The sequence below is a fragment of the Paraburkholderia sartisoli genome (assembly GCF_900107685.1).
GTDB classification, from domain to species: domain Bacteria; phylum Pseudomonadota; class Gammaproteobacteria; order Burkholderiales; family Burkholderiaceae; genus Paraburkholderia; species Paraburkholderia sartisoli.
This window is the reverse complement of the sequence record NZ_FNRQ01000001.1, coordinates 1,260,855-1,318,525: the sequence shown is the minus strand read 5'-3', so window position 1 is coordinate 1,318,525 and position 57,671 is coordinate 1,260,855. Positions and strand designations below refer to the sequence as shown.

Annotated in this window: 49 protein-coding genes (2 of these 49 cut by a window edge); 18 read left to right on the top strand and 31 right to left on the bottom strand. The window is 62.8% G+C overall.

Annotation, left to right across the window (positions count from 1 at the left end; genetic code table 11):
- A protein-coding gene (glnA, locus tag BLV45_RS05995; RefSeq protein ID WP_090530257.1) for a type I glutamate--ammonia ligase crosses the window boundary here: on the bottom strand, positions 1-477 show its beginning. Its footprint begins 939 nt before the window's first position; 477 of the gene's 1,416 nt are visible here — the first part of the coding sequence; it begins with the start codon at positions 475-477; the stop codon falls past the left edge of the window.
- Between the two features lie 440 nt (positions 478-917).
- On the opposite strand from glnA, the gene BLV45_RS05990 reads away from it, so the two are divergent.
- Positions 918-1,382: a rhodanese-like domain-containing protein gene (locus tag BLV45_RS05990; RefSeq protein ID WP_090530254.1), complete on the top strand. Its 465-nt coding sequence runs from the start codon at positions 918-920 to the stop codon at positions 1,380-1,382.
- Between the two features lie 303 nt (positions 1,383-1,685).
- Here BLV45_RS05990 and BLV45_RS05985 read toward each other — a convergent pair whose 3' ends face one another.
- From BLV45_RS05985 to BLV45_RS05970, 4 genes are all read right to left on the bottom strand, one after another.
- A complete protein-coding gene (locus BLV45_RS05985; protein ID WP_090530251.1) occupies positions 1,686-2,516 on the bottom strand; it encodes a competence/damage-inducible protein A in 831 nt (276 codons plus the stop codon).
- A gap of 25 nt (positions 2,517-2,541) precedes the next feature.
- Entirely contained in the window at positions 2,542-3,372 is an 831-nt protein-coding gene (locus BLV45_RS05980; protein ID WP_090530248.1) for an EI24 domain-containing protein, read from the bottom strand.
- Positions 3,373-3,641: 269 nt separating this feature from the next.
- Positions 3,642-4,640 carry a sterol desaturase family protein gene (locus BLV45_RS05975; protein ID WP_090530245.1) on the bottom strand — a complete coding sequence of 333 codons (999 nt, stop codon included), beginning with the start codon at positions 4,638-4,640 and terminating at the stop codon, positions 3,642-3,644.
- Between the two features lie 87 nt (positions 4,641-4,727).
- Positions 4,728-5,741: a YVTN family beta-propeller repeat protein gene (locus BLV45_RS05970; RefSeq protein ID WP_090530242.1), complete on the bottom strand. Its 1,014-nt coding sequence runs from the start codon at positions 5,739-5,741 to the stop codon at positions 4,728-4,730.
- Between the two features lie 863 nt (positions 5,742-6,604).
- On the opposite strand from BLV45_RS05970, the gene BLV45_RS05965 reads away from it, so the two are divergent.
- Positions 6,605-8,236 (top strand): YadA family autotransporter adhesin, encoded by a 1,632-nt coding sequence (locus tag BLV45_RS05965; protein WP_245753125.1) that lies wholly within the window; start codon positions 6,605-6,607, stop codon positions 8,234-8,236.
- 72 nt (positions 8,237-8,308) lie between these two features.
- Here BLV45_RS05965 and hrpA read toward each other — a convergent pair whose 3' ends face one another.
- A complete protein-coding gene (hrpA, locus tag BLV45_RS05960) occupies positions 8,309-13,021 on the bottom strand; it encodes an ATP-dependent RNA helicase HrpA (RefSeq protein WP_245753124.1) in 4,713 nt (1,570 codons plus the stop codon).
- Between the two features lie 22 nt (positions 13,022-13,043).
- On the opposite strand from hrpA, the gene argA reads away from it, so the two are divergent.
- The 3 genes from argA (at position 13,044) to proP (ending at position 16,920) form a co-directional block, all read left to right on the top strand.
- Positions 13,044-14,423 (top strand): amino-acid N-acetyltransferase, encoded by a 1,380-nt coding sequence (gene argA, locus BLV45_RS05950; RefSeq protein WP_090531206.1) that lies wholly within the window; start codon positions 13,044-13,046, stop codon positions 14,421-14,423.
- A gap of 55 nt (positions 14,424-14,478) precedes the next feature.
- A complete protein-coding gene (locus tag BLV45_RS05945; RefSeq protein ID WP_090530229.1) occupies positions 14,479-14,754 on the top strand; it encodes an oxidative damage protection protein in 276 nt (91 codons plus the stop codon).
- 696 nt (positions 14,755-15,450) lie between these two features.
- Positions 15,451-16,920 (top strand): glycine betaine/L-proline transporter ProP, encoded by a 1,470-nt coding sequence (proP, locus tag BLV45_RS05940; protein ID WP_090530226.1) that lies wholly within the window; start codon positions 15,451-15,453, stop codon positions 16,918-16,920.
- 95 nt (positions 16,921-17,015) lie between these two features.
- On the opposite strand, the gene BLV45_RS05935 is transcribed toward proP, so the two are convergent.
- The 4 genes from BLV45_RS05935 to BLV45_RS05920 form a co-directional block, all read right to left on the bottom strand.
- Positions 17,016-17,492 carry a metallophosphoesterase family protein gene (locus tag BLV45_RS05935; RefSeq protein ID WP_090530223.1) on the bottom strand — a complete coding sequence of 159 codons (477 nt, stop codon included), beginning with the start codon at positions 17,490-17,492 and terminating at the stop codon, positions 17,016-17,018.
- Positions 17,493-17,498: 6 nt separating this feature from the next.
- Entirely contained in the window at positions 17,499-18,413 is a 915-nt protein-coding gene (locus BLV45_RS05930; protein ID WP_090530220.1) for a hypothetical protein, read from the bottom strand.
- A gap of 280 nt (positions 18,414-18,693) precedes the next feature.
- Positions 18,694-19,635 carry a hypothetical protein gene (locus BLV45_RS05925; RefSeq protein WP_090530218.1) on the bottom strand — a complete coding sequence of 314 codons (942 nt, stop codon included), beginning with the start codon at positions 19,633-19,635 and terminating at the stop codon, positions 18,694-18,696.
- Between the two features lie 372 nt (positions 19,636-20,007).
- Complete coding sequence (locus BLV45_RS05920; protein ID WP_090530215.1) at positions 20,008-20,403, bottom strand: hypothetical protein; 396 nt, start codon at positions 20,401-20,403, stop codon at positions 20,008-20,010.
- Between the two features lie 283 nt (positions 20,404-20,686).
- On the opposite strand from BLV45_RS05920, the gene BLV45_RS05915 reads away from it, so the two are divergent.
- The gene (locus BLV45_RS05915) at positions 20,687-21,346 is read left to right on the top strand and encodes a response regulator (protein ID WP_090531203.1); all 660 of its coding nucleotides are present in this window, start codon (positions 20,687-20,689) and stop codon (positions 21,344-21,346) included.
- Complete coding sequence (locus tag BLV45_RS05910; RefSeq protein WP_090530212.1) at positions 21,343-22,746, top strand: ATP-binding protein; 1,404 nt, start codon at positions 21,343-21,345, stop codon at positions 22,744-22,746. The genes BLV45_RS05915 and BLV45_RS05910 overlap by 4 nt, the downstream gene beginning before the upstream one ends.
- On the opposite strand, the gene BLV45_RS05905 is transcribed toward BLV45_RS05910, so the two are convergent.
- From BLV45_RS05905 to BLV45_RS05885, 5 genes are all read right to left on the bottom strand, one after another.
- Positions 22,728-23,756 (bottom strand): lysylphosphatidylglycerol synthase domain-containing protein, encoded by a 1,029-nt coding sequence (locus tag BLV45_RS05905; protein WP_090530209.1) that lies wholly within the window; start codon positions 23,754-23,756, stop codon positions 22,728-22,730. The genes BLV45_RS05910 and BLV45_RS05905 overlap by 19 nt on opposite strands.
- Before the next feature lie 34 nt (positions 23,757-23,790).
- Positions 23,791-24,942: a bacteriohopanetetrol glucosamine biosynthesis glycosyltransferase HpnI gene (gene hpnI, locus BLV45_RS05900; RefSeq protein ID WP_245753153.1), complete on the bottom strand. Its 1,152-nt coding sequence runs from the start codon at positions 24,940-24,942 to the stop codon at positions 23,791-23,793.
- A gap of 35 nt (positions 24,943-24,977) precedes the next feature.
- Positions 24,978-26,399 (bottom strand): hopanoid biosynthesis associated radical SAM protein HpnJ, encoded by a 1,422-nt coding sequence (gene hpnJ / locus BLV45_RS05895; protein WP_090530206.1) that lies wholly within the window; start codon positions 26,397-26,399, stop codon positions 24,978-24,980.
- 251 nt (positions 26,400-26,650) lie between these two features.
- Complete coding sequence (locus BLV45_RS05890) at positions 26,651-27,985, bottom strand: ATP-binding protein (RefSeq protein WP_090530202.1); 1,335 nt, start codon at positions 27,983-27,985, stop codon at positions 26,651-26,653.
- Positions 27,982-28,644, bottom strand: coding sequence for a response regulator (locus tag BLV45_RS05885; RefSeq protein ID WP_090530199.1), 663 nt, complete (start codon positions 28,642-28,644; stop codon positions 27,982-27,984). Before BLV45_RS05885 ends, BLV45_RS05890 begins: the two co-directional genes overlap by 4 nt.
- A 162-nt stretch (positions 28,645-28,806) precedes the next feature.
- On the opposite strand from BLV45_RS05885, the gene BLV45_RS05880 reads away from it, so the two are divergent.
- The 3 genes from BLV45_RS05880 to BLV45_RS05870 are packed head-to-tail and all read left to right on the top strand — an operon-like array spanning position 28,807 to position 34,419.
- Complete coding sequence (locus BLV45_RS05880) at positions 28,807-30,243, top strand: TolC family protein (RefSeq protein ID WP_245753123.1); 1,437 nt, start codon at positions 28,807-28,809, stop codon at positions 30,241-30,243.
- Positions 30,233-31,345 carry an efflux RND transporter periplasmic adaptor subunit gene (locus BLV45_RS05875; protein ID WP_176954071.1) on the top strand — a complete coding sequence of 371 codons (1,113 nt, stop codon included), beginning with the start codon at positions 30,233-30,235 and terminating at the stop codon, positions 31,343-31,345. Before BLV45_RS05880 ends, BLV45_RS05875 begins: the two co-directional genes overlap by 11 nt.
- Positions 31,342-34,419 (top strand): efflux RND transporter permease subunit, encoded by a 3,078-nt coding sequence (locus BLV45_RS05870; protein ID WP_090530189.1) that lies wholly within the window; start codon positions 31,342-31,344, stop codon positions 34,417-34,419. The genes BLV45_RS05875 and BLV45_RS05870 overlap by 4 nt, the downstream gene beginning before the upstream one ends.
- A 200-nt stretch (positions 34,420-34,619) precedes the next feature.
- Here BLV45_RS05870 and BLV45_RS05865 read toward each other — a convergent pair whose 3' ends face one another.
- Together BLV45_RS05865 and BLV45_RS05860 are read right to left on the bottom strand one after the other, a co-directional pair.
- Positions 34,620-35,051, bottom strand: coding sequence for a hypothetical protein (locus BLV45_RS05865; protein WP_322788600.1), 432 nt, complete (start codon positions 35,049-35,051; stop codon positions 34,620-34,622).
- A gap of 226 nt (positions 35,052-35,277) precedes the next feature.
- Entirely contained in the window at positions 35,278-35,607 is a 330-nt protein-coding gene (locus BLV45_RS05860) for a cupin domain-containing protein (protein WP_090530186.1), read from the bottom strand.
- Between the two features lie 105 nt (positions 35,608-35,712).
- Between BLV45_RS05860 and BLV45_RS05855 the strand changes: the two genes are divergently transcribed.
- Complete coding sequence (locus tag BLV45_RS05855; protein WP_090530183.1) at positions 35,713-36,582, top strand: LysR substrate-binding domain-containing protein; 870 nt, start codon at positions 35,713-35,715, stop codon at positions 36,580-36,582.
- A 375-nt stretch (positions 36,583-36,957) separates the two neighbouring features.
- Here BLV45_RS05855 and BLV45_RS05850 read toward each other — a convergent pair whose 3' ends face one another.
- The 6 genes from BLV45_RS05850 to BLV45_RS05825 form a co-directional block, all read right to left on the bottom strand.
- Positions 36,958-37,686: an Nmad2 family putative nucleotide modification protein gene (locus BLV45_RS05850; RefSeq protein ID WP_090530180.1), complete on the bottom strand. Its 729-nt coding sequence runs from the start codon at positions 37,684-37,686 to the stop codon at positions 36,958-36,960.
- On the bottom strand, positions 37,683-38,546 hold the full coding sequence (locus BLV45_RS05845; RefSeq protein WP_143130390.1) for an Nmad3 family putative nucleotide modification protein: 864 nt from the start codon (positions 38,544-38,546) through the stop codon (positions 37,683-37,685). Before BLV45_RS05845 ends, BLV45_RS05850 begins: the two co-directional genes overlap by 4 nt.
- Positions 38,547-38,941: 395 nt before the next feature.
- A complete protein-coding gene (locus BLV45_RS05840) occupies positions 38,942-39,253 on the bottom strand; it encodes a hypothetical protein (RefSeq protein WP_090530174.1) in 312 nt (103 codons plus the stop codon).
- Between the two features lie 264 nt (positions 39,254-39,517).
- Entirely contained in the window at positions 39,518-39,931 is a 414-nt protein-coding gene (locus BLV45_RS05835; protein WP_090531198.1) for a DoxX family protein, read from the bottom strand.
- A gap of 120 nt (positions 39,932-40,051) precedes the next feature.
- Entirely contained in the window at positions 40,052-40,654 is a 603-nt protein-coding gene (gene wrbA, locus BLV45_RS05830) for an NAD(P)H:quinone oxidoreductase (protein ID WP_090531195.1), read from the bottom strand.
- A 208-nt stretch (positions 40,655-40,862) separates the two neighbouring features.
- A complete protein-coding gene (locus BLV45_RS05825; protein ID WP_090530170.1) occupies positions 40,863-41,099 on the bottom strand; it encodes a pirin-like C-terminal cupin domain-containing protein in 237 nt (78 codons plus the stop codon).
- Positions 41,100-41,198: 99 nt separating this feature from the next.
- On the opposite strand from BLV45_RS05825, the gene BLV45_RS05820 reads away from it, so the two are divergent.
- The gene (locus BLV45_RS05820; RefSeq protein WP_090530165.1) at positions 41,199-41,492 is read left to right on the top strand and encodes a hypothetical protein; all 294 of its coding nucleotides are present in this window, start codon (positions 41,199-41,201) and stop codon (positions 41,490-41,492) included.
- 369 nt (positions 41,493-41,861) lie between these two features.
- Here the strand turns inward: BLV45_RS05820 and BLV45_RS05815 are convergent, their stop codons facing one another.
- Positions 41,862-44,573 (bottom strand): Hsp70 family protein, encoded by a 2,712-nt coding sequence (locus BLV45_RS05815; RefSeq protein WP_090530161.1) that lies wholly within the window; start codon positions 44,571-44,573, stop codon positions 41,862-41,864.
- An 828-nt stretch (positions 44,574-45,401) separates the two neighbouring features.
- Complete coding sequence (locus tag BLV45_RS05810; RefSeq protein ID WP_090530158.1) at positions 45,402-46,100, bottom strand: hypothetical protein; 699 nt, start codon at positions 46,098-46,100, stop codon at positions 45,402-45,404.
- A 792-nt stretch (positions 46,101-46,892) separates the two neighbouring features.
- Between BLV45_RS05810 and BLV45_RS05805 the strand changes: the two genes are divergently transcribed.
- From BLV45_RS05805 to BLV45_RS05780, 6 genes are all read left to right on the top strand, one after another.
- Complete coding sequence (locus BLV45_RS05805) at positions 46,893-48,563, top strand: MASE1 domain-containing protein (protein ID WP_090530155.1); 1,671 nt, start codon at positions 46,893-46,895, stop codon at positions 48,561-48,563.
- Positions 48,544-49,209 carry a response regulator gene (locus BLV45_RS05800; RefSeq protein ID WP_090530152.1) on the top strand — a complete coding sequence of 222 codons (666 nt, stop codon included), beginning with the start codon at positions 48,544-48,546 and terminating at the stop codon, positions 49,207-49,209. Before BLV45_RS05805 ends, BLV45_RS05800 begins: the two co-directional genes overlap by 20 nt.
- A 166-nt stretch (positions 49,210-49,375) precedes the next feature.
- The gene (gene pstS / locus BLV45_RS05795; RefSeq protein WP_090531192.1) at positions 49,376-50,560 is read left to right on the top strand and encodes a phosphate ABC transporter substrate-binding protein PstS; all 1,185 of its coding nucleotides are present in this window, start codon (positions 49,376-49,378) and stop codon (positions 50,558-50,560) included.
- A gap of 288 nt (positions 50,561-50,848) precedes the next feature.
- The gene (locus BLV45_RS05790) at positions 50,849-51,112 is read left to right on the top strand and encodes a DUF4148 domain-containing protein (RefSeq protein WP_176954070.1); all 264 of its coding nucleotides are present in this window, start codon (positions 50,849-50,851) and stop codon (positions 51,110-51,112) included.
- 414 nt (positions 51,113-51,526) lie between these two features.
- Positions 51,527-52,171 carry a DUF1326 domain-containing protein gene (locus BLV45_RS05785; protein ID WP_090530147.1) on the top strand — a complete coding sequence of 215 codons (645 nt, stop codon included), beginning with the start codon at positions 51,527-51,529 and terminating at the stop codon, positions 52,169-52,171.
- Positions 52,168-52,959 (top strand): DUF2182 domain-containing protein, encoded by a 792-nt coding sequence (locus BLV45_RS05780; RefSeq protein ID WP_090530145.1) that lies wholly within the window; start codon positions 52,168-52,170, stop codon positions 52,957-52,959. Before BLV45_RS05785 ends, BLV45_RS05780 begins: the two co-directional genes overlap by 4 nt.
- 132 nt (positions 52,960-53,091) lie before the next feature.
- Here BLV45_RS05780 and BLV45_RS05775 read toward each other — a convergent pair whose 3' ends face one another.
- From BLV45_RS05775 to BLV45_RS05750, 6 genes are all read right to left on the bottom strand, one after another.
- Positions 53,092-53,412 carry a DUF4148 domain-containing protein gene (locus BLV45_RS05775; protein ID WP_090530143.1) on the bottom strand — a complete coding sequence of 107 codons (321 nt, stop codon included), beginning with the start codon at positions 53,410-53,412 and terminating at the stop codon, positions 53,092-53,094.
- A 185-nt stretch (positions 53,413-53,597) separates the two neighbouring features.
- Complete coding sequence (locus tag BLV45_RS05770; protein WP_090530140.1) at positions 53,598-54,311, bottom strand: response regulator transcription factor; 714 nt, start codon at positions 54,309-54,311, stop codon at positions 53,598-53,600.
- A complete protein-coding gene (locus BLV45_RS05765) occupies positions 54,308-55,744 on the bottom strand; it encodes a sensor histidine kinase (protein ID WP_090531189.1) in 1,437 nt (478 codons plus the stop codon). The genes BLV45_RS05770 and BLV45_RS05765 overlap by 4 nt, the downstream gene beginning before the upstream one ends.
- 263 nt (positions 55,745-56,007) lie before the next feature.
- Positions 56,008-56,841, bottom strand: a complete 834-nt coding sequence (locus BLV45_RS05760) for a shikimate dehydrogenase family protein (RefSeq protein ID WP_090530137.1) — start codon at positions 56,839-56,841, stop codon at positions 56,008-56,010.
- Between the two features lie 74 nt (positions 56,842-56,915).
- On the bottom strand, positions 56,916-57,278 hold the full coding sequence (locus tag BLV45_RS05755; RefSeq protein ID WP_090530135.1) for a cupin domain-containing protein: 363 nt from the start codon (positions 57,276-57,278) through the stop codon (positions 56,916-56,918).
- A gap of 27 nt (positions 57,279-57,305) precedes the next feature.
- On the bottom strand, positions 57,306-57,671 hold the 3' end of the coding sequence (locus BLV45_RS05750) for an FAD-containing oxidoreductase (protein ID WP_090530133.1). The gene runs 1,056 nt beyond the window's last position; only the last 366 of its 1,422 coding nucleotides appear in the window; its start codon lies beyond the right edge, outside the window; the stop codon is at positions 57,306-57,308.

Sequence of the window (57,671 nt, the reverse complement as noted above, 5' to 3'; positions counted from 1 at the left end):
TGCTTCTTCCGAGCCGATCTTCACGAAGCAGCCCGACATGTCCGTGTTCCAACGGACCGAGTCGAAAATGAAGAATTCGGGTTCCGGACCGAAGAACGCCGTGTCGCCGAGACCCGTGCTCTTCAGATACGCTTCAGCGCGCTTGGCCAGCGAACGCGGGTCGCGTTCGTAGCCCTTGCCGTCCGCCGGTTCGACGACGTCACAGGTCATGACGAGGGTCGACTCTTCATAGAACGGGTCGATGAATGCCGTGTCGGGGTCCGGAACGAGCAGCATGTCCGAAGCTTCGATGCCCTTCCAGCCGGCAATCGATGAACCGTCAAACGCATGGCCGCTTTCAAACTTGTCATCGTCGAAGTGCGACACCGGCACCGAAACGTGTTGCTCCTTGCCGCGCGTGTCGGTGAAACGGAAATCGACAAACTTGACGTCCTCGTCCTTGACGAGTTGCATGACGTCGGCCACGGATTTACTCATAACCTATTCTCCTGATTAACAAATTCGGCGGATTCTGCCGCCGCCCAAATCTAGCTGACCCGCTACCGTCCGTCTATCCGATCACGCAGATCGGACTAAAAAAAGTCGGTCGAATCGATCGGCCACTATAAAGCAGCTTCCGTGCCAATATGTTCCAGACTGGCGCAAAAGCCTTCCGCTACGCGCACTTACGGGGAATCTCAATACGCAGTGCCGCATGTCACTCGCGATACCTCACACCAATTCGCACCAACATGGTGCTGATAGCTGAAGAAGCCGATTCGGTCATTCCGTTTTGGTGCATCGGGCCGTATTTGCACCTCAATGGAGCATAGCAGGCGTCCGCTGGATTGGGCATCGGCAGGATGGCCAGGTACGCGTGACGTGGCCTGCGCGCTAGAATGGGCTTTTGGTTTCCAGCCGGAAGGAGATTTGCTGTCATGAGTACGCTCGAACAGTTGTACGTGCAAGCCGGAAAACGGCGTATCGAGAACCAGTTGCCGTATGCGGGCGCACTGTCGCCCGCGGAGGCATTCGAGCTTCTTCAACTTGATCCGCGCACACGTCTCGTCGACGTTCGCACCCGTGCCGAACTCGACTGGGTAGGCAGGCCGGTCATCGGTGACGGGCAATACGCCCATGTCGAGTGGACACGTTATCCGGGCGGCGTACCGAACCCGGAATTTCTCGACCAGCTGGGCAAGGTTGCCGCGCCGGACACGCCCGTGCTGTTTCTGTGCCGCAGCGCGGCCCGCTCCAAGCTCGCCGCCATCGCTGCAACCCAGGTCGGCTTTACACAGGCGTTTGACCTGCTGGAAGGCTTCGAAGGCGACAAGGACGGCCAGGGTCATCGGAAAACGGTCTCGGGCTGGTGTTTCCGCGGTCTGCCGTGGATCGGCGCGTGACGGGTGTTCGCGTTATGCGGTCCTGACTGACTGAGCGGCGAGCAATCGACTGAGCGGCGGAAAGCGCCGGGCCGGGGCCACCGGCAGTGAATTGACGCGACGCTGGCCGGATCACCCGGCCCTTCGGGCCGCAGCGGCAGGTCCAACACCGCCCGAAGCCGTTCCAGATCGCTGGGCTAACCGAAGCCACGCCGCTCACGGCAGCCATCCTGAGCGCGGGATGTGACACAACAATGATCGCGCGAGGCCGGCCGCCTTGCGATCAGACGGGCGGCCGGCTGTGAGAAAAACCACCGGGTTTGTTCAACCTCGAGGTTTCGCCTGCGCCGCGTCGAGCTCGACGATATCGCCACCGAGCTGATGCACGCCCGCGCGCAGTTTCACAAACGCCGCGGCGACCGCCTCGGGCTCGCCTTTCACGCCCAGGTCGATGTGGCGACGGGCGTAGATGCCGCCCCGCTCCGCATCGCCGACGCTCGGCAAGCTGAATACGCGCACACCTGGAAAGTCGTGCTCGATCTTTTCCATGAGCGGCGTGAGCGTCGATTCGGGCAACTCGAATACAAGAAGCGACTTTTCCGCGTGCGGCATCGCGTGGTGCAAATGCGCGTACTTGGTATCCAGCACCCATTCGATCATCGGCCACGCCATCACGGGAAAGCCCGGCACAAAGTGATGGTCGCCGACCGAGAAGCCGGGAATCTTGTTGTAACCGTTCGGAATGATCGACGCGCCGCGCGGGAACGTGCCCATGTTCAGACGATGGCGGTTCTCCGGGGAATCGAGGTCCGGCGGCGCACCGGGAACGTCCGCGTGCATGTCCCTGATCCGCTCCCGGATCAGCCGTGCGGCCTCGGCGTGCAGTTCGAGCGGGACGCCGAGCGCAGCCGCGGCGCATTGACGGGTGTGATCGTCCGGTGTCGCGCCGATACCGCCCGTCGAAAACACGATGTCGCCCGACGCGAACGAGCGGCGCAACGTCGTCGTGATGCGTTCCGGGTCGTCGCCGATGTATTCCGCCCAGCCCAGTGCGAGGCCGCGCTCCGTCAAAAGCTGGATGACTTTCGGCAGATGTTTGTCGGTTCGCCTGCCCGACAGGATTTCGTCGCCGATGATGATGACGCCAAATGCCATTGCCGCCTCTTCCTGAAAAAGGGATTCAGTATGGAACCGTCACTGCGGTGTGCGTCCCGTGTTCTTCCGCACGCATGCGCTGCAACGCGCGCAGGCAGTAATACCCGAACCACAGCGCCGAAAAGACCAGGATAAACGCATAGATCCAGATGGTCGCGGCCGTGACGACCGGAAACAGCACGATCAGCCAGACCGACGACGCCCAGAGCAGCGTCGGCAGCGACCCCAGCAGACCGCTCGCGACGCCGATCAGCAACAACGGCAAGCGGTGCCGGCGCACCAGCGCGCGACGCTCCTCGGTGGTGGCATGTAACGCGAGCGCGTCGTACGTCATGACGCGATACGTCAGCCAGCCCCACAACAGCGGAGGAATTAGCGCGAAGAACGGCGGCACGAGCCACAGCGGCAGCGTCACCACGAGCAGCACGAGACAGATGAGCGTCGTCCACAGCGCGTGGATCAGGCTACCGTACCACGTTCCGCCGCGGCGCATCTCCAGGCTGGCGAACTGCCTGACAGCGAGGTAACGGATGACGGCCGGCATTGAGAGCGTCGCGATCAGCAGCAGCACGGTCAGGACGATCAGCGGGATCGCGAGCGCAATCACGATGAACGGCGCGATCACCGCATGCAGCGACGAAAACCCGAGCCAGTCGAACATGCCATAGAGCGACGTGGTGAACGCCCAGCTCTCGAGCCACGCGCGCGTGGCATCGGTCCACGCCTGCCAGGAAAACCACAGGATGACGCCCCATACAATCGCCGCCGCCGCGAACGGCATGAACGTCAGCCAAAGCATGCGCGGATGGAGCGCGCTGGAAAGTGCGCGCCCGAACGAGCGCAACAGATCATTCATGCGAGCCAGATACCGGTCAATGAAGCAGTGAATGGATGAGAAACAGGGCGACGATCGGAACGGCCGGCGAACGGGAGGTCAATGCGAACACGTCAGACACACACGCCTTCAACCGCGATCATCGTCAGTCGAACTGTGGACAGGATAAACCAGGGACCGCGCCGCCGGGAAAACCCACTGCGGCGGCGTATGAACAGAAGCGTGAGTGACGGTACACCCGCTGATTGCAGGCAAAACCAGACGGAGCGGAAGAAACGCGCGCGGGCGGCTCAGACAGGCGCGGCGTCGCTACCCTGCCCACGGCGTCCTGGGGCGAGCCGCCGGGCAATGCGCACGAGTGCGAGCCAGTGCTGCGCCCAGAAGCCGTCGCCGTACTGGCGGCCTTCGAGCTGGTCCCGAATGCCGGTCGGCTCCATGTCGCGCACCCACGAAGCCGTCCGGAACAGCTGATCCCACCACGGAAACAGCACGCCGAAATTGCATCCGTAGGTCGTGCCCTCATGGCCGTAACCCATTGCGTGATGCCGGCGATGGAACGTCGGGCTGACGAGCAGCCGCTCGCCCAGCCAGCCGAAATACATCCGGATATTGGCGTGCTGGACGCTCTGCGCGAGATTCGTAATAGCGATGAGCACGACGAACTGCGACGGCGGCACGCCAATCACCAGCGCGATCACAGCGAAAAAGCACGCCTGCAGCACGTCGTCGAGCAGATGGTTACGGTCGTCGGACCACAGCGACATCTGGCGCTGGCTGTGATGCACCGCGTGCAGTTCCCACCAGAGCCCGAAGCGATGTTCGCCGCGGTGATACCAGTACCCCGCGAAATCGAGCACGACCAGGTACATCAGGAACGTGACGAGCGGTTGTGTGGTGACGCCCGGCCACAGGTTGTCGAACTCGATGTTCGCAATGTTGTGCAGCCGCAGCCAGCCCTGTATGCCGTCGAAAAACGGCTGCAGCGCGAAGAAGAAAAACAGGTTCAGGATGCCGAGCTTCGCGATCCACGTGTAGAGCACGTCGACCCGCACCGCCTTGCGGTTCTCCCACCGCTCGACGGGACGCAACGCCTCCAGCGGCCGCAGCACGGCATACATGGCCAGCACCTCGAACACACCGACGATCACCCAGTAGAGGCTGTCGTAGGTGTCCTCGTCGTAGTCCATCAGGTCGAGGCGATACAGCAGCGGCTGCACGATGTCGACGTACAGCAGCGTCTGCACTGCGGAGACGAAACTATCGAGAATCGAAAAAATCGTATGGAACATGGTGCCTGCTGTGCTTCAACGCGGTACTTCAACGCAATATGTCAACCCGGTGCTTCTGCATCATGCATCGCCCGTGCGGGTCGCGACCTATGCGCCGTTCGGCGCCGTAACCGGCGCACGGTCGAAGAAATAGATGCCATGCGGCGAGCGGCCCACTGCGATCGTCTGGATCAGCTTGCGCGTCGACAGATCGATGATACCGATGTGCTTCGCGAACCGGAACGTCACCCACAGATAGCGCTTGTCGGCCGAAAGTTCCATATCGTCCGGCCCCGCCATCAGGCCCGTGATGTCGCCGACGTTCGTGAGCGTGTCCTCGTCGATGATGCTGATGGTGCTCGCGACACGATTCGACACCGCAACGTGCTTGCCGTCAGCCAGCGAGCGGAAGTTGTGCGCGCCCTTACCCGTCGGAATCGTTTTCACGATCTTCTGGTTTTTCCAGTCGACCACCGCGACATAATCCGAGCCCGTCATGCCGACCAGCAGATATTTCTCGCCCGGCGTCATCCAGAGGCCAGCCGGCACCTTGCCGACCTTCATCTTCCACTTGACCTGCTGCGTCGCGAGATCGATCGCGGCGAGTTCACCCGACACCTGCAACGTGACGAACACCGTTTTGCTGTCGGTCGTGAACGCCATGTGACTCGGCATCACGCCGAGCGGCAGACGGCTCGCAAGCGCCATGTTGTGGCCGTCATAGTGATAGATATCGAGCCGGTCGAGCCGCAGGCCCGTGGTGACCATCCACTTGTGATCCGGCGAAAAACCGATCTGATAGGGATCTTCGATGCCTTCGACCCAGCGCTGCACCTTGCCCGTTTTCGGATCGACGAACATCAGGTTGTTCGAGACCGAGTTAGCGACGATCAGCGACGAATTGTCCGGCGTCACCATCAGATGATGTGGTTCCTTGCCGGTTGGGACGGTGCCGACGACCTGACGGGTCGCCTCGTCGACGAGGCTAAGCGTTGCCTCGCCGGAATTGAGAACGATCACATTGTTCGCTTGCGCCAACGGAGAAAAAAAGCCCGCTGCGACAACCAGGGCAGCGCCCGCCGCCAGCGTACTGGTCAGGCGGGAGAGAAAAAAATTGCGCATGAAAACTCACGTCCGGGAACAGTCATCATTGTAGAACGTTTGCCTGTGCGCACGGTTGACGCAGGTCGGCCTCGCACGGGAAAAAGCGTGCGGTGGACGCCGATAACAGCCGATGGTCGCAGGCGAACTTGCCTGCGATTCTTCGCGGGCGGTTTCTGGTTCCGATGCGCCTCGTTTTCATCCGCATAAAATACGAATTCGATTAATCAATCGGTCACGGATTTAATTTCCACACGGAAATATCAGTCACAGATTAATGTTTCGCAAAAACTCTTATATTCCTCTTAGGCCGAATGGCCACCACGAATTTAAGAGTTAACTCATACCTGCCAAATTTGCCACACGGGAAAATCAGATCAAATCATTTTCCCCGCAACAAATCCGTGATCGTTTCAGTGAGAAAGCGCTGCGCAACCCGCTTCGCACGGCGCTTTTCGCATCCACCCCATTCTGCACTGGAATAGCCAGCAGCGGTTTGGGCCGCATTCTTATCGTTTGAAGAAAGCCAGAACAGGCTAATCGATCTGAAAGCGGGTTCACTGAATTAGCTCACGGTCTTAACATGACAGAGTATTTTAGGAATGCATCGACTTTACGACCCATTTATCAACGTCAAACCTGATTTCCGTGACGCGCGTCCTGTCTCGACCCGACGCGCAATACGCAAGCGATTGTTAATCCGGTTCGTGACAGCGACCCTGCTGGCCACGGCCGGGGCCACATCGGCATATGCCTCTGCCACCCGCGTTCCGCAGCCAGGACCGCCAGCGGCGGCGGCGACCTCCGCCGTAACCGTTTCCGCCGTCAGCGGCACCGATCCGTATTTCAAGGCAGATGGCGCCAGCGACGATTCCGACAATGCCGTGGCCGCTGCCGGCTCCAGAAGCATCGCGACGGGCGCCAATGCGCGTGCTACCGGCACGGCTGCCGTCGCAACCGGCAACGGCGCGAGCGCGACCAGCGCGGATGCGGTTGCCATCGGCGATGGCGCGGCCGCGACCAGTACCGGCACCATCGCGATCGGCGGCAACGCGCGCGCCAGCGGGCTCGGCGCGATGGCGACCGGCAAGGATGCGAGCGCCAACGGTAACGGCGCGTTCGCGGCCGGTTATCAGTCGAAAGCCGTCGATCTCGCCACGGCAACCGGCATCTTTTCCACGGCAACAGGTTCGCGCAGCACGGCTGTCGGCGCGGCGGCGAATGCGAGCGGCGTGTCGTCCGTCGCGATCGGCAACGGCGCCCAGGCCACGCGGGCGAACAGCGTTGCGCTGGGCGCCGACTCCACGACGTACGCGAATCTCGCCGCACTCGCGTTCACGCCGGTCGGCGCGACGCTCATGATCGCGGGCGCCACGGCCGCCGGCGAAGTCTCCGTGGGGGCGGCGAATGCGGAGCGGCGCGTGACGAACGTCGCCGCGGGCGCAGCCGATACCGATGCGGTCAATCTGAGCCAGTTGAAAGCGCTCGACAGCAAGGTGGAAGGCGCCGCGTTCTACGACCGCTACGCGGACGGCTCCTTCAACCGCAACAGCTTCACTCTCGGTGGCGATCCGGCAAGCGGCGGCACGGTGATTCACAACGTCGCGGATGGCGTCGATGCGCACGACGCGGTCAACGTCGCGCAGCTGAACGCGGTGAGCGCAAAGGCCGACCAGGCGGCAACCCGCGCCGAAAGCGCCGTCACCTACGACACGAACCCCGACACCACCGTCAACCACGACAGCATCACGCTTGCCGGCAGCGCGGCGAACGGCGGAACGATCATCCACAACGTTGCGAACGGGATCGACGCGCTCGACGCGGTGAACGTCGGCCAGCTGAACGCAGCGGTAGGCGACGCGATCGGGCATATCGCGGTCAATGGCGCCAATCCGCTCTTTGGCGCCGATGGCGATCGCGATGCCGAAGCCGCACAGTCGAGCGGCACGCACTCCGTCGCGGCTGGCGCGAACGCCCGGGCAACCGGAGCCAACGCCGCCGCACTCGGTGCGAACGCGGTCGCAAGCGGTGCGAGCGCAACCGCACTTGGCGCGGGAGCCAGCGCCAGCGCGGACAACGCCGTGGCGCTCGGCGACGGGTCGATCGCGGATCGCGCGAATACGGTTTCGGTTGGCGCGGCAGGCGCGGAGCGGCAGATTGGAAACGTCGCGGCCGGCGTTCAGGGCACCGACGCGGTGAACGTAAACCAGTTGAACCAGGGGATGAGCGGCGCGGTCAGCCAGGCGAACAGCTACACCGACAACCAGGTGCGATCCGCTCGCCGCGACGCTTACGGCGGCACGGCCTCCGCGCTGGCGGTCGCCGGCCTGCCCCAGTCGGTGTTGCCCGGTCACGGCATGGTGGCGGCCGCGGCCGGCACTTACGGCGGCCAGTCCGCCGTGGCGCTCGGCGTGTCGCAACTCTCCGGCACGGGGAAATGGGCCTACAAGGTTCAGGGCACGGCCAGCTCGCGTGGTGAATTCGGCGCATCGGTCGGAGCAGGCATGCACTGGTAGCACGTCACGCGCATCACGCGTGTGCCGCGCAACCGGCCGCCGCACACGCGCGTTCTCCTTGCCTGACCCGGCTCACCGCTGCATCGATTCCCAAACCTTGTGAAGACGCTTCACGGAGACGGGCATCGGCGTTCGCAGTTCCTGCGCGAAGAGCGAAATCCGCAGTTCCTCGAGCAACCAGCGGAACTCTGTCAGCCGCGAATCCATCACGCCGCCGCGTTGCGCGATCGCGCGCTGATAGTGTTGCAGCAGCGGCTGGAATTCGGCGAACTGACGCGCGTCGCGGGCCGGGTCGGCTTTCAGCTTGTCGATACGCAACGCGATCCCCTTCAGGTATCGCGGAAAATGCGCCAGTTGCACATAAGGCGTATCGACGACAAAGCGTTTGCCGATCAGCGCGTCCAGCTGGTTCTGCATGTCCGCATGCGCTGACGTGAATGATTTCGCCTGCACGAGCTTTTTGGTCACCGCGGCATATTCGGCCAGTATCTGCCCGGCAAGCCGCGCGATTTCCTGGGCGAGCAGCGTCAGACGGCCGCGGCCTTCGTCGCGTCGCGTGTGGAACGTGAGGTCGTCATCGGGGAGCGGGTCCTGCAGGCAGGCGCGATCGAGCGCCATGTCGACCAGCTGGTCGCGCAGTTCTTCCTGTGTGCCGCGCGGCATGAACTGCATCGACATTTCGCGAATGCCGGGCAGGTTCTTTTCCAGATATTTGATCGGTTCGCGCAGTTGCAACGCAAAGAGACGTCGCAGGCCCGCACGATGAATCCGTGCCGCTTCTTCGGGCGAATCGAACACTTCGACGTCGCAGTGCGTCGTGCGGTCCACGAGCGCCGGGTAACCGAACAAGGTCTGCCCGCCCCGGCGGATTTCGAGCAACTCGGGAAGCTTGCCGAAATTCCACGTCGTGAGGTTTTCGTACAACGCGGTCACCGTATTGCTGCCCGGTGTCGTCATCTCCGGCGTGTTTCCGCCGCGCGCGCCGGCTTTCGCGGAAGACGGCACCGCTGCCGTATCGCGCGGTGCTGCGTTGCCGGAAACGTGTCCCGGCAGGCCCGGTGCGCCGCCGAGCGCGGCACCCGCTGCGATCTTCTGGAAATGCTGCTGCGCCTGACCGCCGAGTTCAGCACGCAGTTGCGCAAGGTTGCGACCCATCGCAAGTTGCCGGCCGTGCTCGTCGATGACCTTGAAGTTCATGAACAGATGCGCCGGCAGCGTCTCGAGCTTGAAGTCCGACTGCTTCATCGCGACCTGGGTCTGCTCGCGCACATCGGCGATCAGCGCCTCCAGCAGGCCGCCCGCGCCGAAACGCGGGCCACCCGTGCGCTGGACAAACCCCGCCGCGAACTCCGGCAGCGGCACGCAGTGGCGACGCAGTTTTTGCAGCAGCGACTTCAGGAGCAGTTGCACCTTTTCCTTCAGCATGCCGGGCACGAGCCATTCGCAGCGACGCGCGTCGACCTGGTTCAACGCATAGAGCGGAACGGCCGCTGTCACGCCGTCGCGCGGCGAACCCGGCTCGAAGTGATACGTGAGCGCCATCTCGACGCCCGACATCGTCATGCGCTTCGGGAACAGATCGGTCGTGACGCCTGCCGCTTCGTGCCGCATCAGATCGTCGCGCGACAGATACAGCAGACGCAGCTTGTCCTCGGGCCGGTCGCTCTTTTTGACTTCGTCCTTGTACCAGCGCTCGAACGACGCACCCGTATAAATGCCTTCCGGAATCGCCTTGTCGTAAAAGCCGAAGATCAGCTCATCGTCGACGAGCACATCCTGGCGGCGCGACTTGTGTTCCAGCTGCTCGATGTCGGCGAGCAACTTGCGGTTATGCGAAAAAAACGCGAGCTTTGTGTCGAACTCTCCCTCGACCAGCGCGCCGCGAATAAACAGCTCGCGCGCACGCGTCGGGTCCTGCCTGCCGAAACTCACGCGCCGCCGGTGGTAGACCGGCAGACCGTACAGCACCGCGCGCTCGAACGCCGACACCTGCGCCGCGCGCTTTTCCCAATGCGGCTCGGACAGCGACTTTTTCAGCAGATGCGCGCCGATCTGCTCGATCCACTCCGGCTCGACTTTCGCGATACAGCGGGCGTACAGGCGGCTCGTCTCGACCAGCTCCGCTGCGATGACCCAGCGGCCCGCCTTCTTCACGAGCGCCGAGCCTGGCCACAGGTAAAACTTGATGCCGCGTGCGCCGAGGTAGTACGGCTCGTCGTCGGCCTTGAGGCCGATGTTGCCGAGAAGACCCGTGAGCAACGCCAGATGGATCTGCTCGAACGTCGCTTCGCTTTCGTTGAGCCGCCAGCCGTGTTCGCGCACCACCGTCAGCAACTGCGAATGCACGTCGCGCCATTCCCGCAGCCGCAGGTGCGACAGGAAATTCGCGCGGCACGCGTCGACCAGCTGTTTGTTCGACTTCTTGTGCGCGACCGCGTCCTCGAACCACGTCCAGATCTTCAGCCACTGAAGGAACTCGGAACGATCGTCGGCGAAGCGGCGATGCGCCTGATCAGCCTGTTCCTGCGCCTCGACCGGCCGGTCGCGCGGATCCTGCACGGACAGCGCGCTCGCGATGATCAGCACCTCGCGCAGCGCCTGCTGGTCGCGCGCGGCGAGAATCATCCGGCCGACGCGCGGATCGAGCGGCAGGCGCGCGAGCTCGCGGCCGAGCGGCGTCAGCGCGTTGTCGTCGTCGACGGCGCCAAGCTCGTTCAGCAGCTGGTAGCCGTCGGCGATCGCGCGCCCCGGCGGGGGCTCGATAAACGGAAACGTTTCGATCTCGGTCAGATGCAGCGACTTCATCCGCAAGATCACCGACGCGAGCGACGAGCGCAGGATCTCCGGATCGGTGAACCGCACGCGGCCCTGGTAGTCGCTTTCTTCGTAGAGACGGATGCAGACGCCGTCGGCGACGCGGCCGCAACGTCCGGCGCGCTGGTTCGCCGCGGCCTGCGAAATCGACTCGATCTGCAACTGTTCGACCTTGTTGCGATACGAGTAGCGCTTCACGCGCGCGAGCCCCGAGTCGACCACGTAGCGGATGCCGGGCACAGTCAGCGACGTTTCGGCGACGTTCGTCGCGAGCACGATCCGGCGTGCGTTCGACGCCTTGAACACGCGCTCCTGCTCAGCCGCCGAAAGACGCGCGAAGAGCGGCAGGATTTCGGTGTGCGGCGGATGGTGCTTGCGCAGCGCCTCGGCGGCGTCGCGGATTTCGCGCTCGCCGGGCAGGAACACGAGCACGTCGCCAGGGCCTTCGCGGCAGAGTTCGTCGACGGCGTCGACGATCGCTTCCATCAGGTCGCGGTCGGCATCGCGCTGCGATTTCTGGCGCTCCGGACGGTCCGCGCGCTCGCGCCCGGACGACGTGCCCTCCGCCGATTTCACGGCCGGGCTGTCCTCGACGACAGGCCGGTAGCGCACTTCGACCGGATATAGACGCCCGCTGACCTCGATCACCGGCGCGGGTTTTTCGTCGCTGCCGAAATGGCGCGCGAAGCGGTCGGCATCGATCGTCGCCGACGTCACGATCACTTTCAGATCGGGACGCTTCGGCAGGATTTCTCGCAGGTAGCCGAGCAGGAAGTCGATGTTCAGGCTGCGCTCGTGCGCCTCGTCGATGATGATCGTGTCGTAGGCCTTGAGGAGCGGATCGGTCTGCGTTTCGGCGAGCAGGATGCCGTCCGTCATCAGTTTCACCGACGCACCGGGCGCGAGATTGTCCGTGAAGCGCACCTTGTAGCCGACCACTTCGCCGAACGGCGTACCGAGTTCCTCGGCGATGCGCCGACCCGTCGCCGATGCCGCGATCCGGCGCGGCTGCGTGTGGCCGATCAGACCCGCGCCGCCCGCGCCGATCCCGCGCCCGAGCGACAGACAGATTTTCGGCAATTGCGTGGTCTTGCCGGAGCCGGTTTCGCCGCTCACGATCACGACCTGATTCTCCGAGATCGCGCGGGCAATCTCGGCGCGCCGGCCCGAGACAGGCAACGCTTCGGGGAACGTGACGGGCGGAACCGGATTCGGCGTCACGACACGCGCGGCACGCGGCGGTTTCTTTTCGCGCGGGGCGGCGGTGTCGTCTTGCGGCGGCTGTGCGTGCCGCGGCTGTTCTTCATGGCGCCGCTGGCCGGACCTGGGCGGCTCGCCGTCGTTACGCCGCTGCGCCGGGTTTCGCGGCTGGACCTCGTTGCGCGGATGCTGCGCGTCCTTGCGCGGCGGCATCGCACTGCCCGGCTGTCCGGCTTCGCGCGGCTTTCCGTCACGGCGCTGTGGCCGCGGGTTTCGCTGCAAGTCCGGCGATGGTGGCGATGGCGGCGATGGCGTCGAAGTTCGCGCGGCATCCGGCGCCTGCGAGCGTTGCGCGCGCGCATCACCCGGCTCGCCGGACGAAGGTTTTTTCGGGGACTGGGCCGCGCCCGGCTGCTCCGCTCCAGACGAGCGTGACGGCGCGGTAACCAGCGGCTTCGGCGGCTTCGGCGGCTTCTTTTGTGGCGGCCCGGGCGGCGGCTTGTGCCGCAAAAGCTCGTCGCGCAGCAACGCCAGCGCGTCCGTCCCGCGGGTCTGATCTCTTTGCGCTGCCGGTTTCTGGCTGCCGGCGCGCGCGTCTCGCGTCGCCGGGGCGGCGCCGGTTTGTGACACCTTCTGCGTATCGTCCGCGGGGTTGCGCGGCGCCTGCTGTGCGCCCGCGCGATCCTCGCGTGTCTGTGCCGGCTCGTCTCGCCCGCCCTCGGGCGTGTGATTCGCATTCGCCGCAGTGGGACTTTTGGGTACGTTCGACATGGGGGCGCATTATAATCCCGGCATGAATTCCCAAACCGACCTCGTCCCCACGCCCGCGAGCGTTCCGGCCTCGTCCGGCACGGCGGAAGACTCCACCCACCATGCGCAGTTCGTCGACTGGATGCGCTCGGTCGCGCCGTACATTCACGCGTTCCGCAACAAGACGTTCGTCGTTGGGTTCGGCGGCGAGGTGGTGCATCAGGGTCTGCTGAACGCGCTCGTGTCCGACATCGCGCTGCTGCAGGCGATGGGCATCCAGATCGTGCTCGTCCACGGCTCGCGACCGCAGGTCGAAGAGCAGATGAGCCTGCACGGCGTGGAGTCGGAGTTTTCGCACGGCATGCGCATCACCGACGCCCGCGCGCTCGAATCCGCGAAGGAAGCCGCCGGCGAAGTGCGTCTCGACATCGAGGCGGCGATCAGCCAGGGCCTGCCGAACACGCCGATGGCACATGCGCACATCAGCGTCGTGTCGGGCAACTTCGTGACGGCGCGGCCGGTCGGCATTCTGGACGGCGTCGATTTCGCGCACACGGGCGTGGTGCGCAAGATCGACGCGGATTCGATCCGTCATTCGCTCGCGAGCCGCAAGCTCGTGCTGCTCTCGCCGCTCGGCTTCTCGCCCACCGGCGAGGCGTTCAACCTGAACATGGAAGACGTGGCGTCGGCCGCGGCGATCGCGCTGCGCGCCGACAAGATCGTGTTCCTGACCGAAACCGCCGGCCTGATGGACGAAGAAGGCGCGCTCATCCGCGAACTCTCGCTCGACGACGCCTACAAGCTGCACGAAAGCGGCGAGCTGCAGGGCGACGAGGCGTTCTACCTGAAGCATTCGATCCGCGCGTGCCGCGGCGGCGTCGCGCGGGCGCACATCGTGCCCTACGCGCTCGACGGCAGCCTGCTGCTCGAACTGTTCCTGCACGATGGCGTCGGCACGATGATCTCGTACGAGAACCTCGAAAGCCTGCGCGAAGCGACGCCGGACGACGTCGGCGGCATCCTGACGCTGATCGAGCCGCTCGAGTCGGACGGCACGCTGGTGCGGCGCGGCCGCCACCAGATCGAACGCGACATCGACCATTTCTCGGTGATCGAGCACGATGGCGTGCTCTTCGGCTGCGCGGCGCTGTACCCGTATCCGCAGGAGCGCATCGGCGAAATGGCGTGCCTGACCGTGTCGCCGGAAGCGCAAGGTTCGGGCGACGGCGAACGTCTGCTGAAACGCATCGAACAGCGCGCCCGCGCACGCGGCCTGACGCGCATTTTCGTGCTGACGACCCGCACCGAACACTGGTTCCTGAAGCGCGGCTTCGTGAAGGTCACGGTCGACGACCTGCCTGAAGACCGTCGCCGTCTCTATAACTGGCAGCGCAAGTCGCTCGTGCTGATGAAACAGCTCTGAGCGGCCTTATATATAGCGCGACTGCCGCCCCACACTGATACAGGAGAAGCACAGCATGGCTCGTATGGTTCAATGCGCGAAGCTCGGCAAGGAAGCCGAAGGCCTCGATTTTCCGCCGCTGCCGGGCGAACTCGGCAAGCGCATCTATGAAGGCATCTCGAAGGAAGCGTGGCAGGCGTGGCTCAAGCAGCAGACCATGCTGATCAACGAAAACCGCCTGAACATGGCCGATCCGCGTGCCCGTCAGTACCTGATGAAGCAGACGGAGAAGTTTTTCTTCGGCGAAGGCGCCGATCAGGCCGCGGGCTACGTGCCGCCGCCGCAAGGTTGATTGCCGCCGACTTCGAGAAAAATCCGCGCGTCTGCGCGGATTTTTTTTGCCCGGAGCGCGACACTTTCGCGCCGGGTTTTCACCCTCGCCACGCGCAAAAACGCCCCCGCTCGCACGGCTCACCGCCCCGCTTTCAAGCCGTTTTTTCAGACCCGCCCGATTCGCCCGATCGCCCGCCAGGCATGGGATCGAGCAAGATCGGAGCGCCCCCGGCCGGTCGGCGCGTTTGCACGATCCGCCGTCATCGTGCTACTATGTGCCTCGTTTCAACAGCAATCCACCTTCATTCGCGTTCAATTTGCAACCGGTCAACCTGTGTTGAACAGGGGCCAGCCGGTCGGGGTTGAATAGTTTTTATACAAGAAGGCTTGTCGGTCGCATCGCGCTTTCCCTGTGGAATCGCGGTAAATCACCGGCCTTTTTCGTTTCAAGCCTTTCAGTGGCGCGGGCGGGCAACCTGTCCTCAGCGTCCTCATGCATCTGCCCCCCTTCCACGGCCACGCAGGTGCAACAGTCAGCAGCAACTCGAACGAGTGCAATTTCGCGACCCTCCTCGCGAGGCACGGACGTTTCTTTTTTTCGTCCGCGTGCGGCCCCTGGCCTCACGGCGAGAAAACGTTTTCGCGAAACTGCACTTTCCCGGCACCCGTGGCGGATCGCTCATGCGTTTCAGCCGCAGTCATTGGAGTATCAACCTTGACCGCTTCCAGCAACGGCTTCTGGCGACATCACAACAAAGACAACGTCCTGACCCTCGACGACATCACGATCGTCGACAAATCCCTTCTCAAGCGTGCCGTCGGCGCGATGGCGCTCGGCAACGCGATGGAATGGTTCGACTTTGGCGTGTACAGCTACATCGCCGTCACGCTCGGCAAGGTGTTCTTCCCATCGAGCAGCCCGTCCGCGCAGTTGATCGCCACGTTCGGCACGTTCGCGGCCGCGTTCCTCGTGCGCCCGATCGGCGGCATGGTGTTTGGCCCGCTGGGTGACCGCATCGGCCGTCAGCGCGTGCTCGCGATGACGATGATCATGATGGCGCTCGGCACGTTCGCCATCGGCCTGATTCCGAGCTACACATCAATCGGCATCTTCGCGCCGGTGCTGCTGCTCGTCGCGCGTCTCGTGCAGGGCTTCTCGACCGGCGGCGAATACGGCGGCGCGGCGACCTTCATCGCGGAGTTCTCGACCGACCGCAAGCGCGGCTTCATGGGCAGCTTCCTCGAATTCGGCACGCTGATCGGCTATGTGCTCGGCGCGGGCACGGTGGCCGTGCTGACCGCCGCGCTCTCGCACGACGCGCTGCTTTCGTGGGGCTGGCGTGTGCCGTTCCTGATCGCGGGTCCGCTGGGTCTCGTGGGCCTGTACATCCGGCTGAAGCTCGAAGAAACGCCCGCGTTCAAAAAACAGGCCGAACAGCGCGAAGCCGAGGACAAGGCCGCGCCGAAGCAGTCGCTGCGCGATCTGCTCGCGCAGCACTGGAAGCCGCTGCTGCTGTGCGTCGGCCTCGTGCTGATTTTCAACGTGACCGACTACATGGCGCTGTCGTATCTGCCGAGCTATCTGTCCGCGACGCTCAACTTCAACGAAACGCACGGTCTCTTTCTCGTGCTGGTCGTGATGGTGCTGATGATGCCGATGACGCTCTATGCCGGCCGTCTGTCGGACCGTGTCGGCCGCAAGCCGGTGATGCTCGCGGGCTGCATCGGCCTGTTGCTGCTGTCGATTCCGTCGCTGCTCCTGATCCGTACCGGTGCGATGCTGCCGGTGTTCCTCGGCCTGCTGATTCTGGGCACGCTGCTGTCGTGCTTCACGGGCGTGATGCCGTCGGCGCTGCCGGCGCTCTTTCCGACGAAGATCCGCTATGGCGCGCTCGCCATCGGCTTCAACATCTCGGTGTCGCTCTTCGGCGGCACGACACCGCTCGTCACGGCGTGGCTCGTCAACTCGACCGGTAACCTGATGATGCCCGCGTACTACCTGATGGGCGCCTCGCTGATCGGGATCGTGTCGGTACTCGCGCTGAGCGAATCGGCACGCAAGCCGCTCCTCGGCTCGGGTCCGTGCGTGGCGACACGCGCCGAAGCGCACGCGGTGCTGCGCGGCGAACGCGAAGCCGCCGAAATGGACGAAGCCTACGCAGCGGCCGCAACGGCGCGCGCGTGACGGCGTTGGGCGCGCGGATGCGGCGTCCGGCATGACGTTGGCGCCCATGCGTGCTTCATCGTTTCAAGGGAAAAGCCAGCTTCGCGCTGGCTTTTTCATTCGATCAGCCGATGCAGCGACGCCTCCGCATGCGCACCGTCGATCAGCAGGATCGCCGCCGTGACGGGCAACCTGAACCTGCGCGGACCCGCGCTACCGGGGTTGAGATACAGCACGCCATCGCGGGTATCGATCAGCGGCTTGTGCGAGTGACCCGTGATCACAACGCCGATCCCGTCTTCGCGCGGGTCGCTCTTTATATCCGCGATATCGTGGACAACGAGGATCTTCGTTTGCTGCACGGTCACGATCTCGTGCGTGCGCAGCGACGCCGCCCAGTCGCCAGTATCGTTGTTGCCGCGCACCGCGTTGACTGGCGCGATCCGCGCGAGCGCGTCGAGCACCGGTTGTCCGCAGATGTCGCCCGCGTGGATGATCGCCTCGCAGCCGGCCAGATGCGCGAGCGCTTCAGGGCGCACCAGATTGTGCGTGTCGGAAATCACGCCAATGCGCGACGGCGTTTTCATTTTCATCGGGAGCTATCGGGCGGAAGTGTTGGGCCACGTCAGCGTGAAACGCACGCCGCCGCGTGAGGGCACGTAGAGCTCGCGGGCGCGCGTCACGCCATCGACCGTGGCCAGCACCCGGTATCGCCCTGATGGCAGCCGCGCGAAAAGGTACGGGCCTTCGGTGCGCGTCGACAGCATGACCGTGCCATCGGCACGCGACACCTGCACCGCGACGCCGGACAGATACTCGCCGTTTCCAAGCGTGAAGGTCGCGCGCATGTTGTAGCCCGACGCGAGCTGACGCAACGCGGCGGCCTCGTCCTGGCCCACGCCGCCTGTCACGAAGTCGATTCCGTGGTCGCGCCCGGCGGGTAATCCGCCGTGCGCCTCGTCCGGGACCGCGGCAACGGCGGCGGCAGACGGTGCGTTCGCCGTCGTGTGTGCAGGCGCTTCGGGCCGCGCTCGCGGCCGGGCAGGTTCATCGCGAACCGGGGCGGGTGCCGCGGACGTTCCCCGCGCCGTACTCCCGGCGGCAACCTTACGCGATGGAACCGCCGCCGGCGCCTGGGCCGCCGCGGGTGCGGAATGCAGCGCCGCGCGAGGCGCGCATCCGAGGCCAGGAATGCTGTCTTTCGAACGCCCCGCCGCGCGCGGATCACGCCCGTCCAGCAGCCACGAAGGTAGCGCGACCGCCTGTACGCTGGCACGCGGCGTCAGCGTGTCGCGCAGGCGCGCGAGGACGGCCAGCCGCGCGGCCGGCGTCGTCGCGCGCTGCATCTGCGCGCAAAAGTCGACGCGTTCGTCGTCGCTCAGAAGCTGGGAGGGAATCGCATCGGACGGCGGCTGTGCGCGCGCCACGGATGCCGCCGTCGTCGCGGCGCACAGCGCGACAAGCACGACAGGCGCGACGGCCCTCGACAGACGCAAACGCAATGTGCTGGACATGGGGAACCTCCGGGTCGATCCCGGCAACGCAACGGCGACCGGTTCCGGCCGCGCCCGTCCATGCGGAACCCGGAACTGGACGGGCGACGGCGTTGGCGTTGTTCGTGCGCGGGAACGGGCGGGACGGGATACCCATTCAGTGTAGCAAGCCGGGATCGAACGCCAGACGCAGCCAAAAATAACGCCAGCCACGCACCTGAACGAGGCCAGCGCGGCCGGCATCGCTCATTAACGACGTCATGCGCGTGAGCCGCACCGGCAAGGCACCGACGCCGCCCCGCTACTGCGCCGTCTGCTGGCGCCGGTACTCGTTGCGCTTCATCTGAAGATAGTCGTCGCGGTCCACTTCGTGAAGCTGTCGCGGATACTGTTCGGTGGCGTCGAACCACGTCGTGAGACGCTGCTGCAAGCGCGCGCCCGCCGGTGCCTGCAACGCGCCGAGATACGCGTCGATCGCGAGGTAGTAGCGCATCGTGTTGCGCTCGAGCAGGCCACGCACGCCGCCGATATATTCCGGTTGCCCCGGCGACGCATCGTCCACCGTCGTGAAGCCGACCTTGTCGCTGCCGATGGTCGACAGATAGGTTTTCATCGCGAGGCGTCCCGCGACGCCGTAGCCATATGCGTAGGTCAGATGCAGGAATGTCCGGTTGCCGCCAGCCGGGATCGCCTCCAGCACGATCCGGTAATTCTTCGTGCTGAGCGGGCCCGTATCCGCCTTCAGTTCGACGCGAAAATAGTCGGCGCTCGCCACCGCCGAACGGTAGCTGAACTGCACGCGATATGTTGACGACAGCTTCTCTTCCACCTTCTTGCCGAGATTCACGTCGAGCTGCGCGGCGCCGTTGTTTGTCGCGGCATGGCAGTACTTCACGTTCAGATGCAGGATCAGCACGTCGCACCAGTTGGCCGGGCCATTCGCCGGGTCGTTCAGCGCGCCACTCACGGTCGCGAATGGATAGTCGACGACTGCATAGATGTCGCCCTTGAGGTTCGTCGGCGATTCCGACGAGTCCATATAAAGCTGCCGGTGAAACGGATTGTGTTCGAGTTGCTGCGTCAGGCCCTGAAACCTGTTGCGAAGCGTCGCGGCATCGTCAGCGCCCTGGGCAAACAGCGCGCGGCCCGGCATCCCCGCCAGCAGACAAACCACCACGGTAGCCAGCGACAGCCACACTGCACGCCCGCGGCGGGTGGCACGACGTTCAGTCAGCACAGGCATGTTCCGTCTCCAGTCGTTTGATTTTCCTCGGCAGGCGCAAGTGCCGCGCCCGACCGGTCTGGTCGCCAGCCATGTGGATCACGCATATGCGCGTTTCAGCGCCGGCCAGGCTAGCCATTTTGCCTGATGGCACCTCGCAGATGAGCGTAATGGCGGTTTGTTGACTTGCACAAGCCTGCGGGGTATGCCGCGACGTCGATCAGGACTGCGCGGAGGCCGGCGAGCGCCGGAACGCCGCCAACGTTCGATTCGACCAGGGCTTACGTGGGCCGGGTCGCGACGGACTGGCGTCGTCAGTAGGGTTACGAGACTGGATCGATGGAGGGATACGGCACGCGGCGCACGCTATCGAAGCCGCGCCGGATACGGCATTCAGTGGCGATACGTGCTGCTGCGCACCTTCGCGCAGAGCGGCTGGTGTTGCACCAGCTCGAACGGCCTGCCCCTCATGCGCAGATGCAGGATCACCAGCATGCGCAGCGGACAGTTCAAAGCCACCGAGACCAGGCCGCCCTGCGCGGCCACCGTGCGATACGTCGCGTGACGGCTGTGCAGCGCGCGACTGAACGACATCGAGGCAACCTGCCGCGTGAGCAGCACACTCGTGACGACACACCCCAGCGCGAACAGCCTGAACGGCGCGGATTCGAGCGACGCCTCGGAGACGTTGAAGAAGAGCGACACGAGCGCGGCGACCTGAAAGCACATCGCAGCGAGCGATGCGGTCAGTAAATGGGCGCGCAGCATGTCGACGACGGCTGGCTTCATGACGGGACCGGATGATTCATGCAAAACGACGGCAACAAGAAAATCCACCCCTCGATGCGGGCGAATTTCACCTGCGGCCGATAGTACCGATCCAACCTGAAGGAAATCTGAAGCAGCGATTGCAAGGAAAACGCGTGAAAGGCAGCGTAATATGCCTTCGGCAAAGCTGTCGTCCTGATTCCGCGCGATATGACGATTCACATGCGGCAACTGTGAATTCGCAATCCGCTGAACGACCGGCATGCGCCGCACCATTGCGATACCTGAAACGGATATTTTTCTCATGCGTGTGCTTCTTGTTGAAGACGACGACCTGATTGGCTGTGGCGTCGAAGCGGGGCTTCGTCAGGCGGGTTTCACCGTCGACTGGGCGCGGGACGGAAACAAGGCCGATCTCGCCCTTTCCACCACCGATTACGCGCTCGTCATTCTCGACCTCGGCCTGCCGCTGATTTCCGGCACGGAAGTGCTGCGCCGGCTGCGAGCCGCCGGCAAGGACGTGCCCGTGCTCGTGCTGACCGCGAAAGGCACGGTCGCGGACCGCGTGGACGGTCTCGACGCCGGTGCCGACGACTATCTCGGCAAGCCCTTCGATCTCGTCGAACTCATCGCGCGCTGCCGTGCGCTGCTGCGGCGCGCGCAGGGCCGCAGCGTCGAGCTGATCCGTCACGGCGGCCTCACCGTCGATCCCACCTCGCGCACCGCCGCGCTCGACGGAACCCGCGTGCCGCTGACGTCGCGCGAATGGGCGATCCTGCACCAGCTGGTCACGAATCCGGGCGTGCCGCAGTCGCGCTCGCGGCTTGAAGAGAGCCTTTATGGATGGCAGGAAGAAGTCGAGAGCAACGCGATCGAGGTCCACATCTCGAACCTGCGCAAGAAGCTGGGCGCGACGCTGATCACGACCGTGCGCGGGATCGGCTACGTCGTGGAAAAACCATGATCCTGGGGTCGATCCGGCGTCGCCTGATGCTGCTCGTGCTGGCCAGCATCGCGCTCGTCTGGAGCATCGCGCTCGTGTCGAGCTATCGACAGGCCACCGACGAGGTCAGCGACTGGGAAAACGCCCGCCTCGCCGAACTGGCGCAGATTCTCGCGTTGCTCGACCAGCCGAACCTGGTCACGCTCGCCAATGCGCGCATCGACGTGCGCGAAGAAGAAAAAGGTGGCGACCCCGGCGCGAGCGACGAAGACGACGACGACACGCTGCCGCGCGACGCGCTCTTCCAGGTGCGCGACGCCGACAACCGCGTGCTGGCCGCGAGTCCGCAACTCGTCGCGCTGCACGCCGCCGACCTGCCCGTGCCGCCCGTCAGCGGCGCGCGCACGCTGGTTCTCGGCGGCCGGTCGTGGCACACGTTCACCCTGCGCAACACCACGCTCGGCCACAGCGTGCGCGTCTTCGAACCGGCCAATACACGCAGCGATCTCGTGAGCGGTGTCGCGCGGCGCATCGCGCGGCCGATCGTCATCGCGCTGCCGGTGCTCGCGCTCTTCGTCTGGTTCAGCATCGGCTTCAGCATGGCGCCGCTCAGGACATTGTCGAAGGCGATCCGCGCGCGCGACATCCACAAGCTCGAGCCGATCGACATGGGCCGTGCGCCGACCGAGGTCCGCCCGCTCGTCGACGCGATCAATCATGTGCTCTCGCGCCTGCGGCATTCGATCGAACGCGAGCGCGCGTTCACCGCCGACGCCGCGCACGAACTCAAGACCCCGCTCGCCGCCATCAAGGTCCAGGCGCAGGTCGCGATGGGCGAATCCGACCCGGTGCTGCAACGGCTGGCGATGCAGCGCGTCGTGCGGGGCGTCGATCGCAGCGCGCGGCTCGCGGAGCAGTTGCTGCTCCTCGCGCGGCTCGACGAGCACGAAAAGTTGAACACATTGCCGCTTCAGGCGGGCGTCGTCGCGCGCGACGCGGTGCTTGCGAACGAACAGAACGCGCTGCAAAAGAACATGACCGTCGCGCTCACCGGCGACCTCCAGGCGGAGATCACCGCGGAGCCCGTGCTGATCGGCATCCTGCTCGACAACCTGATCGACAACTCGATCAAGTATGGCCGCGCGGGCGGCGCAATCGAAGTGGCCGTGCGCCGCGAAGCGCAACGCGTGTTGCTGACCGTGCGCGACGACGGACCCGGCGTCGCGCACGGCGACCTCGCGAATCTGACGAACCGTTTTTTCAGGGCCAAGGGAAACGAGGCGAACGGCAGCGGGCTCGGGTTATCGATCGTCGCGCGAATCGTCGAGCACTTCGATGCGCGATTGACATTCGGCACCGGCATCGACAATCGCGGGCTCGCGACCGAGATTTCGTTTCCCGCTTACGAGCCGGTGACCTGACGGTCCGGGTCGTTGCGCCGCGCCGGGCGCCACGCCGCCGTGCGTCCCTCACGGGTCGATTCGGCGAACTGCCACGCAACGAGCCCGGGAATGAAAATCAGCAGATCGCGAATGCGGCGCGCGCCCGCGAGCGCGAGACACGTCGCCGGATCGAGGCCGAGCGCGCCGCCGATCAGGATAAATCCGCCCTCCTGCACGCCGAGGCCGCCCGGCACGAAGAACGCCGCGCTGCTCACGGCCTGGATCAACGATTCGATCACGACAGCCTCGGTGAAACTCACCGGCGCGTGCAGAAAATACAGCGCGATCCAGATCTCCAGCGAAGTCGCGATGCACTGCAGCGGCTGCCAGACGAAGAGATAACGCAGCACGACCGGCCGCCTGCGCCAGATGTGCTTGATCGTGCGGTCGATCTGCGCGGACTCGCCCGTCATCGCGGCGAGCTTGCCGCTCGTCACGCGGTTGAGCACGCGCGTGATGCGCTCGAACGGGCTCGCGTGCTGCACCATCGCGAAGAGCACCAGCAACGGCGCGAGCACGACGACACCCCATGCCAGGTCGCTGGCGAGCCGCAACGTGCCCGACTGCGCATGGGCAAACAGAAAGCCGATGCCGACCATCGTGAACATCAGCTGGCTGATGACGGTGAGCTGCATGTCGACGACAAGGCTCGCCACCGCGACCGGCGACCTCACGCCCCAGCGTCGCAGCATCCGGAACGACACGATTTCGCCGCCCACGCGCGCGACCGGCAACATGCTGTTCACCGACTCGCGTACCCAGACGAGGCGCAACATTTGCGTGAAGCGCGGACGCCGCGTGCCGCGAATCAGCGTCTGCCAGTCGCGCGCATTGGCGAGCATCGGCAGCACGTGCGCGAGCCCGGCGAGCACGAGACCGGCGCCCGCCTCGCGCATCAACCCGAGAACCGCGGCAGGATGCTCGCGATACACGAGCGCAAGCGAGATCACGAGACCGGCGAGCGCCGTGATCCGGCCCAGATGTTTCATCAGCGATGCACGTTTTACAGTCGACAGAGTGTTGTCATTCATCCTGAACCGGCGACAGCAGTCCATCGTCGTCCACATTGAAGCTGAAACCACGCCAGATCACGCGTGAGGAAAAGAAGCTCGCCACGAAGATCGCAAACGCCACCACGTCCCACGCCGGCAGCAGCCAGAGGTCACGCGGCCGCTGCCTGAGCGCGTGATCGAGCACTAGCTGAAGCACCATGCGTGCCACCACGGATGCCGCCAGGCAGGACCACGCCCACGGCGCGCCATCCGAAAGCGCCACGCCCAGCAGCGCGAACGCGAGCGGATGCATGAGCACCGAGCCGAGATGGCCGGGCGGATCGACGTGACGTATCGTACGACTCCAGCGCAGTTCGTGCGCGACGAGCTTCGCCGCGCTGGTCTCGACGCACGCATGCGAGACGGCGAACGGCGGAATCGCCACCCGCTCGCCGAGCCTGCGCACCGCTTCGCCGATCGCGTGATCTTCCGCGAGATGATGGACGAACGGCGCGAGACCACCGATTTTATCGAGCGTGTCGCGGCGCATCGCGATGGTCTGTCCGAAGCACGGCTGTGCGAGACCAAGCGCGAGACCGGTAACGACGCCAGGCAGAAACTGGTAGTTGGTGGCCCTCGCGGACAGACGCGGCCAGAAGCCGGGATCGGGCGCGCCGCGATAGACGCACGTGACGAGACCCACGCCCGGCTTCTGCAACTCGCCGATCACCTGGCGCAGATACGTCGGCTCGACGCCGACATCGCTGTCGGCGAATACGAGCACGTCATGCCGCGCATGCGGCAGCATGTTGAGGATGTTGCTCATCTTGCGGTTCGGGCCGTGCAGACGCGCATCCGCGACCACCCGGATATCCGCTTCGGGATGCGCGCGGCGCAACGCGTCGAGCACGCCCAGCGCGGGGTCGGCGGGATCGTGTACGCCAAACAGGAACTGCACATCGCCCGGATAATCCTGCGCGCAAAAGCTCGCGAGGTTGGCGGACAGCGCCCATTCATTGCCATGCAGCGGCTTGACGATCGTGACCGGAGGGAAGCTTGCCGGCTCCGCGCCCGGGCGCCTGAAGAAACGGCGTGCCAGCGTCGCCGCCAGCAGCGTGTAGCCGATACCGAAGAGCGTACACGCACCGCACACGAGGGCCAGCGCAGCGAGCAGCAGATGCAGCGCGTGCGCCGGACCGTCGGGCGCGAGCAGCGCGCTCACGCTTCGTGCGCGCGCAGGAAACGGAAGAATTCGACGCCTTCGCGCAGCCGGCGCTTCATCATCTCCCAGCTCATCAGCATTTCGCGGACGATTTCCCAGATCTTCGAGGGACGGAAATAGAAGCGCTTGTAGAAGCGTTCCAGGTGGTGATAGATCTCGTCGCGCGACAGGTGCGGATAGCCGATCGCGGCCAGCTGCACGCCTTCCTTGCTGACGAGGTTGATCACCTTGTTCTCTTCGAGCCAGCCGTTTTCGATCGCCTGGTTGTAAAGCGTCGTGCCCGGATAGGGCGCGGCGAGCGACACCTGGATCGTGTGCGGATTGATTTCCTTCGCGTACTCGATCGTTTTTTCGATCGTCTCTTTGGTCTCGCCGGGCAGACCGAGAATGAACGTACCGTGAATCTTGATGCCGAGCTTGCGGCAATCGTCGCTGAAGCGCCGCGCGATGTCCGTGCGCAGGCCTTTCTTGATGTTGAGCAGGATCTGGTCGTCGCCGGATTCATAGCCCACGAGCAGCAGGCGCAGCCCGTTTTCCTTCATGATCTTCAGCGTCGCGTACGGCACGTTGGCCTTCGCGTTGCACGACCACGTCACGCCCAGCTTGCCGAGCCCACGCGCGATTTCCTCGACGCGCGGCTTGAAGTCCGTGAACGTGTCGTCGTCGAACATGATCTCCTTCACTTCGGGCATGTTGTCGCGAATCCACTTCACTTCTTCCAGCACGTTCTCGACGGAGCGCGTGCGGTAACGGTGGCCGCCCACCGTCTGCGGCCACAGGCAGAACGTACACTTCGAACGGCAGCCGCGGCCCGTGTAGATCGACACGTACGGATGCTTCAGATAACCGATGAAATAGTTTTCGATCTTGAGGTCGCGCTTGTATACCGGCGCGACAAACGGCAACTCGTCCATGTTTTCCAGAATCGGACGCGCTGCGTTGTGCTCGATCGATCCGTCGCGGGCACGGTAGCTGAGCCCGGAAATCTCCGCAAACGGCTTGCCTTCGGCGACTTCCTGACACGTGAAGTCGAATTCCTCGCGGCAGACGAAGTCGATCGCTTCCGTCGCGGTCAGCGAATTGTGCGGATCGACCGCGACCTTCGCGCCCACCATGCCGATCAATACGGATGGCTTGCGCTTCTTCAGGTCTTCGGCGAAAAGCGCGTCCGTCGGGAACGACGGCGTGCTGGTGTGAATGATGACGAGATCGTATTGCTGCGCGATATCGAGCGTTGCATCGACCGAAAGCTCATCGGCGGGCGCGTCGAGCACGCGGCTGTCGGCGATCAGCGCGGCAGGCTGTGCAAGCCACGTCGGATACCAGAACGAGCGGATCTCCCGTTTGGCCTGATAGCGCGAACCCGCGCCTCCGTCGAAACCGTCATAGGACGGCGCCTGCAAGAACAGCGTTTTCATGGATACTCCGGCAAGCGCGCGTGACAATCCACGCGCCGCCAGTCCGTTGGCCGCGCGCGTGCAGTCCGTGCGTTCATTGATCTCAGGACGACCACGGCAGGTGGGCCGGACGCATTTAGCGGGCCCGTCGGGTCGGGTGTACACGGGGGGAAATAGTACCGGCGATACCTGAAGGAAATCTTAAGAACCGGCCTGCGCGCACCCGCGATCGCCATCAATCGGGCGAATCACCCGGCGGATTACAAAAGCCTTTAGCGCGGCTGCAAGCCGGTTACCGACACCGACAGGCCCGGTGCGTCGACATTGTTGCGCACGGTGAGCGTCGCGCGATGCCGCCCCGCAATACGCGACGCGATCGCAAGGCCAAGGCCGCTGCCCTGTCCCTCGGCGTCCGCGACGCGATAAAACCGGTCGAGCACGCGCACCAGCTCGCTGTCCGGAATGCCGGGCCCGTTGTCGACGACGACAAAACCGACGGCATCCGCATCGCGCTTCAGGATCACGTCGATCTTGCCGCCCGCCGGCGTGTAGCGGATCGCGTTGTCGACGAGATTGTCCAGCAGCACGCCAAGCCCATGCTGCTCCGCGAGCACCATATAGGCGTCGTCGGGCGTGCGCGGCGCGAGCAGTTCCAGGCCGAGGTCGATATCCTTTGCTTCGGCGAGCAGCGAAAAGTCGCCGACCGACTGCTCGCCCACCCTTCTCAGGCTCATGGGCGTCATCGAGGTGGCCGGCTCCGCGTCCTCGCGCGCGAGCGTCAGCAACTGCTGGACCAGATGAATCAGGCGATTGAGCCGGCCTTCGATGCGCTCGAGCGTCTGGTCGCGCGCCACCAGCGAGCCGTCGCGCACGGCGCCCTGCAACTGCAGCTTCAGCGCGGCCAGCGGCGAACGCAGTTCGTGCGCCGCGTCCGCGACGAACATGCGCTGCGCCTGCGACGCCACGTTCAGACGCTGCAGCAGGTCGTTCAGCGCCTCGACAAGCGGGCGGATTTCGTCCGGCATGCGCCCTTCCAGACGCACCGGCTCGAGCGAATCGATCGAGCGCGAGGCCAGCGCCCGCGAAAGACCGCCGATTGGCGCGAGCCCGCGCGCGACCACGAACAGGACCAGCCCGATCGTCACCGGGATCAGCAGCCAGAGCGGCCACAGCGTGTGTAGCGCGAGCTGCAGCGCAAGATCGTCGCGCACCGACACCGGCTGCGCGACCTGGATGAAACGCCCGGCCTGCTGCAGCCCGAACACGCGCCAGTGACGCTCGCCGCGTTCGATCGTGCGGATGCCAGCGGGAAAGCGCGTCAGTTCAGGCGCGCTCAGCGATTGATAAGCCCGTACGCCGTCGTTGTCCCAGATCGCGATCACGATGCGGTCGTCGGAGATGCCTTCAAAATCGGGCCGCGTGTGCTGCACGCTTTCAGTGCCTTCAAGGTTGGAAGGCAGCGACAGCGCCACGGCGCGCAACTCGTAGTCGAACAGTTCGCTCGCTTCCTCGCGCGCGGTGTAGAAGATGCCGTAACCGGCCACGAGCGAAGCGGCCGCAAGACCGAAGATGAGCCAGCCCAGCAGCCAGCGCCGGATCGACGTCATTCAGCCCTCTTCAACCGGTAGCCGACGCCCCGGACCGTCACGATCTGCTCGGCGCCGATCTTGCGGCGCAGGCTGTGTACGTGAACTTCAATCGTGTTGCTGCCCACCTCTTCTCCCCATCCGTACAGTTTTTCTTCGAGTTCCGCTTTCGTGAACACGCGCGAGGGCTCTTCGATCAACGCCTGCAGCAACGCAAACTCACGCGGCAGGAGCGGCACGATTTCGCCGCTCTTCGTCGTTTCGTGCGCGGCGGGATCGAGCGTCAGCTCGCCGTGCGCATAGACAGGCTGCTTCTGTCCGGTGCGGCGGCGCAGCAGCGCGCGGACGCGCGCGGCGAGTTCGTCGAGATCGAACGGCTTGATCAGGTAGTCGTCCGCGCCCGCGTCGAGGCCACGAATGCGCTCGTCCACCGCATCGCGCGCGGTCAGGATGATGACAGGTGCGGCGCCGCCCGCCTTGCGCCAGGTGTTCAGCACGGCGATGCCGTCTTTCTTCGGCAGACCGAGATCGAGCAGCACGAGATCGTAGACCCCGTTGCCGAGCGACAGGTCAGCGGCGCGCCCATCCTTCGCCCAGTCGATTGCATAGCCCACGCGGCGCATTGATTCAAGCACGGTTTCGGCAATCATTTCGTCGTCTTCGATCAGTAGCAAACGCATCGGGCCACTCCACTATCCTTTGTACAGGTCCGCATTGTCACTGTCCGAAGCTTAACGCGCGCTTAAGCGTTACTTAAGCTGCAAATCGTGAAAATCGCCCCTTATCTGGACGCGCCGCCGTTTAAACACGCGCGTCCGCCCCATTTCCGCGAGGAGCAGGACGTGTCTATCCCCCAGTCTCACCCACGACTCCGTGGGCCCGTGCCCCGGGCGTCGCGGCTTTCCCTGTGGGCGCTCGCGCCCGTTTGCACCGCGCTGCTCGCGGGTTGCACGTGGTATCACCGCGAGCCCCTTGCGGCGCGCGACACGTCGACCTCCGCCACCACGCTCGAGCGCATCCAGATCGATCCGGCCACCATGCCGCTACCCGAACTGGCGGCCCACCGCTTCGATCCGTCCGACGGGCTCGACATCGAGGAAGTCGCGATGCTGGCCGTCGCGAACAATCCCGACCTGAAGCTGACCCGCGACGATCTCGGCATTGCCCACGCGCAGGCGTTTTCGGCCGGCCTGCTGCCGGATCCGCAATTGAGCATCTCCAGCGACTATCCGGGTGCGCAGGGCCTCACACGCGCGTTCAATTATGGCTTGAGCATGGACGTCATGGCGATCGTGACGCGCGGCGCCAACAAGGCCTCGGCGGATGCGACCTATGTGAAGACCGACCTCGGCCTGCTGTGGCAGGAATGGCAAGTCGTCGCGCAGGCGAAGCAGCTGTTCCTGAAGGCGCGCTTCCAGGACGAGACGCTGCCGCTGCTTCAGGAGCAACGCGAGCTGTCCCGCACGCGATACGAGCGCATGGCCCAGGCGCAACGCGAAGGCAACCTCACCGGGGACACCCTCACCGCCGCGCTCACGTCGTACAGCGACGCGCGCAAGCTGTATACGGACGCCGAACGCGCCGCCGAACAGACCCATCACGACCTGAACGCGCTCCTCGGCCTCGCGCCCGACGTGCGGCTCACGCTGACCAGCGACAACGACAGCGCCCCCGTCGACGATGCCACCATCGACGCCGCGCTCAGCCAGCTCCCGAAGCGCCGCCCCGACCTGCTCGCGCTACGGGCGGGTTATGAAGCGCAGGAGCAGAAATACCGCGCCGCCGTGCTCTCGCAGTTTCCGAGCCTGTCGGTGGGCTTCGTGCGTGCGCGCGACACGTCGAACATCTACACGAGCGGCTTCCAGATCAACCTGAGCCTGCCGATCTTCAACCGCAACCAGGGCAACGTCGCGATCGAGAAGGCCACGCGCCAGCGCCTGCGCGACGAGTATCAGGACCGCCTCAACCAGGCTTATGCCGACGTCGCGCACATGCGCGCGGACACCGCGATCCTCTCGCGTCAGCTCCAGCAGACCGAAGCCGCGTTGCCCGACGTCGATCTCGCCGCCCGCCACGCACGGCAGGCGTACGCGGAGCACAACCTCACGCTCGGCGCCTATGTCGATGCGCAAAGCGCGGCGCTTACCAAACGCGTCGACGTCGCCACGCTGCGCGAATCGCTCGCCGAACAGCGGATCGCGCTGCAGGCGCTGCTGGGCGCGGCGATTCCCGATGCCTTTTCTTCCGATCAGACTTTCACCGAAAACCATGCGAACTAGTCGCCTCACGACGCGGGCGCGGCGCGCCGCGGTCTGCGTCGCCCTCGTGTCCCTCTTCGGGACCCTCCCCGCTCACGCCGACAGCGGCCCTGTCGTCAGCGTGCAGACCATTCAGGTGCATCGCGACACGATCGCGCAGCCGGTGCGCGCGTACGGCATCGTGGCCGCGTCGGCCTCCAGCGTGACGACCCTCAATCTGCCCTACGTCGCGCGCATCACGCAGATGCGCGTGCAGGCCGGCCAGCGCGTCACGCGCGGCATGCCGCTTGTCGTCGTGGAGGCCGATCCGGCAGCCGTGCTCGCCGCGACGCAGGCGAAGAGCGCGCTCACGCTCGCGCAGGGCGAGGTCACGCGCACGCAGTCGCTCTTCGACAAGGGGCTCGCCACGCAGTCGCAACTGGCAAGCGCGAAGAAAGCCGCGCAGGACGCGCAGCAGGCGCTCGCCGGGCAGAACCAGATGGGCGTCGGTCCCGGCGCGCACACGGTGACGGCGCCGCTGGACGGCGTCGTGCTGCAGGTGTCGGTTGCGCAAGGCGATCAGGTGCAGCCGGGCGCGGCGATCATGCAGCTCGCCGCAGGCGACAGCGGCAAGGATGCGCGCGCCAACGTCACGCTCGGCGTCGAGCCCTCGGACGCGGCCTCGATCCACGCGGGCGATGCGGTGATGCTGCACGGGCTGTCCGTTGCGCTCGCGAAATCCGCGTTGCCCGGCCGCGTCGTGATGGTTGGCGCATCGGTCGATCCGCAAAGCCAGCTCGTGAATATCGGCGCGAACGTGCCGCTCGGGCAGACCGCCTTCATTCCCGGCACGCGCGTGAGCGCGGACATCGCGACGAACACGGGCACGCACTGGATCGTGCCGCGCAACGCCGTGCTGAAGGACGGCCATGGCGACTACGTGTTCCAGGTCACGTCCGCGAAAACGGCGCATCGGATCAACGTCGTGAAGCGTGTGGAAGACGGCGGCCGCTACGGCGTCGACGGCGCGATCGACGGCGCGCTTCCGCTCGTCGTCTCCGGCAACTATGAGCTCACCGACGGCATGGCCGTGCAGACGGGCGGCAAGACAAGCGGCAAGGCAGACGGGAGCGCCGCGCGATGAATTTCGGTCAATGGATGCAACGGCATCGACGCTCGCTGCTGTTCGTGATCGCGCTGCTCGCGATCGCGGGCGCGTTGACCGCGTTTCGCCTGCCGATCTCGCTGTTTCCGAACGTCGCGTTTCCGCGCGCGGTCGTTTCGCTCGACGCCGGCGACCGCCCCGCCGAACAGATGACGACGCTCGTCACGATGCCCGTTGAAGAGGCGCTGCGCCGCGTGCCGAACGTGCGCGACGTCGAATCGAAGACAAGCCGCGGCACCGCCGAAATCTCGATCAATTTCGACTGGGGCACGGACATGGCGCAGGCCACGTTACAGGCGCAGTCGGCGATCAGCGAGATTCTGGCGACGCTGCCGCCGGGCACCTCGATGCAGGTGCGCCGGATGGACCCGACGGTTTTCCCGGTGCTCGCCTACAGCCTCACCTCGAACCAGCAGTCGCTGTCGGCGCTGCACGATCTCGCGCAGTTCCAGATGCGCCCGCTGCTGTCGGCGGTCGAAGGCGTGGCGCGCGTCGAGATCACCGGCGGCGCACAGGACGAATTCGAAGTCGCGATCGACCCGGCGCGCCTCGCGACATACAAGCTCTCGCTCGCCGACGTGTCGAAGGCGATCGGCGCGAGCAACGTGCTGATGGCGACCGGCCGTATCGAAGACCACGACAAGCTGTATCTCGTGATCGCCAACACAACGGTCACGCAGATCGCCGAACTGAAGAACGTGGTCGTCTCGGCGAACGGCGCGTCACAGGTGCGTCTCGGCGACGTCGCCAGCGTGCACCAGGGCGTCGTGCCGCAATGGATGCGCGTCACCGCCGACGGCCAGGACGCCGTCCTCATCAACATCTTCCAGCAACCCGGCGCGAACAGCGTGGCGATGGCGAAAGCGATCCGCGCGAAACTCGCCGAATTCCAGCATCAGATGCCGCCGGGCGTCCATCTTGCGAACTGGTACGACCAGAGCGAGCTCGTCATCGCGTCCGCAACCAGCGTGCGCGACGCGATCATGATCGGCGTCGTGCTCGCGGCGTTCACGCTGTTCGCGTTCCTGCGCAACTGGAAAATCACGGCGATCGCGGTCGCGCTCGTGCCGGTCGTGATGGCCGCGACGATCCTGCTGCTCGACGTGTCCGGCATGGGTTTCAACATCATGACGCTCGGCGGGATGGCGGCGGCGGTCGGCCTCGTGATCGACGATGCGATCGTGATGATCGAGCACATCATGCGGCGCATGCGCGAGGCCGGGGCACACGCCTTCCATGGCCGCGTGATGACGGCGGCGCTCGAATTCACGCGGCCGCTTGCCGGATCGTCCGCGGCCACGCTGATCATTTTCGTGCCGCTTGCGTTTCTGTCCGGCGTCACGGGCGCGTTTTTCAAGGCGCTGTCGGTCACGATGGCGAGCGCGCTCTTCATCTCGTTCCTCGTCACGTGGCTCGCCGTGCCGATCCTGTGCGACCACTGGCTCACGCCGGAAGACGCCGAGGAGCACCACGAATCACGCTTCGCGCTGTGGATGAACCGTACTTATGCGTGGCTGATCGAGCATGTCACCGCGCGCCCGCGGCTGGTGCTCGTCGGGCTGGTTCCGCTCGTCGTGGTCGCGGCGTTTGCGTTCACCCGCGTCGGCAGCGGCTTCATGCCGACGATGGACGAAGGCGGCTTCGTGCTCGACTACCACACGCAACCGGGCACCTCGATCACCGAGACCGACCGCCTGATGCGTCAGGTCGAGACGATCATCCGCGCGAATCCGAACGTCGCGACGTATTCGCGTCGCACCGGTGCGGGTCTGGGCGGCGACCTTCAGGAACCGAATCGCGGCGATTTCTTCGTGCGGCTCAAATCAGGCAGCCGCGAGCCGATCGAAACGGTGATGGAAGAGATCCGCTCGAAGATCGAGACGAACGTACCCGGCGTGAGCATCGAGCTCGCGCAACTGATGGAAGACCTGATCGGCGACCTGACCGCGGTGCCGCAGCCCGTGCAGATCAAGATCTATTCCGACGACCAGGCGACGCTCGACGCCACCGCGAAGAAAGTGGCGGCGGACATCGGCAAGATCCGGGGTGTGGTCGACGTGAACGACGGCATCAATCCGGCCGGTGACGCACTCGAGCTGCACATCCGGCCCGACGCGGCCGCGGCGGAAGGCATGGACCCGCAGTCCATCGCGCAGGCTGTTTCGGACATGGTGGAAGGCAGCGTCGCGACGCAGTTCCAGAGCGGCCCCAAGACCGTCGGCGTGCGCGTGCGGGTGGCCGGCGCGCTCGCGCTGACCGATACGCAACTCGGCCAGTTACAGATCCGCGCGCCGGACGGTCACCTCTTCGCGCTCAAGCGCGTGGCCGAACGCGTGACCGTGACGGGACAACCCGAGATCAGCCGCGACAATCTCAAGCGCATGGTTGCGGTCACGGCGCGGATCGACGGCCGCGACCTGGGCTCGACGATCGTCGACGTGCAGAAGGCGCTGGCCGCGCCAGATCTCTTGCCGAACGGCGTGTATTACGAACTGGGCGGCCTGTATCAGCAACAGCAGATCGCGTTCAAGGGACTGCTCACGGTGTTCGGCGCGGCGGTCGCGCTGGTGTTCGGCTTGCTGCTGTTCCTTTACGAGCGCTTTCGCGTCGCGATCGCCGTCATGGCGATGCCGCTGCTGGCGACGGGCGCCGTCTTCGTCGGCCTGTGGGCGACGGGCATCGAGCTCAACATCTCCGCGATGATGGGCATGACGATGATCATCGGCATTGTCACCGAGGTGGCGATCTTCTACGTGTCGGAACTGCAGGGGCTCGTGCGCGACGAAGGCATGCCGTTCGAAACCGCGCTGGTCCAGGCGGGACGCAACCGCCTGCGACCAATCGCGATGACGACGATCGCCGCGATTCTCGCGCTGCTGCCGCTTGCGTTCGCACTCGGCCAGGGCTCGGCGATGCAGCAACCGCTCGCCATCGCGATCATCTCCGGGTTGATCGTGCAGTTGCCGCTGGTGCTTTTGCTGCTACCGGTGCTGCTGCAACTGCTGATGAAGCAACGCAAGGCCGATGGGGGCAAGCCTGCGGAACCTGTCTGATCTGGGGTGGTGTAGGCGGACCCTTTAGCGGGTCCGCATGCGCGCCTTCGGTTGTCGCGATATCTGCGAGCAAAAAGACTTCTTCGCGAGTTTTTGGGGAAAGGCGCTGGCCGACCCGGAGCGGCCCGTCACGCAGACGCGATAACAATGGCGGCTTTTGGGGTTCTTCCGACGTCCACCGCGCAACTGGCGGCGATTATTCATTCAACGGGCGCGGGGAACCGGCCCGATGCACGCAATGTTTCTTGCCGAATTACGGAGCAGGCCTGATCGTTACGGCTGTACGCACCGAGATCACTGTGGCTGAGCTTGCCGCGCAGCGCGGCAACGAGGTCGGTCGCAATCGCGCGAACGGTGATGGGCAAAAAGCGTTCGGCGCCGTTGCCCGGTGAAGGCGCTGAACGCCACGTAAGCGACGAAGTTGGCAGCCAGTACCCACATGATCGCGAAGTGCCAGAGCAGTGCGCCGCCCAGCCGGCCGCCGAGCGTGATTGCCGCCGGAAAGCGTATCCCGCAAAGATGGGAGACGCTTCATACATCCGCCAGCCGATCATGCATATGAGGATCACCGCAGCTGCGTTGATCCGGTGGATAGCGCGAACACATACGGGATGAATCGTGGCGTGATTCAAGAAAACCTCGTTGTCTACGGCATGGAAATCACGTTGCGCAGTAATCCCCGAGAGCGCCGATAGAGCGCGCGTCGTCCGTGCGCCATAGTGCGACGCTCCGAAGCTGGCACTACATGTGTGCAGCGGCTCCGGGTTGACTTGAATGTAAGGATCGCAGGTGAACGGCTGGGAGGGTACCGGTCAAATGACCGATGAGCGCAGGCAATGAGCGACGCCCGATCTGCCTTTAAGCGAGTACGATATCGCGTTCCCCTCCGGACTGGATGTTGATGTACACCACATCATCAGACGTCTCATTCCTGACGTGATGGATGACGCAGGGCTCGACCGTGTAGTGGTCATCGACGCGCCTTGTGACAACCGACGCGCCTGTTTTCGTTTCAACAGTGAGCACGCCTTGAACGACCACAAATCGGTCTCTCACGTTCGTATGGTGATGCCATTCCGTTTCGCCGCCGGGAAGGACGGTGGTCTGGGAGACGGCGTAGTCTTCCTCGATCAGCAGCGTCTTATAGCGTACCTTGCTGTTCGCGAGGGGAATGTCCTTGTCATTCAATTCAACCTCCTGTGAGATGAGGTCTCACTGTAACGCCCAGGTTGATAGCCAGGGTAGCGACGAATTTGTGTACGATGTTGTGAATTAAATCGACGTCTTCACTTCATGCGCCGACTTCCCCCGCTCAACGCGCTTCGCGCCTTTGACGCAGCCGCCCGACAACTGAGCATCTCGGCGGCCGCGCAGGAACTGCATGTGACCCACAGTGCGGTGAGCCATCAGGTGCGCCAGTTGGAGCAATGGCTGGGGAAATCGCTATTTGTACGCCATGCGGCGGGCGTGCAGTTGACAGCTGAAGGAGAAAGTCTGAAGCAGGCCGTCGAACATACGTTCTCCATGCTGGTGGCCCGATGCGCGGAGATCGCGGAGCAAGAGCCGATCTCCGAAATCGTGCTGGGTGCGCCCGGCAGTTTTTTGTCGAACTGGCTTATTCCGCGGCTCGAACGGTTCGAGGCGAACTATCCGGGTATTCGTGTTCGCTTGCAGACGAGTGTGGCGATGGACGATCTGCGACGACACGTCGTTGACTGTCTGATCGTCAGCGATCGAAACTGGCCATCGGATGTCGAGGTAGTAAGCCTTTTCAACGAAACCGCCGGCCCTGTCTGTGCGCCGTCGTGGCCTCATCGCATCGCAATGCCGAAGGATCTGCCTAGTCAGCCGTTGCTGCATACCAGTTCACGCCCGCACGCGTGGATGGAATGGGCGTCACGGAACAATGTTGAACCAGCCATGTTCACAGAAGGCCGTCGATTCGACCACTTATCGTTGCTTCTCGAAGCGGCTGCGGCCGGGCTTGGCGTTGCTATCGCTCCGGCGGTGCTCGTCGAACGCGAACTGTCTCAAGGGAAACTGATCGCGCCGCTAGGCTTCGAACCGAACAATGCAGTCTTCGCCTTGTGCGCGATGCGCGGCCGGTCCGACACAGCGTTCTGTGATCTGCGTGACTGGCTTGTGAAGGAGAGCGTGAGGTGAACGGGCAACAGCACTCTCCCCGTCCGCCATGGTTGCAATCGGGCTCGGCCAAGGCGCGCGTCGGCAACCTGGGGCGGTGCGACTGCTGCAGGTCGCTTTGCTGGCGTTCGTGAAACGCCGCTGGCGAATGGCAGTTACCGCTACGGGTGGTGAATGAGTCTTCTCGACCCACTGGGGCCGTTCGAGGTACCACCGCGCCAACGGCAGCTTTCAAAGGTGCCTCGGCCGTTGAGGCGGTGGTATCGGCCGCAGAATACTCGGCCTTATGAGCACCTCCCCTCCATTTGCTTCGGCCGGCGCCACGCCGAACCTCTGCCCGAGCTGTCGTGCGTAGTCCGTCCACAGAGGATGCTTAGGTTCAGAGGCGTGGTTTGCTCAGCCTCCGCAGGAATCCGATCTGCGGCGACCGCTCGGGCGCATCGGCGGCGCAAAACCTCCTTGCTCCTGGAGGGGAAAGGCGAAGGGCTTCTTCGGATGCACAGGCGCGTCATCGTCCATCAGAGAGGGAAGTGCATGCATCCCCTCAGCGATACCTTTTGCGTCCAAGTATCGAAGAATTTTTTCGACAAAACCGTCCGGACAGCGGAACTGGCGGCCCGTGGACAACGGGGAACCGGTCAGTGCAGCCCACCCACCGTCCGGCACGAAGCAGTTGCGTCCAAAGTAGTAGAAGCGTCCTGTGACCAGCGCATTCACGCCGGACGTGTCGCGGCGGACATCCTCTCGCGTGTGGTAACGGTTCTCCAGCTGCTCGTATTGCCCGAGGTGGTTGCGATAGTAAATGTTGTCTCCGCACAAGGCGATGGCGTCTGACGACTCACGCGGCGGCTGTTTGACCGCGAAGCGGCTGTCATCGAAGTACGCGTGCAGCGGCAGAACTTCCTGGATCTGCATGAGGTGCACGAGTCCGTCGCGCGGGATAGTCACGCCTCGGCGAGCTGAGCTCGTGACCAGCTCCTGAGAAGCAAACCCAGCCACCCAGTCGCCGACGTTCCGGCATGCGCGGATTTTCGGCTTGCACGTGGCAAGCGTCAGCACGCCGTGAAACGGGTTGGGGGCGAATCCGGTGTCGTGGGTCATCTTGTAACCCATGGTGACGCTCATACCAACGCTCCTGTCGAGGTGCCATGATGGGACACCAGGCCCCCCAGCCACTGAGAGGCCTCCGTGCAGTTGCCCACGTCGATCACGAACTCTTGGCCCTTACCGACCGATTGCAAGATGGCCCAGTCGTTTTCGAGACGCCACCGGCCCGGATCCCGGTGGTAGCTAAGTGTCGGCTGCTCGGGGTTTTTGAGCAGCCAGCGTGGCACACGCCATACCGAGCGCGAACACCTAGGGGCAGTCAGCTGTAAATCAGGCCCCCAGTTCCGGAATACACCGGCCGCTGGTAATCGTTGGCGCGAACCAGCTAAGCTCTCGCCGGCAACATAGATCGTGTTGTTCACGCCGATGCGCGCGGCATGCTGTACGTGTGGATGGTCTTCGAGCCACTCCGGGCACTCAGATTCATCCACCTTGTGCACTTGTCCCACCTGCAGCCAGCCGAACAAGGCGTGGAGGTTCGGCGCGCCCGGTACATACCGCCACCGATCTCCAACGCGTTCGGCCTGACGGAACCATCCGAAGAACAGGAACACATCTCCCGGCCCCACGCCCTGTTTGGCAAGGTGTTTCTGTGCTGAGCCGACCTGCCCGAGCGAAGCCATCCATCCCGGCCGGCGCGCCACGCTGCCGTCACTCAGGTCAGGATCGAGATGGACGGAAGTGCGCGCTGTAATCGCGCCTTGCGTAAGGTCGTTAACCAGCTCGTGCATAGGACCGAGTGGACCTTGGATGTCTCCGAGCGGTCGGCCGTAACGTGATGGGATGGGGAAGGTCAGAAGCGACCCATCGCAGAGAATTGGGCTCGGCACCCGGCCATACTGTGAATCAAATCCTTTGCGGCTAAAGATGATTTTCAAACGTAGCTCCTGACAACTACCTCGGTAGCCGGATTGAACTTCGAGAGACGCCTGCATTAACGGGAGGAAACTTGTAAAACTTTAACCTTTCGAGGGAGCGAAATGAGAAGCACGCTCAAGTGCGGGCTGCTGTTGCAAGCTTTAACGAAGTTTGAAGGCTCAGGTTGCAACGTGACGCTTCGCATGACCCTCGATTCACCCGAAAGTTAGTCTCCATGCTCGGATCGACGCAAAATCTGCATCCCCCTCCTCCTGCCCTTGCAACCCATCTTTCAAGCAGCGCTGGTTCTCGTCGATGATTGGCCGCTAGCGGATGCGGAGCCGCCTCCTGTACGACCGGATAACTTTCCGGACCAACGTCCCATCCTGGCCGATAACTGACGGCGATGGGCTCGTCAACGGGAGTTCGCTATCTGTGCGAGTTCTGTCGAGATATCACCAAGAATGCGCAAAGCAATGAATGGCTCTTTGGCGATGCGTTCCGGCTCTACTGCAAGGAGATGTGCATAGCTGTCGGCCACTTTGCCACGGGTTCCTTCAATGACTAGATCAAGCTCCGCACGACTCGCGTTTCCGACAAGAACCGAAAGTATAGCGGCGTGGAATTCCTCGTTGAACGAGGAAATATGTTGAAGCTGCTTTGTTTCCCAATTCGAAACAAGCCACGAGAGGTTCTCCCGTAACCTGTCGGTCATCTGTATCGGCATTTCGTGTCTTCTCAGAAGTGGGCATCTGCCAGCAAACCCCAGCGGTGGGTGCACCGCTCGGATTGTCGACAATGTAACCGTCTGTGTCGAATGTCTCAAACTGGCCGAACCCTGAAATCCGGCTAGCACCCGTCGATCATCCATCCAGCCTCGGCGCGAATTTCCCATGTCGACCCGAACGACACATCCGCATTTCCTGATAGCTGCCGTTCACGTCGGATACTGATATTCACAGAAGCCTTCAACGTCGGGAAAGTCACACCCTCACTTCCTGTCAACGGAATACTTGCCCGGTCCGGTCACACACAGAAGCAGCAGGCCACCCATGATGCTGACGTTCTTGTAGAAGTTGATCATGTTTGCTGCGCGCTCGCCGTCAGCCATCGTCCAGAAATGATGACCTATCAGACCTGTACCCAGCGTGTAAAGCGCGAAGAGAAATGCGAGCGGTCGCGTGTAGAACCCGAGCACGATCGCAATTCCAACGAAGAACTCCATGACGATTGCAATGATGGCAGCAAGCGTCGGCAGCGGTGCTCCTTCCGCGGCCATATAGCCGACCGTGCCCGAGAAACCTGTCAATTTGCTCCAGCCAAAGATCACGAACAGAATCATTAGCAATACGCGCGCGACAAGAATCAGTTCGTCTTTCCGCTGCTCGAAGAGGGTGTATCGCATCATCGTTTCTCCTTGAACGTACGCCACGAATCGGCAGAAAACCGGGCTGCGAGAGGCGAGCACCGGAGAGCGGCAGGCGAGCGCTCCCCGGAGAGACTCAACGGATTCGAACCGGTTACGCTAACCCGCGATCTTTAACGCGAGCGAAGCGACGTGCTTGCCCTGGAAGCGGGCGATATCCAGTTCATTCTGTGAGGGTTGCCGGCTGCCGTCGGCGCCGGCCAGCGTGGTCGCGCCGTAGGGCGTGCCGCCCGTGATTTCATTCATATTGGTCAGTCCGGCGCAGGCGTAAGGCACACCGACGATCACCATGCCCTGATGCAGCAGTGTGCTGTGGAACGACGTGATGGTGGTTTCCTGACCGCCGTGCTGGGTACCGGTCGAAGCAAAAACGCTGCCGATCTTGCCGACGAGGGCCCCTTTCATCCACAGTCCGCCGGTTTGGTCCAGGAACGTGCGCATCTGTCCGGCCATGTTGCCGAAGCGCGTCGGCGTGCCAAAGATAATGGCGTCGTAATTAGCCAACTCGTCAGGGGTCGCCACCGGCGCCTTCTGGTCGAGCTTGACCCCGTAGGCCGCAGCCTGGTCGGCCGGAATGGTTTCAGCGACTCGCCTGATCGTCACTTCGGTGCCCGGCACAGATCGCGCGCCTTCGGCCACCGCGCCGGCCATCGTTTCAATGTGACCGTACATCGAGTAATACAGAACGAGTACTTTTGCCATGATTGCTCCCGGATCGAAGGCCATCCGGGGGATCCGGACGACCGATAAAGCACACCGCGACCAGCGAATACGGCGCAAGGCAACGCGGCCGGGCGCCACATGCAGACACGGCGTACATCAAACGCCTGAACGAAACGCTACTGTTTATGTTCACGGCCCGCAAACGCACAGGGCGTGCGCAGCCGCATCGACGCGCTAACCGCGAGCATCAAAACGGCACGCCCTCCAGCCTGCCCATGCGGCCGGCGGCAAAATCCCGCTTCGCCTGCTCCAGCCGTTCGGGCGTGTCCATGACGAAAGGACCGAGGGCGGTCTGCTGTTTCTGCGGCAATGCGCGTATCAGGCGCATATCGCCGTCGTCGATGATTGTCTGTGCCGGCAGGATACGTGTAGCCGCCGCAAGCAGTTCTACGGTGGTGGAAACCTGACGTTGTCCGGAACTCATATCGGGCGTCCTGTCGATTTATTCTGCGTGAGTGATCAGAATAGGATAGAGCCTCCACAGCCAGAATAACGATAAACCCCATCACCTGCATCTCAGGCAATGAGCACGACGGATCTGTTGATGGGGAAACGAAAGGTTTCGGATAACGTGCGGCGAGAACACATGCAGATCGCGCTCACTGACCGCAGCGGGCAAACTGCCGGCGGCACGTTTCCAGTGTCCGGGGCGCAGTGGATTCTTACCCCCGACCTCGGCGCCAGATATACGATGTTGCGCGCCGATCCCGACTGGGGCTTCATGTCGCGCAACGTCGCGGACGAAGATACTGGTTCTGCGTGGCTCATCGAGTCTGGCCTGGTGAAGCGTCAGACTTCGTTAGTTACGCTGGATTGACGATTCTGGTTACGAAGCCCAGAGGCCGTGTCAAAACAGCAAATATCAAGGTTTTGAGGGGCTGCTTTACTCTTACCAATACGCGCCGAAGCCGATGCAGGCCATGCTCGCGAGTCGGTCTCGAAAGCCCTCGATCGAGGCGTGTGTTTTGACACGGCTTCGGCCAAACCCGGAAATTCCGCTAGCGCCCGTCGATCATCTATCCAGCCTCGGCGCGAATTTCCCTTGCCGACCCGTTTCTGCCCGTCGAGCCGTCAGAAACGCAGTGGCTGGTATCTGGTATCAAGTCGCCACTCCGTATGGTCATTCGTCTCGGCGTGAAACGCTGACGTCAATTGCCTCTATTCAACGTCCGAGCGATTACACGACCTAAGCCCCTCCAGTGTCGGTGAACATTAGGTCTGTAAAGATTTTCCCAGCAGAGTCTTCTTCTAACGCCTTGACGCACGTCTCGTGAAGCTCGGATAACTCGTGATCTGCATTCAAAGTGATCTCCTTGCCGCTTTCGATAAGCTTGAATCCTGTCTCATCCTTCCTCATCATGTCGAGCACCGCGATGGTCGGATCGATCTTCCCGTCCACAGCGTGCCAGAACATAAACGGTGTAAGGGATAGCGCCTGCCCTGCTTCGAGATCCACAACAAAGGCTTCCGCTGAGGAGAAGTCTTCCAGCCCTGCATAATCCAGCGCGTGGAGAAAGTGGCTTTCTGTACCGTGCGCAACCTTGAACAGGCCTGTATATTTCCTGCCAAATCCAGTTCGCGTGACTTTCTCGAAGTACCCGAATCGTCTACCTGATAGGCACGAGAGAACCTTGTTACCTAATAAATTCAGCGCGCGGTGGAGATCGGCCTCACCGGGGTCCCGACCATGCTTTATATGGTTTGCGGCTGAAATTGCTTCCTCAATCCAGTGACGATGGGTATCAGTTACCAAATCACGAAGTGCGGTGGAAAACGTACCTCTGTTTCCCACAGATGCCAAAGATTGCTGAAGTAAAGCCCAAATGGGTCCAGCCGACGCTTTCTGGAACGTTTTAAGTAGTTTTCCCTTTGCACGCCCGAGCATGACACAGTGTTCGGCATAGGCAATAGCCGCTGCGAATTCAAGCATCGCCTCTAGAGCAGCCACATATTCAATGTTGCGAGGGCCTACGTTAGTCGATGAGATGTACTTCGCAAGCGGTCGAGCGATACTGAGCGGAAGCTCGTGCACCATCTCGTTTAGCTCCATCCAGCCTTTTTCACCGGCACGTTGCGAATAAACCTTTACCGCGCTTTGCTCAACGTATGAGATGGACGAATTGCTACTACCGAAGTCAAGTCCGAAATACGCTTCGCCCAATGTAGTGCGCCCTCCAACTGTCATGTCGATATAGAAGGGATCCCCATCAACCGCGATCTCGGGAATGTCTTCATGTCTCTGCCTATATATGAATCGGGGCGACGCGGTTCCGTCTTCTGCGACAGTTAGTTCGAGGTGAATCGACGCATCAAATCTTGTGCCAGCCGGGGTTGTAACCCGGTGATCAACATTGTGAAGGCTGCTAATGTCATCAACGTCGAGGGACGAACGGAGGAAATAGTAGTTGAGCTGCCGACGTGGCGGGGACTGAAGTCGAACCTTCCATCTCAAGGGCGTGTCGATCTTTTCCTTCAACGCACTTGCCGATCGCAGAAGTACGCCGTCGTCCAACAGGTCCGACATTCCACCGTTGAACTGCGGCTTAAAGCGATAAATACTCGGATGCCCATCGTCGGCCGCCAGCAGCAGGCAAAGGCGATTGTACGTAACAGACTGGAAATCGCCTGTGCCCTCGGTAAACGTCTTTCGAGCACACTCGATCGCAAGACCCTTAGACACAATTTCTTGGAAGTTAGCCTCGAGCGACAGGAATGTCGCTTGGGGCAATCGGTCACCTAACTGGCTTTCGAGTAGTTTCTCGAGCCATCGAATGTTCGCCGAACCTCCTGACAGAAGCACAACGGTTATAGGCTTGCCTTCGAGTTCAGACTGTCCGCGCAAAAGACAGGACATGACCTCTGGCTTGAGTTTTTCTTTCCATACCCGATCGATGAACGTTTCCCGCAACCAGAGAGCGTCAAGCCTGACGCTCTTCAGTTCTGGCGCCGCGGAGAACGGATTGGTAGGCACCTGCATTTGATGCGATGGTGGTGTCGTGAACTCGGCATCCAGCCGCCAATCCCGGATCATTCCACACAACGATATTTTAGCTTTCTCGATCTCGTTCGTAAGTCTCCGGACATTACGAATAAAATTCTTTAAATCGTCACGCAGAGATTGAAAACTCCTACCGTCTTCTTCTGTAACGTTGTCGTATGAGTTCCATGCTTTCGAAAGAGTACCTCTGTCTACACCTCGTGCGAGATTGTCGGAGATGAGCTTCTTTGCGATGGATCGGTTGATAAAGTGCCCACCTACCGGAATGGAGGCACCAGCCAAGGGACGGGCGTGTCGTCCACTCTGACTTACGTCGCCTGTTGCCGTGGTTTCCACCACGGATACGTCGAAAGTTCCGCCCCCAAAGTCGATCACCAGTGCGACGTGCTTTCTGTTTGCCGCGACGACGGGATGCTTGACCCCATATCGATAGAATTGGAAAACGGCAAAAGGCTCGGGCAAAAAGTCGACTTCCTTGAACCGCTTCATCAGAATTGCTCGCATACGATTCCGATAGTTTGCGAGCCAGGTCCCCTCACGCTCCAGGCTGAGAGGTTCCGCGACAATTATTCGATCGGCTGCTTTATGTTCGCGCGCCGAAATCCATTCTGACGCACGCTTCATAAGTGCCTCGACGAAGTCTTGCGTAATCTCGTTGGCCGAGCGTGGTTTGCCGTCCGCACAATCAAACAGAGGGGGATTTACGCGCGCCGGAGTGACCCGACCAAGGTCAAGTTTAAAATTCTCGTTGATTAGCGTCGGATCTACATTGCTTTCCAATGCCTCGTAGCCAACGAGGGTCTTCCCGTTACTGTAGGCCACAACCGATGGAACATTGGTTCGGGAGTCGACATCGACGAGTTGAAGTGCATTAACAAAAAGCTCTTTTCGAATGGCCATTTCGATTACTTTGATTGTGTTCTAATTTATGCGGCACAAGTAGCGTGCCACCCCGCGCCAAGCTGAATCGCTAGATCTTGTCCGCTTCTATCACATTCAACAATATTTGGCCATCAGTGTACGCATAAGCAAACGTGCGCAGGTAATTGGTGACTCTGAAGACCTGCTCTCGCTGGCCGATCTGGAACGACACGAAAGGTCGTCCGAGTGACCGGTGACATCGCTAAATTGTAAGACCTCGGTAAACCTAAAGGGTCATGATGTGACTCCGAGTCGACCCAAGGACTTCGACTAAGGTCTGTAGTGTGCCGTTCGCTGGCCAGTATGGATTGGGTAGGTCGCGACTTCGGAATCGTTCGCACTCTCTAGCCCACCGAGTGACGGGCGTAGCTGCGGACAGGTTTCAGCGGCTTTCCGATTCGCGCTTATACATCGACGTTATTGTGCGTCGCCACTCTGACATGGAGCCGCGTTTAACGTCGATAAGCGCCAACAACGCAGATACCGCAAACGAAATTGCGATGCACGTGACGCGACAAGCTTGATTGGCGAACTAACGTCGGCTACCTTCTGTGGAACGGCCGTTGGAGCTTCTACCGGTTCACGCGAACGAATGGCCGCTTCTGGCCGGTCACTGCCTGACAGCGATCTTCAGCACGCGACCCTGATCAGGCGAACCACTTCCCTAATAGCGGTCATTCCACATTGCTCAATCGTAAACGACGACAGCCGATTCGCTTGCTTCGGGCGCCTTTCGCCAGGAGCTGGAGCGTGGTGCTCAAGTGCTGGGAAAGTTCATGCAGCTGCACGTGCTGCCGGAGAAGTCGGTTACCTGGGCGGCGACAGCGAAGGATCGAGCTTCGCCGATTCCCTGACGAGCTGATCCGTCATCGCGGCTGCGACCGGATTCGAGCCTGTACCTGGCTTGGAGCTACGTTGATCCATGGCGGCACGAGTCGCCGACATATCCGGCGGAGGCAACGATGGATCAAGCTTCGCCGATTCCCTGACCAGTTCGTCCGTTTCCGGTGTCGCGCCGCGAGCCGGAGTCGCGCGGCGGTCCAGGCCGTCTCGTCCACGCAAGGCGCGCTGCGCCGGAACCACCTTCAGCGCACCCGACTTCTGCACGTTCACCGACGCGACTGCCGTCGACAGCGCCTGCTTCGGTTGTGCTTCCGGTTTCGGTAACTCGGTGACTTGTGCGGCGGCCAGACTGGATGCGGGCGCGGCCGTCATGGGTGCAGGTGCTACTGCTAGAGCAGCAGCCGGAGCGGGAACCACCGGCTCCGGCGCGATCGCAGTGCTTTTCGTGATTGCGCCGGACGGCTTCGATTGGCCGATGCTGCCTTCCGTCACGTGATCACCGACGTGCGAATCGACGACGGGTCGGCGTGCGGACTCATCCATGGCCGCCGTGATTTCTGCCATCGAGCGGCGGTCTGCCTGAAGGAGCATCAAGTACGTGATCCCTACTGCTCCGAGCAGAAGCCCTCCAATAATCATCAAAATCTTTCGGGTGTTCATCATACTTACTGACGGCTCCTGAGAACGACGTGAGCCACCCATGATAAACGACCGATCTCGGCTTTCATCGGACAAATGACGGCAATGGCGGACCTGACCAGCAGGAATGAGCGAGCGATATCTAGAGAATTGCCGAGCCGGCCATCCGCGCTGCAGACGCGAGCATTCGCGCAGGCCGGCTGTTCTGGCTGTTCTAATTCATCTAACGACTGCGAACACTATCCGACGCAGAAGAGCTACGCGAGCGACCGGTGTTCGAGCAGTAAGCGACGGTCAAATGTCTTCGAGTACACACGGACGTACGACCGAAACTGGCCGAACCCATGCGGATGGTGACTGGCTCAGTCCGACCCACAAGCATCATTCGTCCTGGCGCCGCGGCTATGGCCGTTCCCGGCGTCTGCCGGTCATCGGACCCGTTGCGCCGGTCGGCACATCGTCGCCCGGAGCGGCTCTCTGGCGATTCTTCCCGATTATCCGGCGCCGCCTCGAATCCGGGCATGGCCCCTTGACCGGAAATCACCGTCTCTCGATCTCGAAGTCCTGGTAAGGCAGAACGACACCTGCCTGAACAAACTTACCTTGTACTGCCATGATGATCCTTCGCATGTGCGATGGCGCGCAGAAAAATTCTGACGCAGGTTCATAGTCGTTCTGATCGTCTTGATATGAAGTGTGTGACCTGCGCCGTCCCGGCATCAAATTCGCCATATTGAAAGATTCCTCAGGATTGCTGCTTGCTGGCTGTGCCACGACGCATGAGGCATCGCTCGCGTAGAGGGTTTGAAGCGAACCATGGTCATCATTCGGGACAATTCCGGGTTTAGGCGCTTCCTGTACACCGGGCTTGTGGCATTGGTGTACTACACAGGCGCAAAAGCAGGACTTGCTTATGCGGTAGTGGGCGGCGCAGTGTCTCTGGTGTGGCCTTCCAGCGGCATCGCCCTTGTTGCGCTGCTCGCTCTGGGCTTCGAAGTTGCCCCCGGAATCGTCATGGGCTCCTTCCTCGCCAACGTGTCGGTGGGCGTGCCGTTGCCAGTGGCTGCGGCGATCAGCGCCGGCGCTACAGTTGCAGCCTCGACGGCAGCCATATTGTTGATCCGTGTAGCCCGATTCCAGATCACCCTCGACCGCATCAAGGACGTGTTAGCCCTCATCGTCCTGGCTGCGACGCTCAGCACGGCAGTGAGTGCGCTAATTGGCACGACCGCTTTATTCGGAGGAGGCCTGGTGCCGGTCACCGGGTACGGCGCAGCCTTTCTGAAATGGTGGCTTGGTGACATGATGGGGGTCCTGGTCGTGGCCCCGCCCCTGTTCAGCTTCCTCACGTATTCGAACCCTGTCCGCTCCACGGAGCAGGCCGTAGAGGCGTGCGGACTGGCCATTGCGACATTCTGGGTGAGCTACCTCATCTTCGGCGCCCCGCAACTTGCCGGTCACGGCTACTATCCTGCAGCGCTGGCGATCTTTCCGTTCATTATCTGGGCGGCTCTGCGCTTCGATCACCTGGGCACCAGCACCGCGACCTTGATGGTCTCGGTCGTGGCCATCTGGGGTACCACCCACGGCACGGGCCCCTTCGCCGCCCGATCTCCGGTGGACAGCCTCGTGAGGTGGTGTACCTTCGCGAACGTCGTGGCGGTAACCGGACTGCTGCTGGTGGCGGTACGTGCTCAGGAACGACGCGTCCATAGCCTGCTGCAGGCATCCCACATCGAACTGGAACGGCGCGTCCAGGAGCGAACCGAAGACCTGGAGAAAACAAACAACGAACTAAAGGAGGAGATGGCGCGACGCCGTGTGCTGGAAGGAGAACTGATCCAGATTGGAGATCAGCAGCAGAGATTCTTCGGACGGGAACTGCATGACGGACTGGGGCAACACCTGACCAGCCTGGGTCTGTATAGCGCCGCCTTGAATCAGAAACTGCAGATGCAGGGCCACCCGGCTGCCGCCGATGCCGCTACCATTGTCGGACTGGTGAAGCAGGCGTCCTTGATGACCCGCAGGATTGCCCATGGCCTGGATCCGGTCGCCATGGAATATGGTGGTCTTGCGACTGCACTGCATGCGCTGACGGAGACGGCTCGCACGCTGAATGGCATAGACTGCGTGCTCCGGATCGGGCCAGATGTGGACTTGATGGATCCGCCGACGCAGATCAATCTGTACCGTGCCGCACAGGAAGCCGTCAACAACGCGCTGAAATATAGCGAAGGCCGTCACATCTGGATCGACCTGGAGCGCACAGGCGGTTTGCAGACGCTTTCAATCAGTGACGACGGGCTGGGCGTCGGCCCGGAACAAATGACGCGAGCGTCAGGACTGGGACTTCACAACCTGCGTCACCGGGCAAGCCTTCTGGGCGGCTCTTGCACGGTGGCCCGCAATGCCTTGGGCGGCACCACGGTCGCCATCAGCTATCCGCTACCGGAGGGTCCGGGCCATGCACGGGAAATCGCCTAGCTCTCGCCGTGCAACTCAAATTCTGATCGTGGATGACCACCCCATCATCCGGGAAGGGATGACGCACTTGCTGAATCTGCAAGGGGATCTGCACGTCTGTTGTGTAGCCGGCAGCGCCGAAAAAGCCCTGGCGGCGATGGCCTGCCAGCCCGACATGGCCATTGTGGACATAAGTCTGCAATCGGACTCCGGCGTGGATCTTGTCAAGACCCTCCGCCACCGCTATCCAGATCTGGCCATCCTCGTCCTCAGCATGCATGACGAAAGCCTGTTTGCCGAACGCGCACTACGGGCCGGGGCAAACGGCTATCTGATGAAACTCGAGGCCACGGAGCATGTCGTGAGCGCCATCCGCGAAGTGCTGGCAGGCAATATTTATTTGAGCGCCGCCATGCATGAAACGCTGGCGCGGTCCCTTGCCGGCCCCAGAAAAATGCCGGCAGGCCCAATTGCGAGCCTTTCGGAACGGGAATTCGAGGTCCTGCATCTGATCGGACTCGGCTTCAGTACCCGCGAAATCGCCGGGAAGCTGAATCGGAGCATCAAGACCATCGAGGCACACCGCGCCAACATCAAAGAAAAGCTGAATATCCGTAACGGCAAGGAGCTGATGCGCTTCGCAATTCAATGGATCGAGAGCCAATAGGCGGAGCCCGGTTACCGAATAAGGCAATCCCCTAGCCTCGTTTAGGAAGGTTGCCTTATTAATGTGCGTGTGGTCAGCGCATACAGTGCAGAGGTACCTGTCGGCTACCGCAATCCTTGAGCGGGGTGGGCAGACGTAGCCCAAAATCCCGGTGAGGGTCGCCTCCATGAACGCCAGATTCCAGCGAACTGTTGGCGCTCCCATCTCCGCACTCATTGCTGGAGCGACCCGCGACCTGCGGCCGGTGTTTCGTCGTGTCGCGGTTGCATGCCTCGTCGCGAGTCATGCGCTGGCAGCGCAGGCCGCGGGAAGTATCACGGGCGCTGGCTCGAGCTTCTTCGATCCCCTGGTGCAGAAGTGGGCCGCCTCCTATTACGACAAAACCGGCCAGCAGGTGAATTTTCATCCCACGGGCTCCGGAAACGGCATTGATCAGCTGAAAGCGGCCACGGTGAGTTTTAGTGCCTCGGACATGCCGCTGAAACCAGACGAATTGCGCACATTCGGACTCATCCAGTTTCCAGTGGCGGCGGGCGGCCTCGTGCCGGTGGTTCACCTCGATGGCGTTGCGCCGGGGCAGCTTCGCTTGACGGGTGCGCTGCTGGCGAACATCTACCTGGGCAAGATCACCGAATGGAACGACCCGGCCATCAAGGCAGTCAATCCCGGGCTCGCGCTCCCTGATCTGAAAATCGTCGTGGTGCATCGCGGTGATCGGTCCGGGTCGACCTTCAACTGGACGAGCTACCTGTGCGCCGTGAGTGCGCAATGGCGCGAGCAGGTAGGCAGCGGCCTGACGGTCAAATGGCCCGTGGGGCTCAACGCCTCAGGCAGCCAGATCGTCGCCACCTATGTCAAGCGGATCCCGGGCGCGATCGGCTATGTTGAACTGGCCTACGCGGGCCCCGCGCCCCTCGCCTATGCGACAGTTCAGAATAAAACAGGCGCGTTTGTCGAGCCATCGGCCGCGAGTTTCAAGGCTGCGGTGGAAACAGTGGCCTGGGGCCGTGCGAATGATTTCTACCAGCTCGTCACCAATCCGCCGGGAGACCGGGCCTGGCCGATTCCTGGCGTCGTATTCATCCTGGTGAAAGCCGACGCCAGGGACAAGGCTGACGCGAACGCTGCGCTAGCGTTCTTCCAGTGGGCTCTCATCGAGGGCCGGGGAGAGGCAGTCGCTGAAAATTACGGCACCCCGCCGCCGGACCTGGTCGGGAAGATAGAAGCGTATTGGGCCCAGAACCTGACCAACGGGCAAGTCATCGGAGTCGCCGCCGCCGGCTCGCCGAAGAGCCGGACAGGCATGATGGACCGTGGGAGATTTGACTTGCCCATCGGGACGGAGCCTTGAGTTGGCTTGCGTCAGTTACACCAGCGTTCTGCTTTCCGGATCAGACAAACAATTCCACACTCGTTCCGGCGAGAACGACCAGCAGAACATCCATAAACACCAGGGCAGCAAGTTGCAGGAGATGAAAAAAGAGACAACTCGAGAATAAAGGACATTCTGCTCTGGTATTGCAAGAGCGTGCCGCGTCCTCGCAAGAACCTTTGATGCCTTTCGAGGTGGCACGAAATCCCGGCGCAATGCGTGATTCGATTGTCGTCGGGCATGTCATGCACCATGCAGGAGAATACGATGAACACGCTGACTTTGATCCCTATTGCCGCATTGACGTTATGCACCACGCTCGCCTATGCCGGCGACACCACTGACACATCCAGCTCGGCCTCCGACAGCAACGCAGCCATGACGTCGGACGCCGTCGGCGGTACGTCCGTGGGCGACAGCGGGAGCGGTGCCCTCCGTGGCAAGACTCGCGCGGAGGTCATTCAGGAATTGCAGCGCGCCCAGAAGGACGGCACGCTGGATCGCTTGAACGCGCTCTACGGCGGGCAGTGAGCAGATGCACGGGATGCCCGTCCCTGATTGCTCACCGCGATGATGACTATTGCCAACGGGTGAACGGGTTCTGACACGACGGCTTTCACCCACTTTGTCGTGCTTCGCTGGTGGCTCAACCCGTGCGCGTCCGGATCGGAGGTTATCCGATGATCAAGACGTTCACTGTGCTTCTCGCCTGCCAGTGCCTTGGCGAATTAATAGCATGCGCCGGGAATCTGCCGATTCCCGGCGCGATTACAGGGATGATTCTTTTACCAGCCTCCCTGAGTCTCCGCGCCGCTTCTGTGGATGAGCCCCGCGTTCCTCACCTACGCAATCGCGTCCAGTCAACCCAGACTTTGACTTCCCTTTCCCCTGCCATACACTAGATTCGAAGCACGCTATTCGTCGCGGAGCGCAAGGAGAACGACCATGACTCCCTGGGAAATCCAAGGCACCGAACTGATCAACTGCAATTGCTCATACGGTTGCCCGTGCCAGTTCAACGCACTGCCGAACAACGGCTTCTGCGAAGCGATGGGCGCCATCTCGATCAGCAACGGTTACTACGGCGACGTGCGACTCGACGACCTCAACATCGCGGTCGTGTTTCAGTGGCCGGGACCGATCCACGAAGGCAAGGGCAAATGCCAGCCGATCGTCGACGAACGGGCCAGCCCGGAGCAGCGCGAAGCGATTCTGAAAATCATGACGGGGCAAGACACCGAGCCGTTCGCCACGATGTTCGCCGTATTCGCATCGACACTCGAGCAGGCATTCGATCCGATCTTTACGAAGATCGACTTCGATGTCGATGTCGATGCCAGACGCGGCCGGATTCATGTCGAGGGCGTATTCGACGCCGTCGGCGAACCGATCCGCAATCCGGTGACGGGCAACGAACATCGCGCCCGAATCGACTTGCCGTATGGCTTCGAATACGAGCTTGCCGAAATCGGCTCCGGTACCAGCCGTTCGCAAGGAAACATCGCACTGGATCTTAAGGGGACTTACGCGCAGTTCGCGCGACTGCACCTGAATAACAAAGGACCGATCCGGCATCGCGCCGCCGCATGAGCAGCGTCGAAAATATCCTCGGACGTGAGCGCGTCATCACCGCGCTCGGCATCGTCGCCGTCGTCGCGTTGTCGTGGGCCTACGTGTGGACGGGCGCCGGAACCGGCATGTCCGCACTCGAGATGACGGCCGTCGCGCTGTTCCCGCATCGACTGGCAGACGCCGGCGGGGGAATGGATCCGTCGCTGCCGACCGTGATCCTCATGTGGTGGGTGATGATGATCGCGATGATGACGCCCAGCGCGGCGCCGCTGGTCCTGCTGTATCGACGCGTATTGCGGCACCACGACGCGATCGAGGCCAGATTGGCCCGCCCGTCGTTGTTTCTTCTGGCCGGTTACCTGACCACATGGCTGGCATTCTCGATCTGCGCGGCATCGCTGCAGAAGGTGCTGCAACCGACCGGCCTCATTTCGGAAATGATGTTGTGGTCGAAGAGCGCGCCCCTTTCCGCGATCGTTCTGGCCGCGGCGGGCGTCTATCAGTTCTCGCCGCTCAAGCACGCCTGCCTGACGCAGTGCCGTTCACCCGTGAATTTCCTTACCGCGCACTGGCGTCCAGGTGTCGCGGGCAGCTTCCTGCTCGGGATGCGTCATGGCATGTACTGCGCGGGCTGCTGCTGGCTGTTGATGGCGTTGCTGTTTGTCGGCGGCATCATGAATCTCGTCTGGATCGCCGCGTTGTCGCTAGTCGTTTTCGTCGAAAAAATCCTGCATGGCGGTGAGCGTGCCGGCCGCCTGCTGGGCGTCGTGCTGATCGCGTGGGCAGGCGTCACCCTGCTGGTGTGATCGGCTTTTCTCTTCTCACACGGTCATTCAAATGACCGAACTGCCCGACTGTTAATAGAGGCGCGTCCTGTAACACAGGGCCTCATTAAAGGGCGCCGTCCGGCGCCCTCGCTTTCACATCAGGCGAAGCGCTCAATGAGCCGAATACAACGGACGCCCGGCGATGGAATGCGACGCGCCGGCTGGCTGACCCGACTGTGTTGAACCATGCGTTGCGGGACCGTAATCGACATTCCCCGCCGGTGCCGCGTTAGACGCGACTGCATATGCGGACCGGTTGTACTGCGGGTAGTGGGCTTTCGATTGATGTAACTTGCCCGACTGCTCTGCCTGCGCGATCTGTGCGCGAACGGTGTCCCGCGTCACCGGATAGTTGTAACTGTCCTGAGCGAACGAAACGGCGGGAACAACCAGCGCGCCGGCAACGACAAACGATGAAATAAGGGCTTTCATGCGGGTTCTCCTTGAACACGACCGCCCGGAGAATCCGGACGATACATGTGACAGGATAGGGAGCACATCCTTAAATAACCCTTAGCTGTCCTGGTAACACGGCGCCTTTCAGAACACGAGGGTTGACTGGAAGTTGTGACCCTGAAAAAGCGCTTACAGCCTGACCCCAAACCCCGGTGAAAACATTAACTGGACATCGTGACGGCGCCACCGGCAAAGACTTCACGCGGCTCTTCCTCGCGAAGGATGTAGCCGAGACCACGCAAGGTCATGATTCTCGCGCTCGAATGCGCAAGGTGCTTGCGCAGGCGGTGAATATAGATATCGATCGCATCGGCGCTCGGCTCGTCGTCGAGGTTGAAGACGCTGTCCATGAGCAGCGCCTTCGCAACCGTCTTGCCCTGCTTGAGAATCAGCGTTTCGAGAATCGCGTGCTCGCGGCGGCGTAACGGCAACGGCTCACCGTGCAGCATGAACTCGCGCGTGTCGAACAGGTAGTGCAGATCGCCACAGTCGAGAAACTGCCCCTTGTCACCGGCCGCCTGCCGTCGTATCAGCGCCTTGATGCGCGCGACCAGCTCGCGTGCGTCGAACGGCTTGACGACGTAGTCGTCCGCGCCCGCCGAAAAACACGCGACCTTGTCGTCGGTCGAGCCGTTGGCCGTCAGCATCAGCACGGGCACGCTGTCGCGCTTGCGACGCAGACGCGCAAGCACGTCCTTGCCACCGATGCCGGGCAATCGCAGATCGAGCAGCACCGCGTCGTAGTGCTGCAAACCGAGCAGCGTTTCGGCGCGTTCGCCGTCCTCTGCCCAGTCCAGCGCGAAGTTCTCGACCTGCATCAGGTTGATCACCCAGCGCGCGAGATCGGCGTCGTCTTCGACAAGCAGCAGTTTCATGTTTTTTCCTTCGTTGTATCCGCGCATGGCGCGGCCTGCCATGGACGCATCTCGACGGTCGCCACAAGACCGATGCCCTTCTCGCCGGGTTCAAGCGTGACGGTACCGCCCTGCCGCTGCGCGATCTCGCGCACGATCGGCAGGCCGAGACCTGTGCCGTCGGCGTGGCTCGACGCGCGATAGAAGCGCTCGAAGACGCGCGCCTTCGCATCCGCCCTGATACCCGGACCGTTGTCGATCACGCGCAGCGTCACGCAGTCGTGCGAGCCGCGCGCCTGCACGGTCACGCGCCCGCCCGTCTGCGTATAACGCAGCGCGTTGTCCACCAGATTGGTGACGAGCGCCGTGGTCAACGCTTCGTCACCGGTGACGTACAGGCTGTCGTCGAGTTCCGCGCCCAGGTCGATCTCGCGCGCCTGCGCGAACGCGATCAGTGATTCGAGCACGCTCGCGATCAGCGCGACCAGGTCGACGCACTCCTCCGTGTGGGACGGCGCCGCCGATTCCGCCTGCGCGAGCAGCAGCAGCTTGTCGGTCAGCGTCGTCATCCTGCGGCTACTCTTGTGCATGCCGGCAAGCGCTTCGCCTAGCCGCGCGTCGCGGCTTTCCCGTTGCCGCGCGAACTGGATCTGCGCGTCGAGCAGCGTGAGCGGCGTGCGCAGCTGATGCGCGGCGTCGGAGATGAACTGCCGCTGCATCGCGGCCTGCTGGCTCATGCGCGCAATACACTGGTTGATCGCGTCGACGATCGGACGCAGTTCGACGTGAAGCCTCGCCACGCGCAGCGGTTGCAGTTGCGACGGATTGCGGTCGGCGACATCGTCCTTCACCTTCATCAACGGCCGCAGTTCGAACGTGAGCCCGAGATAGACGAAGACCATCGCCAGCAGCAACGTCAGCACCTCGCCGAAAAGCTGCGGACGCAACAATTGCCAGACCATCGCGTCGCGCGAGGCCTCCGTCTTCGCGACGGCAACGACGACACCTTCCGTGCGCCCCGAGTCGTACATCTGGCGCACGTAGGCCGCGGCGCGCACGACGCGGCCGTCGTCGAGACGCGTGGAATACAGCACGGGCACGGGACCCACGCCACGCGGCAACGGCAGTTTGGTGCCGCCCGCAAGCAGCTGGTGCTCGCGGGCCTCGACGCGGTAATACACGCTGTCGCGCTCCGGCGATTCGAAGAGCTCCAGCGCGGCGGGGGGAATCTGCACCGAGACCGAGCCGTCGTTCCAGTCGATGTCCTCGCCGATGATCCGCATCGACGACGCAAGCGCGTTGTCCTGCACGAGATCGGCTGTGGCCATCGCGTTGCGAAACGAGATCACGCCCGATATCGACACGAACGCCGCCAGCGGCAGCAGCAGCCACCACAACAGGCGGCCGCGCAGGCTGCCCGGAAACACGGCGCGGCGTGGCGCCCTGTCTGTCATGCGCGCGCCGGGGCGCAGCCGCGCGGCGGACGCAGCCATGGCTGCGCCGAAAATCCGCCCGGCGTGGCCGAAGGCGTGGTTCATTGCGTTGTCTCCGATCTGTCCCGTGGGCGGATTTGCGTCTTTCAGACGCTTTTCCCGGGAAGTCTAGCCACGCAAACCCTTCTCAATGCTTTCACACTTTCATATTTCACCCGGAGTCCGGGTTTGTCCTGAGGGCGAAGCCGCCCCTGCGGCGGCAATTTGCCCGCCTCGCCCCATCCTTACTGCCTGATCTGCGAAACCGCGCGCAACGCCTCGGCCGTGGCGGTGCCAAATCCAAAGAACTCGAGATAGGCCGGGATCATTTCGAACAGCATGTCGGTGCCGACCTGCACGGGGCACCCCTTGTCCTTCGCCGCGCGCAGCAGCGGCGTGTATTCGGACTTCATCACCACCTCGCCAACGAACGTGGTGGGTGCGATGCGGTCGATGTCGAACGGCATCGGATCGCCGTCTTTCATGCCAAGCGGCGTCGCGTTGACGATCAGGTCGAAGCCCGCCGGATCCTTGGAACCCGTGGTCACGACGAGTTGCGGATAGTGTTTGCGCAGGCGGTCCGCAAGCGCCTCGACCGATGCCTCGGCCGTGTCGAACAGCGCCATCTCCGCGACGCCCGCGCCGGCGAGCGAAGCAGCGATCGCCGAGCCCACGCCGCCGCTGCCGAGCACCAGCACGCGCGCGCCCTTGAGCACGCGCCCCTTGCGCTCGACGCCGCGCACGAAGCCCGCGCCGTCGAACTGGTCGCCGAGCAGCGTGCCGTCCTCGCGCTTCAGGATTGCGTTGCAGGCGCCCGCGATGGCGGCGGTCGGCGTTACCTCGTCGACGATGCCCACCGTCGTGACCTTGTGCGGCATCGTGACGAGCGCGCCGCGGATATTGGACATGCGAAACAGCAACGGAAGAAACGCGACGTAGTCTTCGGGCTTCACGCCCATCGGCACCACGACGGCATCGATGCCGTTTTTCTCGAACCACGGGTTATAGATCAATGGCGCCTTGAACGCCTCCGTCGGGTAGCCGAGGTGTGCAACAAGCGTCGTTTTTCCGCTGATCATCGCTGTGCTCCTTGAAGATTTTCTTGCTGGACCTCAATGCTAACAGGCCGCACATCGCCGGGCGATCAGACGGTTCAGGTGTGTTCGTAATGCACCGCGAGCCAGAACGTCGGTTCGTCCGCATGCGTCCACGCCACGCGATGCCGGCAATGCGCGGGAATCCGCACGTAATCGCCAGGTTGCATCATGTGTGGCCGCGCGATGTCTCCGGATTCAGCGGGTGTTTCGAATTCGAGCGCGGCGGCGCCCGCGATGAGAAGCACCCACTCTTCGTTGGGGCTGTCGTACCAGAAGCCCGCCGGGCTTGCCTGCCCTGTCGAGACGATCCGCTCGATACGCAACCCCGTGCGATCGACCAGCGTGTCGAACCGCTCGTCGGGACCCGTGGGCGCCGTGAGGCCCGACACGTCGAACAGATTTCCGGTCTCGGGTTTCATCGCGTGTGCCTGTTGATGGGCCACCACTCAAGCCATCGGTTCGAGACCTTCGAACAGTGTTGGAACGAGTTCGCTGATGGTGGGGTGAATGTGCATCGCGCGCATCAGCGTGGTGTACGGTGCGCCGGCTGCAATGGTGTCGATGAACGTATGAATCGCCTCGTCGCCATCCACACCGAGAATCGTCGCGCCCAGAATCTGCTTCGTGTCGGCATCGACGAGCACCTTCATGAAACCCGCGGTCTCGCCTTTTTCGCGCGCACGCCCGACGCGCGACATCGGCATCGTCGCGATCAGCGCCTTGCGGCCCGACCTGCGCACGTCGGCTTCCGACATCCCCACGCGCGCAAGCGGCGGATCGACAAACACCGCATACGCCATCGTGCGGCCGTC

Coding starts and splice junctions, on each gene's coding strand:
- BLV45_RS05825 (WP_090530170.1), bottom strand. CDS start 41,099: ATGAGTTCCGGACAACGTCAGGTTTCCACCACCGTAGAACTGCTTGCG.
- BLV45_RS05985 (WP_090530251.1), bottom strand. CDS start 2,516: ATGGCATTTGGCGTCATCATCATCGGCGACGAAATCCTGTCGGGCAGG.
- BLV45_RS05910 (WP_090530212.1), top strand. CDS start 21,343: ATGATCCTGGGGTCGATCCGGCGTCGCCTGATGCTGCTCGTGCTGGCC.
- pstS (WP_090531192.1), top strand. CDS start 49,376: ATGAACGCCAGATTCCAGCGAACTGTTGGCGCTCCCATCTCCGCACTC.
- BLV45_RS05840 (WP_090530174.1), bottom strand. CDS start 39,253: ATGCCGATACAGATGACCGACAGGTTACGGGAGAACCTCTCGTGGCTT.
- BLV45_RS05945 (WP_090530229.1), top strand. CDS start 14,479: ATGGCTCGTATGGTTCAATGCGCGAAGCTCGGCAAGGAAGCCGAAGGC.
- BLV45_RS05870 (WP_090530189.1), top strand. CDS start 31,342: ATGAATTTCGGTCAATGGATGCAACGGCATCGACGCTCGCTGCTGTTC.
- BLV45_RS05820 (WP_090530165.1), top strand. CDS start 41,199: ATGAGCACGACGGATCTGTTGATGGGGAAACGAAAGGTTTCGGATAAC.
- BLV45_RS05755 (WP_090530135.1), bottom strand. CDS start 57,278: ATGAAACCCGAGACCGGAAATCTGTTCGACGTGTCGGGCCTCACGGCG.
- BLV45_RS05785 (WP_090530147.1), top strand. CDS start 51,527: ATGACTCCCTGGGAAATCCAAGGCACCGAACTGATCAACTGCAATTGC.
- argA (WP_090531206.1), top strand. CDS start 13,044: ATGAATTCCCAAACCGACCTCGTCCCCACGCCCGCGAGCGTTCCGGCC.
- BLV45_RS05810 (WP_090530158.1), bottom strand. CDS start 46,100: ATGATGAACACCCGAAAGATTTTGATGATTATTGGAGGGCTTCTGCTC.
- BLV45_RS05790 (WP_176954070.1), top strand. CDS start 50,849: ATGAACACGCTGACTTTGATCCCTATTGCCGCATTGACGTTATGCACC.
- hpnJ (WP_090530206.1), bottom strand. CDS start 26,399: ATGAAAACGCTGTTCTTGCAGGCGCCGTCCTATGACGGTTTCGACGGA.
- BLV45_RS05890 (WP_090530202.1), bottom strand. CDS start 27,985: ATGACGTCGATCCGGCGCTGGCTGCTGGGCTGGCTCATCTTCGGTCTT.
- BLV45_RS05835 (WP_090531198.1), bottom strand. CDS start 39,931: ATGCGATACACCCTCTTCGAGCAGCGGAAAGACGAACTGATTCTTGTC.
- wrbA (WP_090531195.1), bottom strand. CDS start 40,654: ATGGCAAAAGTACTCGTTCTGTATTACTCGATGTACGGTCACATTGAA.
- BLV45_RS05930 (WP_090530220.1), bottom strand. CDS start 18,413: ATGTCCAGCACATTGCGTTTGCGTCTGTCGAGGGCCGTCGCGCCTGTC.
- BLV45_RS05875 (WP_176954071.1), top strand. CDS start 30,233: ATGCGAACTAGTCGCCTCACGACGCGGGCGCGGCGCGCCGCGGTCTGC.
- BLV45_RS05815 (WP_090530161.1), bottom strand. CDS start 44,573: ATGGCCATTCGAAAAGAGCTTTTTGTTAATGCACTTCAACTCGTCGAT.
- BLV45_RS05780 (WP_090530145.1), top strand. CDS start 52,168: ATGAGCAGCGTCGAAAATATCCTCGGACGTGAGCGCGTCATCACCGCG.
- BLV45_RS05920 (WP_090530215.1), bottom strand. CDS start 20,403: ATGAAGCCAGCCGTCGTCGACATGCTGCGCGCCCATTTACTGACCGCA.
- BLV45_RS05800 (WP_090530152.1), top strand. CDS start 48,544: ATGCACGGGAAATCGCCTAGCTCTCGCCGTGCAACTCAAATTCTGATC.
- BLV45_RS05990 (WP_090530254.1), top strand. CDS start 918: ATGAGTACGCTCGAACAGTTGTACGTGCAAGCCGGAAAACGGCGTATC.
- BLV45_RS05805 (WP_090530155.1), top strand. CDS start 46,893: ATGGTCATCATTCGGGACAATTCCGGGTTTAGGCGCTTCCTGTACACC.
- BLV45_RS05925 (WP_090530218.1), bottom strand. CDS start 19,635: ATGCCTGTGCTGACTGAACGTCGTGCCACCCGCCGCGGGCGTGCAGTG.
- BLV45_RS05855 (WP_090530183.1), top strand. CDS start 35,713: ATGCGCCGACTTCCCCCGCTCAACGCGCTTCGCGCCTTTGACGCAGCC.
- BLV45_RS05770 (WP_090530140.1), bottom strand. CDS start 54,311: ATGAAACTGCTGCTTGTCGAAGACGACGCCGATCTCGCGCGCTGGGTG.
- BLV45_RS05935 (WP_090530223.1), bottom strand. CDS start 17,492: ATGAAAATGAAAACGCCGTCGCGCATTGGCGTGATTTCCGACACGCAC.
- BLV45_RS05850 (WP_090530180.1), bottom strand. CDS start 37,686: ATGAGCGTCACCATGGGTTACAAGATGACCCACGACACCGGATTCGCC.
- BLV45_RS05980 (WP_090530248.1), bottom strand. CDS start 3,372: ATGAATGATCTGTTGCGCTCGTTCGGGCGCGCACTTTCCAGCGCGCTC.
- BLV45_RS05760 (WP_090530137.1), bottom strand. CDS start 56,841: ATGATCAGCGGAAAAACGACGCTTGTTGCACACCTCGGCTACCCGACG.
- hrpA (WP_245753124.1), bottom strand. CDS start 13,021: ATGTCGAACGTACCCAAAAGTCCCACTGCGGCGAATGCGAATCACACG.
- BLV45_RS05775 (WP_090530143.1), bottom strand. CDS start 53,412: ATGAAAGCCCTTATTTCATCGTTTGTCGTTGCCGGCGCGCTGGTTGTT.
- BLV45_RS05975 (WP_090530245.1), bottom strand. CDS start 4,640: ATGTTCCATACGATTTTTTCGATTCTCGATAGTTTCGTCTCCGCAGTG.
- BLV45_RS05885 (WP_090530199.1), bottom strand. CDS start 28,644: ATGCGTTTGCTACTGATCGAAGACGACGAAATGATTGCCGAAACCGTG.
- BLV45_RS05970 (WP_090530242.1), bottom strand. CDS start 5,741: ATGCGCAATTTTTTTCTCTCCCGCCTGACCAGTACGCTGGCGGCGGGC.
- BLV45_RS05915 (WP_090531203.1), top strand. CDS start 20,687: ATGCGTGTGCTTCTTGTTGAAGACGACGACCTGATTGGCTGTGGCGTC.
- BLV45_RS05765 (WP_090531189.1), bottom strand. CDS start 55,744: ATGACAGACAGGGCGCCACGCCGCGCCGTGTTTCCGGGCAGCCTGCGC.
- BLV45_RS05905 (WP_090530209.1), bottom strand. CDS start 23,756: ATGAAACATCTGGGCCGGATCACGGCGCTCGCCGGTCTCGTGATCTCG.